Raw genomic sequence first — 53,875 nt, forward strand, 5'->3', positions numbered from 1 at the left:
GCGCTTCACCCCACCCTGCTGGACCTGGGCGAGGGCCCGCTGGCCACGTTCCTGTACCAGCTGTTCGCCGTGATCATGCTGCTGCCGCTGATCCTGTGGATCGCTCGCGCGATGATGTACGCGGATCTGCGCGCCCAGTCCGTCCGCATGAGCCCCACGCAGTTCCCGGAGGGGTACCGGATGGTGGCCGAGGCCGCCGCTCGTCAGGGCCTGCGCCGCGTGCCCGACGCCTACGTCGTCTCCGGTGGAGGCACGATCAATGCCTTCGCCTCCGGGCACGGCTTCCGACGCTTCGTCACCGTGTACTCGGACCTGTTCGAGGTGGGCGGCGCGGTGCGCGACCCGGAGGCGCTGCGCTTCGTGATCGGCCACGAGGTGGGTCACATCGCTGCCGGTCACACCTCCTACTTCCGGCTGCTGTTCACGAACCTGATGATGCAGGTGCCGGTGCTGGGACCGGCGTACTCCCGCGCCCAGGAGTACACCGCCGACAACTTCGGCTACGCCCTCACGCCCGACGGGGCCGCCGGCGCGATGGCCGTGCTGGGGGCTGGCAAGTACCTCAATGCCCACGTCAACGTGCACGAGTTCGCGGATCGGGCCGCCACCGAGAAGGGCCTGTGGCTGCACATCGTCAACTGGCGGGCCAGCCATCCGGTGCTGACCTGGCGCACCCATGCGCTGCGCGACCGCAACCGCCCCGGCCACCTGTGGCTGCGGCCCGGCCTGCTGGGCTCCCCCGGTGCCACCTACTCGTCCGCCCTGCCCGCGGGCAGCTCCTTCTCCGGCCCGTACCCCACGCCCGTGGAGGCCCTGGACCTGCTCGCTCGGGCCGATGCCAGCCGGCCCGCGGGGGCCACGAACCAGTTCGGTCGCTTCCCGGGCGTGGACTACAGCGGACAGCCCAGCACGCGGCAGCTGCAGACGGCGCCGCCGGTGCTGTAGTGGCGGGGGCGGAAGGTCAGCTGTCGCGGGCGTGCAGGGCGCGCCGCTTCTCCTGCACCTCGCTGAGCCGCCGCAGGATCTCCTGGTAGCGCTCGGCATCGGAAGGATCGGTGCGCTGCAGGCGTTGCTTGAGCACCGAGTACTCCCGGGTGATGGACAGTTCGCTGAGCCGGTCCAGCAGGGAACGGGCCAGGCGCCCCAGGGACTCCTCGTCCCGGGCGGGCAGCTGCAGGTTGGCGATCTCGACGATGAGGGGTCGCACCGTCTCCCCGGCGATCTCCAGCACCTGATCGAGGTAGCGAGCTGGGGTCAGGGTGCCGTCCACCGCCTCCAGCAGGGTGCCGGCCGCGAGCATCACGTCCCACACGCCCTGCAGAGCCGGGACGTGGAAGGCGTCATCGGGCAGCGCGCCGACCTGCTCCACCGAGAGCAGGCGCGGGGCCTGCAGCATGACAGCGAGGGACTGCACCTCGACCTGCCCCACGGGATCGCGGCGGCTGACCACGTCGGCCAGGCGCGCCACCGGCATCATCGGCTCGTCGGCATCGTGACCCTCGCCCGCAGCGGGCCGATCGCCCGGACGGGGGTCTCCATGGCCGTCGAGCCGGTGATCCGGGACGCTGCGGGGCTGGTACGGATCGTCGCCGCGTTGGGTGCCGCGATCGGCGTGCCCCTGGCTGCGAGCCGCGTCGTGCACGGCGCGCAGCACGGTGCGCTCGTCCATCCCCAGCCAGCCGGAGAGCCTGCGCGCGTACTCCGGGCGCATGGCCCGGTCGCGGATCTGGGCCACGACGGGAGCGGCCATGCGCAGCCCGCTGACCTGGCCCTCGACGGTGTCCAGGTCCACCTGGGCCAGCACCGAGCGGATGGCGAACTCGAACAGCGGGGTGCGGGACTCCACCAGGTCCACCACCGCGGCATCCCCCTGCGCCAGGCGCAGATCGCACGGATCCATGCCGGATCCCTCCACCGCCACGAAGGTCTGGGCGACGAAGCGCTGGTCCTCCTCGAAGGCGCGCAGGGCGGCCTTCTGCCCGGCCGCGTCGCCGTCGAAGGTGAAGATGACCTCCCCGCCCAGTCCCCGGCCCTCGGTGTTCAACCGCAGGCCGGCCGACGGGTTCGAGTCGCCCATCACACGGCGCACGATCTTCACATGCTCGGCACCGAAGGCGGTGCCGCAGGTGGCCACCGCGGTGCGCACCCCGGCCAGGTGGGCGGCCATCACGTCGGTGTAGCCCTCGACCACCACCACGCGGCGCTGGGAGGAGATCTCCTTGCGGGCCAGGTCCAGCCCGTACAGCACGTGGGACTTGCGGTAGATGGCGGTCTCGGGGGTGTTGAGGTACTTGGGGCCCTTGTCGGTCTCCAGCAGGCGCCGGGCACCGAAGCCGATAGTGCTGCCGGTGATGTCGCGGATGGGCCACATGAGCCGGCCCCGGAACCGGTCGTACACCCCGCGCTGGCCCTCGGAGACCAGACCGCTGGCCTTCAGCTCCGCCTCGGTGAAGCCGCGCCGGCGCAGCTCGGAGCTGATCGCGTCCCAGCCCTCCGGGGCGAAGCCCACCCCGAACTGCTCGGCGGCGGCGCGGTCGAATCCGCGCTCGGCAAGGAAGCGGCGCCCCACCTCGGAGGCGGGAGCGGAGAGCTGCTCGCGGTAGAACTCCTCGGCGATCGCGTGGGCGTCCAGAAGGCGGCGCCGGGTGCCGAAGTCGGGCCGGTCCCCGTCCCCGCCGCGGCCGGACTCCTCGTAGTGCAGCTGGACGCCGTAGCGCCCGGCGAGCATCTCGACGGCCTCGACGAAGCTGAGGTGGTTGATCTTCTGCACGAAGGAGATGACGTCGCCCCCCTCGCCGCAGCCGAAGCAGTGCCAGTGGCCCAGTTGGGGCCGGATGTGGAAGGAGGGGGTCTTCTCGTCGTGGAAGGGGCACAGGCCCTTCATCGATCCCACGCCCGCGGTGCGCAGCATGACGTGCTCGCCGACCACTTCGTCCAACCGTGCGCGCTCGCGCACCAGGTCCACGTCGGCGCGACGGATCAGTCCCTGGGCCATGCGCTCACAGCTCCGATCCGAGCCCGGGCAGCGGGGTGTCCGCGGCGGTGAGATGGGTGGCGGTGCGCTCGAACAGGCTGGCGTGCAGGTGGCGGGCTGCCACATCGGTGAAGGAGGCGATCTGGTCTACCACCACGCGGCGCCGGGCATCGTCGTCGCTCGCCTGCTCCCACAGCTCGGTGAACAGGGGTGAGAGGTGCGCGGTGCCGGTGTGCCACAGCTGGGAGTACAGGTCGCGGATGATCTGCTCCTGCTCCTCGTAGACGGGCTGCTGGCTGGCCGAGCTCATCACGTAGGCGGCGGCCAGGCCCTTGAGCACCGCGATCTCCAGCAGGGTGGTCTCCGGCACGATCGCGTCCCCGTCGAACCGGGAGATGGGGCCGGGCCCGTGGGCCTCCCGGGTGGCCGACACCACCGAGCGGGTGAAGCGACCGATCAGCTGGCTGGTGAGATCCTTCAGGGCGGCGGCGGAGCGCATGTCACCGCTGAAGTCCCGCACCCAGTACGGCTCGCCCTCCAGACGGGCCAGGGCCTCGTCGAGCGCGTCCACGGGCACATCGGGGGTGTACCAGTCCTGGACCACGAACAGGGCCGCGGCCCGCTCCATCGGATCGCTGAGCCGTCCCAGGTCCAGGGTGCCACCGGTGACGGCGTCCTCGACGTCGTGGACGGAGTAGGCGATGTCGTCGGCCAGGTCCATCACCTGGGCCTCGAAGCACTTGCGGCGCTCGGGGGCACCCTGCCGGGCCCAGGCGAACACGTCGAGGTCATCGGCGTAGGCCCCGAACTTGGAGGAGGACGGGTCCGGCCCCTGGCCCCGGGCCCACGGATACTTGATGGCGGCATCCACGCAGGCCCGCGTGAGGTTGAGCCCGTAGGGGCGATCGGGGCCGACGAGCTTGGGCTCCAAGCGCGTCAGCAGGCGCAGGGTCTGGGCGTTGCCCTCGAAGCCGCCGAAGTCCGCAGCGATGTCGTCCAGGACCTTCTCCCCGTTGTGGCCGAAGGGCGGGTGACCGAGGTCGTGGGAGAGGCAGGCGGCGTCCACCACGTCCGGATCGCAGCCCAGTTCCGCACCGATGTCGCGCCCCACCTGTGCGACTTCCAGGGAGTGGGTCAGGCGCGTGCGCACGAAGTCGTCGGAACCGGCGCCGAGGACCTGGGTCTTGGCACCCAGGCGGCGCAGGGCCGAGGAGTGCAGGACCCGGGCGCGATCGCGCTGGAAGGGGGTGCGGGACTGGGACTTGGGCGCTTCGGGGGCCCAGCGCTCGAGATCGGCGGGCTCGTAGCCGGCGGGCACGACGGGACGGTTCACCAGTCAGCCCCCTGAGGTGTCCAGCTCGGCCTCGTGGAGGCGGCCGGCGTGATCGGCGGTGAGGTCACGGGAGTCCATCCAGCCCTCCGGGACCACGGCTCGCTTGGGCGACCCGGCCCGGCCGCGGGGGCCCTCCACCGCCGCGCCAGGGTAGGGGGAGTCCAGGTCCAGCTCACCCAGCTTGCGGTCCAGATCCTCCAGGGACTCCATGGTGGCCAGGCGGTGGCGCATCTCCCCGCCCACCGGGTAGCCCTTGAAGTACCAGGCCACGTGCTTGCGCAGGTCCCGGATGCCGCGCCCCTCGTCGCCGTAGAACTCCACCAGCAGCTCGGCGTGCCGGCGCAGGGTCGCCGCGACCTCGCCCAAGGTGGGGCGGATCCGGTCGGGGCGGCCCGCGAAGGCGGCCGCGAGGTCGGCGAACAGCCACGGCCGTCCCTGGCAGCCGCGGCCCACCACGACGCCGTCGCACCCCGTCTCGTCCATCATCCGCACGGCGTCCTCGGCGGACCAGATGTCCCCGTTGCCCAGCACGGGGATCTCGGTGACCAGTTCCTTGAGGTCGCTGATCGCCTCCCAGCGGGCATCGCCGGAGTAGTGCTGGACCACGGTGCGGCCGTGCAGCGCGATCGCGGCGGCCCCGACCTCCTGGGCGATCAGGCCGGCGTCGCGGTAGGTGACATGGTCGTCGTCGATCCCGATGCGGGTCTTCACCGTGACCGGGACGCCCTGGGCGGCCTCGACGGCGCCGCGAACGATTCGGGTGAACAGCTCCGTCTTCCATGGCAGCACTCCCCCGCCGCCACGGCGGGTGACCTTGGGGACAGGGCAACCGAAGTTCAGGTCGATGTGGTCGGCCTTGTCGCGCTCCAGCAGCATCTCCACGCTGCGACGCACGGTGACCGGGTCCACCCCGTACAGCTGCACGGAGCGCGGCTTCTCCCTCTCCCCCATGGTGACCAGCCGCCAGGACTCGCGGTGGTCCTCCACCAGGGCGCGCGTGGTGACCATCTCGGAGACGTACAGGCCGCCGTCGTCCTGGCTGTGGAGCGCACCGAACTCACGGCACAGCAGGCGGAAGGCCATGTTGGTGATGCCCGCCATCGGTGCCAGCACCACGGGGGTGTCCACCGTGTGTGGACCGATGGTCAGGGTGCGGCGCGGGGCCCGGTCAGCTGCGCGCCCGGGAACGCCACGACGCCCCGGGGCGGTGGCGTCCGGGGGCGTCGTGGGGTCCTCGAGCATCGTCATGATGCTCCGATTGTCCCACCGATGCGGGCGGCCCGGGCTCCTTGGCACGGTGATGTGCACCGTGGTCCCTCCCCAGCGTGATCCCGGCGACATGCTCACCTCGTTCGGGCCGGTCATCCCGGGCGTTCGCATCGCGTCCGGACGACCGGCCCGCAAGGAGCGGGGCCACGCCTGGCACACTGGTGGGAGCAGTCAGAGCGTCCCGACGCCCAGGAGCATCCAGGAGGAGACCATGTCCGCGACCCGCAGAGCAGCACCGCGCATCGGCTTCCTCGCCCAGGTGGATCATTCCGCGCTCACGGAGGGCATCCAGCTGTTCGTCACCGCCGACGAGCTCGGGTACGACGTGGGCTACGTCCGCACCCGCCACCTGCAGGACGCCCTGTCCTCGCCGCTGCAGTTCCTGGCCGTCGCCGGGCAGTACGCCCGACGGATACAGCTGGGCACCGCCGTGATCCCGCTGCGGTTCGAGAACGCGGGACGACTGGCCGAGGACCTCGCCACGGCCGACCTGCTGCTGGGCGGGCGGCTGCGGCCGGGGCTCGGCTCCGGCTACTCCGCCCACGATGCGATGTACATGCGTGCCTTCGGGGCCCTGGCCGACGACCGCGCCGATCACGTGGACCGGGTCCTGGCCGACATGCTGTCCTTCCTCGAGGGCGAGATCGTCTCCAGTGCCGACGCGCACATCGAGGGCGTGGAGCAGGGCACCTCCCTGCAGGTGCAGCCGCAGTCCGAGGGGCTGCGCTCACGGATCGCCTACGGCGCGGCGGGTCCAGAGCGTGCCGCCAAGGCCGGCCGGGACGGCCTGGGTCTGCAACTGGCCACCATGGTCCCCGACGACGGCTCGGGACGCTCCTTCGAGACCCTGCAGCTGGAGGTGCTCGAGGCCTACCGCGAGGCGAGCCGGGAGGAGGGTCACGGGGAGGGACACGTGATGGTCTCCCGCCAGATGATCCCGGTGGCGCAGGAGTCGGATCTGGAGCGCTACGTCTCGCTGATCCCCCGTGAGCGGGCGGCGGCACCCGCGGTCTTGGCCGAGCACAAGGGCGAGGAGATCGGCGGGCACCGGGCGGTGTTCAGCGAGGTCGTGATCGACACCCCGGGTGTGGTGGCGCAGGCGCTGGTGGCCGATGCCGTCGTGCAGCAGGCCGATGAGATCTGCCTGACCTTGCCCTTCGGTGCCTCCCCGGCCGAGCAGCGCACCGTGCTGGAGACCTTCGGTCAGCAGGTCCTGCCGCACCTGGTCACCGCGATCATCTGACGCACGAGGACCGTGCACCGGGCACAATCGACAGGTGACCAATCTCGTCAGCCACGCCGTCGACGACGACCTGCCGGCGCTCGCACCGATCGAGGACGCCGAGGATCGCCTGTTCGTGGACGCATACGTCCCTGAGGCCGAGAGGCCCGACTGGTACGGAGCACCCAGCGGCCACCAGCGGGCCTCCGCCCCCGGGTTCATGCTGGTGGCCCGTGAATCGGCCGACGGCCCCGTGGTGGGCTTCGTGCATGTGCTGGAGCCCGCCGGGCGCGCGCACCTCGAGCAGCTGTCGGTGCTGCCGGAGCATGGACGGCGCGGCCACGGACGAGCGCTGGTCGAGGCTGCCCTGTCCGAGGCAGCGGCGCGCGGTCACCGGGCGATCACCCTGCGCACCTACGCCGAGATCCCCTTCAACGCCCCCTTCTACCGGTCCTGCGGCTTCGAGGTGTCCCAGCCGGGATCGCCGTTCCTGCGGCGTCTGGTGGAGGCGGAGCGGGAGCAGGGGCTCATGCGGTACGGAACCAGGGTGCAGATGACCGCGCACCTCCCCTCTCCTGACGCAGGCTCACCTGCCGACCAGTGGGTGGCGTGAGGGCTGATCCACCAGCTCCGCCACGTGTGGCTGATCTGCTCTGCGGTGCCGGTTCGGTCATCGTGGGCCCGGCTCCGGCAGGTCCGCGAGGGCGGGCCTGCGGGCCGATCAGGCGCCGCGAAGGCGCTCGGCCAGGTAGCCCTCGACCTGGTCCAGGGCCACGCGCTCCTGGGCCATGGTGTCGCGCTCGCGCACGGTGACGGCCTGGTCCTCGGCGGTCTCGAAGTCCACGGTGATGCAGAACGGGGTGCCGATCTCGTCCTGGCGGCGGTAGCGACGACCGATCGCCTGGGACACGTCCATGTCCACGTTCCAGCGGCCGCGCAGCTGCGCCGCGAGCTGCTCGGCGCGAGGCACCAGGTCCTCGCTCTTGGACAGGGGCAGCACCGCGGCCTTGACCGGGGCCAGGCGCGGATCGAGCTTCAGCACGGTGCGCTTGTCCACCCCGCCCTTGGCGTTGGGGGCCTCGTCCTCTGCGTAGGCGTCCACCAGGAACGCCATCATGGAACGGGTCAGGCCGAACGACGGCTCGATCACGTAGGGGGTGTAGCGCTCGTTGCTGGCCTGGTCGAAGTACTGCATCTTGGTGCCGGAGGCCTCGGTGTGGCTGCCCAGGTCGAAGTCGGTGCGGTTGGCGATGCCCATCAGCTCGCCCCACTCGCTGCCCTGGAAGCCGAAGCGGTACTCGATGTCGATGGTGGCGTCGGAGTAATGGGCACGCTCGCCGTCGGGCACGTCGAAGCGGCGCATGTTGTCCGGGTCCACCCCGAGGTCCACGAACCAGTTCCAGCATGCCTCCACCCATTCGTCGAAGTGGGCGCCCGCCTCGGAGGGGTGGGTGAAGTACTCGATCTCCATCTGCTCGAACTCGCGGGTGCGGAAGATGAAGTTGCCGGGGGTGATCTCGTTGCGGAAGGCCTTGCCGATCTGGCCGATGCCGAACGGGGGCTTCATGCGGGAGGCCGTGACCACGTTGAGGAAGTTCACGAAGATGCCCTGGGCGGTCTCCGGGCGCAGGAAGTGCAGACCGGCCTCGCTGTCCACCGGGCCCAGGAAGGTCTTGACCAGGCCGGAGAACTGCTGGGGGTCGGTGTACTCGCCGCGGGTGCCGCAGTTGGGGCAGGGGACCTCGGCCAGCCCGCCCTCGGGGGCGCGGCCCTTCTTCTCCTCGAAAGCCTCGATCAGGTGGTCCTCGCGGAAGCGGTTGTGGCACTGCTTGCATTCCACCAGCGGGTCGGTGAAGGTCGCGACGTGCCCGGACGCCTCCCACACGCGCTTGGGGAGGATGATCGAGGAGTCCAGGCCCACCATGTCCGCGCGGGAGCGCACGAAGGTGCGCCACCACTGCTGCTTGATGTTCTCCTTCAGCTCCACGCCCAGGGGCCCGTAGTCCCAGGCCGAGCGCGTACCGCCGTAGATCTCACCCGCCGGGAACACGAAGCCGCGCTTCTTCGCGAGAGCGATGACGTTGTCCAGCGTGCTGGCAGGGGCCTTGGCCACGGGGGATCTCCTGGTGGGCGGGGGATGACGGACCTGACCAGCATAGCCACGCCCGCCCTGTGATCGTGCGCACGAAGAGCGTGATCAGGGCGGCATCGGCTTGCGAACCACGACCACCCGCGGTGAGAATGATTTTCATGTCTACCCCTCGTGCGTCCCTCCCTCTCCGTCCCAGCCGTCGTGGTGTGCTGTCCCTGCTCGGGCTGGGGGCGGGCGCCGCGACCCTCGCCGCGTGCGGGGCGGGCGACGGGGAGGGCGGCTCCGGGGCACCGACCGTGATCGCCTCCTGCTACCCCACCGCCTTCCTGGCAGAGCGCGTGGGGGGCGAGCACCTGAGCGTGGTCAACCTGGCCACCCCCGGGGCAGACGCCCACGGGCTGGAGCTGTCCGTGCGACAGGTCGCGCAGCTGCGGAAAGCGGCCCTGGTGGTGCAGATCCCCGGTTACCAAGCCGCGATCGACGACGCCATCGCCTCGCACGGCGACGAGAACGTGCTCGATGTCTCCCAGGCGATCGAGCTGCTCTCCAGAAGCCAGGAGCAGGAGGAGCACGATCACGGCGAGCAGGAGCCCGAGGTGTCCGACGCCGGCGGAGACCACGAGGGCCACGACCTCGACCAGGACGATCACGACGGGCACGATCACGGCCCCACCGACCCCCACTTCTGGCACGACCCGGTGCGGATGGCGGATCTGGGCGATGCGCTCGCCGAGCGCCTGGGCGAGCTGATCCCCGAGCAGGCTGAGGCCTTCACTGCCAATGCCGCGACCCTGCGCGGTGAGCTCGAGGAGCTCGACCAGGAGCTCACGGATGCCTACGGGGCCGTGGGGGGCGAGCGGCCGTTCGTGACCAGCCACGCCGCCTACGCGTACCTGGCCGATCGCTACGACCTGCACCAGATCGGCATCTCGGGAGTGGATCCTGAGGTCGAGCCCTCCCCGCAGCGGCTGCTCGAGCTCGAGCGCGTGATCCAGGACGAGGGCGTGACCACCATCTTCTTCGAGACCACCGCCTCGCCCAAGGTCGCTCAGACCCTCGCCGACAACGTCGGAGTGGACAGTGAGGAGCTGGACAACCTGGAGACACAGCTCTCCGAGGATGCCCACTATCCTCGCGTCATGCGAGAGAACGCCGACAAGCTCATCGCGAGCTGGACGTGACCGGGGCCGGCGCACCCGTCGTCGAGGTCGCGCAGGCCCGTGTCTCCCTGGGCGGCACCGAGGTGCTGCACGGCATCGATCTGCGCATCGACCCCGGGGAGATGGTGGCCCTGCTGGGCGCCAACGGCTCCGGCAAGTCCACGCTGCTGCGCACCATCGTCGGCGTGTTCCCCCTCGACAGCGGCCATGCACGACTGTTCGGCAGCCCCGTGGCGCGCTCGCGCTCCCACGACCGGCTGGGCTACGTCCCGCAGGATGCCACCGACGGCGGCTCCATCCCGGCCACCGCACGGGAGACCGTCGCCACCGGTCTGCTCGGCGCCCGCACGTGGCGCCCCCGCCTGCGGGACCCGCGCGTGATGCGGGCGCTGGAGTCGGTGGGCATGGCAGCGCTGGCCGATCGCCCGATCACCCGGATGTCCGGAGGGCAGCGACGGCGCGTGATGATCGCGCGCGCCCTGGTCCGCGAACCCCGCTTCCTGGTGCTGGACGAGCCGTTCTCCGGGGTGGACCTGCCCACCCAGGAGATGATCGCCCGACTGTTCCGGGAGCTCTCCACCCAGGGCACCACCATCCTCGTGGTGCTACACGAGATCGGCCCGTTGAGCGAGGACATCGACCGCGCCGTGGTGCTGGACCACGGCGAGGTCGTGCACGACGGCGCGGTCGAGGATCGGCCCCTGCTGGATCCGGGCCACGACCACACCCACCACGCCACCCCGATCGACGAATGCCTCGGACAGGAACTCGACCACGCATGATCTCAGCCTTCGACCTGCTCACCTCCGACGTGATCCGGTACCCCCTGATCATCGCGGTGCTGATCGGCCTGACCGCGCCCGTCGTGGGAACCTTCCTGGTGCAGAAGCGCCTGTCGCTGCTGGGCGACGGCCTGGGGCACGTGGCGCTCACCGGTGTGGCCGCGGGGTGGCTGGTGGGTGCCTGGATCTCCGTGAGCCCGCACGACCTGCTGGCGATCCCCGGGGCGCTGATCGCCTCCGTGCTCGGGGCGCTGGCCATCGAGTACGTGCGCGAGATCGGCCACACCAGCCGTGACGTGGCCCTGGCGATCCTGTTCTACGGCGGCATCGCCGGTGGCGTGGTGATCATCCAGCTGGCCGGCGGCACCTCCCAGAACCTGATGGGCTACCTGTTCGGCTCGCTGTCCACCGTGACCGCCACGGACCTCACGATCGCCCTGGTGCTCGCCGTGGTGGTGCTGGCGGTGGGCCTGGGGCTCAGCGGACTGCTGGCCGCGGTCACCACCGACGAGGAGTTCGCCCGTGCCTCCGGGCTGCCGGTGCGCCTGGTCAACGTGCTGATCGCGGTGATGGCCGCCCTCACCGTCACCCTCTCGATGCGGATCGTGGGGGCCCTGATGGTCTCGGCGCTCATGATCGTCCCCGTGGCAGCGGCGCAGACGATGGTGGTGGGCTTCGGGCGCACCATGCGCACCGCCATGGCGATCGCCGTGCTCGCCGCACTGGGCGGCCTGCTCATCACCGTGTACGTCGACCTGCCCCCGGGCGGCGTGATCGTGCTGCTGAGCATCGGCGTGTACGCGCTGGGCCTGATCTCCCGCGCCGTGCTGGGCTCCCCGCGCAGGCGGGAACGCCCTGCGAGCGGTCACAGCGGGGAGCCCGCTGCGGAGCAGCCCGGCCCGTCGACCCCGGGGCAGCGCGAGACGCAGGCAGCGCAGCGAGGGGTGAGCAGCACCGCGCGTACCCCACATCACCCCGCCTAGAGTTTTTCAGCCACGATGGGCGACAATCGTCAGATGCAACGCAATACACGGCAGCGCGCCGCCATCCTCGAGGCGCTCGGGCGGCAGGACGAGTTCCGCAGCGCCCAGCAGATCCACGAGCAGATGCGCAGCGACGGCGAGACCGTGGGCCTGGCGACCGTGTACCGGAACCTGCAGGCGCTCTCCGCCGCAGGTCGGCTCGACGTGCTGGTCAGCGCCGAAGGTGAGTCGCTGTACCGCCAGTGCGAGGCCGAGGGCCACCACCATCACCTGGTGTGCCGCACCTGCGGCCGCACGGTCGAGTTCCTGGCGCCCAAGCTGGAGAGCGCGATGACCGCGATCGCCGAGGAGCACGGCTTCACCGACCTTGACCACACCCTCGAGGTGTTCGGCCTGTGCGATGAGCACGGCCGGACGAGCGGTGCGGACCTCGACGATCCGAACGGGTCCGACGCACGATGATGGACTGGGTGCAGTCGCTCCCGATCGTCCCGGCGGTGGCGTTCCTGTACGTCGTGGTGCTGTGCCGGGCGGGGGCCACGTACGCCCTGGGCCGCGGTGCCCGCAAGGCCGCCAATCGCGGCAAGGTGGCCGGCTGGCTGGTCTCCCCCCGTGTGGAGCGCGCCACCCGGATCGTCAACAAGTGGGGGGCGCCCGTGGTCGCCTTCAGCTTCCTCACCATCGGCTTCCAGACCGCCTGCAACGCTGCGGCCGGCCTCACCGGGATGCCGCTGAAGCGGTACCTGCCGGCGCTCGCCGCGGGCGGATTCGCCTGGGCGATCATCTACGCCACGGTGGGCCTGGCTGCGATCGGGCTGTGGCTGCAGCTGTTCTTCCGCTCCCCGTGGGCGGCGGTGGTGGCCCTGGCCCTGGTGGTCGCGCTGGTGATCCAGCTGGTGCGGCACAAGCGCCGCAGCGGTGGCCTGGCGCCCACCGGCACCGGGGACGAGGTCGATGCCCCGGTCCGGGCCGAGGCCGACGGGCCGGTCCAGGCCGAGGCCGACGGGCCGGCTCAGCCGCGGGCCGAGTCGGCGGTGGAATCCACCCCGGCGTCGGCGCCGACTGCCTCCAGCGGCTCCTGATCCGCAGCTCCCCCACGGCCCGCTGCGGCGGCGCCGTGCGGTGCCGTCACGGGCGCATCCACTGCGCCGCCGTACCGTCGGTCCCGTCGGGCGTACTCGGTGATGGCCCGCCACAGCACCACGCGGTCCACATCGGGCCACAACTCCGGGACGAACACCAGCTCCGCGTAGGCGGACTGCCACAGCAGGAAGTTCGAGGTGCGCTGCTCGCCGCTGGTGCGGATGAACAGGTCCACCTCAGGCATGTCGGGGTCGATCAGGTGCCGCGCGAAGCTCGCCTCGGTGATGCCGCGCCCGCTGATCCTGCCGGCGCGGGCCTGTTCCGCGATGTCGCGGACCGCATCGATGATCTCGGCTCGGCCGCCGTAGTTCACGCACATGTACAGGGTCATCCGGGTGTTCCCGGCGGTCAGCTGCTCCGCCTCCTGCAGCTCCTTGATGACGCTCCCCCACAGTCGCTGAGGCCTGCCGATCCACACGATGCGCACCCCCCAGGAGTGGAGGGTGTCCCGCTGTCGACGCAGCACGGTGCGGGAGAATCCCATCAGGAATCGCACCTCCTCCGGGGAGCGCTTCCAGTTCTCCGTGGAGAACGCGTAGGCGGAGAGGTGGGTGACGCCTATCTGGAGGGCACCCGCGACCACGTCCAGCAGGGCGGCCTCCCCGGCCTCGTGCCCGGCGGTGCGCGGCAGCCCGCGCTGGTTCGCCCAACGGCCGTTGCCGTCCATCACCACGGCCACGTGCGCGGGGACCACCTGGCGCGGGAGCCTCGGGGGCTGTGCGCCGCTGGGGTGCTCGAACGGCTCCTCGTGGGGGCGGGGGTCACGGGCCATCAGCGGGATCTCCTGTCGGGGCGGGGTGTCGCAATGGGACGCCGGGTGTCGGAGCGGGGTGAGCACGGGTACGGGGCCGGGGCGGGGCGAGATGGGGCGGGGTGGGCATGGTGCTCGGCGGCTCGGAATCATGCCGGACCGGTCGGTCTCAGCGCTCGACGTAGCTCAAGGAGCGCACGGAGCGCTCCAGGTGCCACGTCACGGTATCGGCGATCAGGCGCCCCGCCTCCTGGACCACGGTGTCCTCTGCCGTCACCACGTTCTCCCAGTCCCCCGCGAGCAGGAAGATCATGTGCTCGACGGCGCTCTGCCTGACCGCTGCGGCGCCGGGCCGTCGGCAGGAGGTGCACACGAGGCCCCCGGCGCGCACGTCAAGCGCGTGGTGGGGGCCAGGGGCACCGCAGGTGGCGCACACCTGCAGTTCCGGCGCCCAGCCGGACAGCGCCAGGGTGCGCAGCAGGAAGGAGTCAAGCACCAGCGGCGCAGGGATGCGTCCGCCTGCCATGGTGCGCATCGCCCCGACCAGCAGCAGGAAGCCTCGCTGGGAGGGATCGACCACCTCGTCGGTGAGGCGGTCGGTGGTCTCCAGCATGGCGCTGGCAGCGGTGAAGCGCCCGTACTCCGCGGTGATCTGCTGAGCGAAGGTGTCGATCGTGACCACCTGCGTGACGGTGTGCAGGTTCCGCCCCGTGTGCAGCTGCACGTCGATCAGGCCGAAGGGCTCCAGGCGCGCTCCGAAGCGGCTGCCGGTGCGCCGCACGCCCTTGGCCACGGCCCGCACCTTTCCGTGGCGGCGGGTGAGCAGCGTGATGATGCGATCGGCCTCGCCCAGGGGGTGGGTGCGCAGCACGATCGCATGGTCGCGGTAGAGCTTCTGCATGGTGGATCGAGCCTACGCCGCGATGCCCGGTGGACGGTGCAGGGTGGGAGGATGGGGCGATGCGCGTGTTCTGCTCGATCCGTCCCTCCGCCGATGCGGCCGAGCACCTCGAGTCCGCTCTGGAGTCCGTGCGCGCCCGCACGGGTCGGTCCCTGCGGTGGGGCGATCCCGACCAGTGGCACCTGACGCTCGCCTTCACCCCGCAGCTGCCCGACGGCGCAGTGGAGGACACCATCGAGCAGGTGGCACGGGTGGCTGCCTCGCATCGGCCGATGCGGCTGAGCCTGGCTGGGGCCGGGCTCTTCTCGGGCCGCGCCCTGTGGGTCGGCGTGGGCGGTGAGGTGGAGCCGCTGGCGGCACTGATGCAGGAGGACCTGCTGGGCGAGCAGGACAGGGAGCGCAGGCGGGCGCATCTGACGGTGGCCCGGGTCTCGGCGCGGGCTCCCCGCCCGCGGCGCCACCGCTACCGCGGGATTCCCGCGGAACCGGACCCGACGGAGCTGATGCTGGCGGAAGTGGTGCGGGCACTGTCCGTCTACCGCGGCCCGGAATGGCTCGCCGAGGAGCTGGAGGTGGTCTCCTCCCGCCTCGGGGCGGGCCGCTCGGGTGGGCCGCTACACGAGGTGCTGGCGACGGTGCCGCTCGGCAATTCGTGAGGCGGAGGCGCGGTTCTCACTCAGCGCTCGACGGGGCTGCTGACCCGCACGAACGGGTGGACCAGGGCGACGCCCTCGGGTGGGGCGGTCCAACCGCCCGCCTCGGCGGGATCGAAGGTGACGTCGGTGAGGACGATCTGCGGGTCCCCCTCGATCCTGGCCTCGAGCACGACGTGCTGTCCGGGACGCACCCCGACGATCCGCAGCTGGGTGAGCGCCTGCCCCTCGCCCCACGGGGTGCCGTCGATGGTGACGTCCTGCAGTCCGCCCCCGGTCAGATCGAGATCCAACCGGGTGGCCTGCCGCGGTGAGTGCACCGCGATGCGCACCCGCCCGCCCTCCAGGGCTGTGACCTCGCCGCGCGGGGCGGGCAGGTTCGAAGTCGCGTCGGCGTCGGTCAGGCCCGCGCTCCACTCGGTGACGCCGGAGACCTCCCAGGTGGTGGTGCCGTCGGCGCCGTCCACATGGGCGGTGACACGCTCCTGGACCGGCTCCGGGGAGGCCTGCGAATGGAGCGAGCCGCCGACTGTCAGGCCCACGGCCAGCACGCCGACCAGCACCGCCGGCAGCAGGCGGCGGGGACGGCGCCGGGGCTGCAGCTGCGCGGCCCCACGGCCGACGAACAGAGGCGCTGCCGCGGCCAGGGCCAGCAGGGCGGTTCCCGCGATGCCGCCCGCGGCGGATGCGATGCCGAACTCCGCCAGCGACGAGATCTGCGTGCCCAGCAGCCAGCCGGTCGGCAGCAGCGCCACGATCCGCGTGGCCAGGGTGAGGGGCGAGGGCAGCAGGGCCGCCAACAGGGCCCCGATCGCAGCGATCGCGGCCGGCAGCACCATGGACCCGCCGAGGGCGGGCGACCACACCGCGAGGGCGGCGAACAGTACTGATGCCAGCAGCGCAGCTCCGATCGCGATCGCGGCCCGGCCGATGATCATGCGCAGCAGCACCCACACCAGCAGGGCCACGGCTCCGGCCGCCGCCAGCTCCGCAGCGATGAACAGCTCCGAGCGGAACGGCTCCCCCACCACACGTGACACCATCGCGGGCTCCGCCTTCACGGCCGTGCCCCACAGCAGCACCGCCGCAGCGATCCCGCCGGCGATGCCCACTGCTGCACCCGCAGAACCGAGCATCGTGCCGAGAACGTTGACCTCGCGGTGTGCACGCCTGGTCACCAGCAGGGTCAGCAGCGCCAGGGGCGCGGCCACCCCGAGCACGGTGACCAGCAGCGGGGGGACGCCCACGATGCCCCAGGGCACGGTGGTCTGGACGGGATGCTCATCGGCGTGCCCGGACAGCTCCGTGAGGTCGCGGTCCCCCAGGTCACGAGTGAGGGCAAGGGTGAGATCTCCGTAGTGCTGCAGTGTCCCGGGATCGAGGTGATCGGCGTCGTCCTGCGGGGTGTGATAGGCCCACGAACCGTCGATGATCGCCATGTCCATCCCCCACCAGCCGGCATCCCGGTACACCGTGAAATCGGTGTCGTTGGGGATCACGGCGAACAGCGCGTCGCTGAAGGACTCGAACTCGGGTCTCGGCATCGAGGGGAGCACCTCGTGCATGGGTCCGGCGGCCCGGGTGACCGTGGGGCGGCCGGAGATGCCGCGGGCCTCATGGTTGAGCACCACCACGGGCTCGGTGAGTGCTGCGGATTCCTCCCTGACGTAGGCATCCGCCCCCAGCAGCCCGTTCTCCTCGCCGTCCACCAGCAGCACCACCAGGTCGTTGCGCAGGGCGTCGGGGCCCAGGGCACGCACGGTCTCCAGGATCACCGCGAGGCCGATGCCGGCGTCGGCCGCTCCCGGCGCGGCGGGCACGGAGTCGATGTGGGTGGCCAGCAACACGGTTCCTGTGGGGTCCCTGCCCGGACGGGTGGCCACGAGGTTGCGGTTGTACCCGGCGGCGGCGTAGCGGGCAGCGGCGCGCGCGCCGATCGCCTCGTGCGTGCGCACCTCGAAGCCGAGCTCGGTGAGCTGGCCGGTGAGGTCCTCGTGCGCGCGATCGTTGGAGGGGGTGCCGATGGGGCGGGGCTCTGCGACCAGCGGGGCGGCGGCCGCGGTGGCGCGAGCGGCGCTGAACACCTCGGCGGGGGCGTCGGCACCCGCGGGCTCGGTCACTCCGCGGGAGAGGGCACCCCACACCATGGTGATCACCAGCACCAGGAGTAGCAGCGCCGAGCTCACAGCCGTCCTCGAACGGGAGCCGTCAGGGGCGTACTGTGCCGGGCCTGGGCGGGGCCTGTGGGAGGCGTCGGTGCCGTGTGCGCTGGTCATGGCTCAGTTCTATCCCCCATCAGGGGCCGCCGCCTCCTCCTTCCAGAGGAGATCGCCCCCTCCCGCCTCGCTCAGTCGCGCAGCCGGTCCAGGCCTTGCAGATCGGTGAGGGACCCTGCCGCCTCCAGCAGCGCCTCGCGGAAGGCGAGCAGGGCGGGATGCTCGCGGGAGCCCGCCCGGGCTGCGGTGTACAGGGATCGGTGCGGATTCCCCGGCAGGCGCAGCGGCCTGGTGCCGCCCAGGTGCTCGGCGGCGATCAGACCGGGGACGAAGGCGGCGGCGTGGCCGGAGCGCACCAGGTGCACCTGCAGCAGCGGATCGGGGGTCTCGAAGCGGATCCACGGCTCGATGCCGGCCGCACGCAGGAAGGTGCGCTCCCAGATGCCGGTGCGCATGCCGTCGGGGTCCAGGGCCCAGGGGACCTCCGCGAGGTCGGCCAGGGAGCCCACCTGCGACCAGGGACCGGTGGCGGGCAGCACCACCAGCAGCGGGTCACGCAGCAGGTCCTCTCGATCGGTGCCGCGTCGCACCACCAGCTCACCGCCGGGGTAGGTCTCGCCCAGGATCACCTCGAAGTGGTGGGCCAGCAGGCCCTCGTACGCCTCCTCGACCTCCCGCTGAGCGATCTCGATGCGCACCGGCGGGTGGCGCTCCTCCAGGATGCTCACCGCAAGCGGGGCCAGCGCAATCATCGGCGTCTGGAACGACGCCACCCGCAGCACCCCGCCCTGGACGCTGCCGGCCGCGACGAGCTCGGCCTGGGCCGTCTCCATCAGGGCCATCATCTCCTGGGCACGACGGGCGAGTCGCTCCCCCGCGTCCGTGAGCACGACGCCCCTGCCGGCCTGCTCCAGCAGTGAGACCTTGGTCTCCCGCTCGAGCTGAGCGAGCTGCTGCGACACCGCGGATGGCGACATGGATCGGGCCCGCGCCACGGCGGACATCGTCCCCAGCCTGTGCAGTTCGTGCAGCAGGAACAGGCGGTGCAGGTTGAGCATGGGCCCCTCCGTCCATCGTCCAGTTCTGCTTCACGGTACAGGTCGGAAACATTCGCTGGACCGGCCGGTGCGCGGGGTGCACAGTGGGAGCGTGACTTCCTCGCTCTCCACCTCCCCCAGCGCACCGCAGACCGGCACCGGACCCACCGGCAGTGCCTCGGGTCCCGTGGGCACCGGCTCCCGCGGTCCGGGCGCCATGCCGGTGCTGATGATCCTGGCCTCCTGCATGTCCCTGCAGTTCGGGGCCGCGCTGGCGGTGCAGCTGTTCCCGGAGATCGGCTCCTGGGGCACCACCTCGCTGCGACTGGGCATCGCCGCGGTGGTGCTGCTGGCCCTCACCCGCCCCAAGCCGCACCGCTTCACAGGCCGTCAGTGGATCGCGGTGGCGGTGTTCGGCGTGGTGATCGGGGCGATGAACGGATCGTTCTACGCCTCCATCGAGAGGATCCCCCTGGGCACCGCGGTGGCGATCGAGTTCCTGGGCCCGCTCACCGTCGCGGCCGTGCTCTCCACCCGCCGCAGCGACCTGCTGTGGGTGGTGCTCGCACTGGCGGGTGTTGGCCTGTTCGGTCTGGAGTCCCTGACCGGGGCAGCTCAGCTGGACGTGCTGGGGGTGCTCCTGGCACTGGTCGCAGCAGTGTTCTGGGGCCTGTACGTGCTCAGCAGTGCCCGCGTGGGCCAATTGGTGCCCGGCCAGGACGGCCTGGCGGTGGCGATGGCCATCGGGGCGCTGACCGTGCTCCCCCTGGGGGCCCCGGGCGCCGTGGCCGGGCTGATGGACCTGCGGCTGCTGGCGCTCGCAGCCGGAACTGCGGTGCTGGCCTCGGTGCTGCCGTACACCCTGGAGCTCTCGGCCCTGCGTCGCCTGCCGCGGCACGTGTTCGGCATCCTGCTCAGCCTGGAGCCCGCGATCGCCCTGCTGGCGGGGGTGCTGCTGCTCAGCCAGGGCATCAGTGTGCTCAAGGTGGCCGCTGCGGCGCTGGTGATGGTGGCGAGCATCGGAGTCACCCTCACCGCGCGGGCGGCGAAGCCGGATCCCGCCACGGTGCTGGGCGGGGACGGCGGTGTCACCGCGGACGAGCCGGATGCTGAGGCCTCCCACGTGGTGGAGCCCGCCCCGTTCACCGACCAGATCCCGGTGATCGCCCACGCCACGGTGACCGGTGAGCTGCAGGCGCTGACCGAGGAGGACCTGGAACCGGACCGCCAGTGACACCCGGGCACGGCCCGGCCTCTCACTCTCCTTCGTATCCCGAGCCCTCGCTGCGGGTACGGTCAGGCCGCGGTGCGAGCGCGGTGCTCCCGGTTCAGGGCCGAGATGATCGCCTCCAGCGAGGCGCGCGTGATCGACCCGTCGATGCCCACCCCCCAGAAGATCCGGTCGCCGATCTCGCACTCGATGTAGGCGGCGGCCAGGGAGTCGTCGCCCTCGGCCAGGGCGTGCTCGGCGTAGTCCAGGATCCGCACGTCGATCTGGCGCTCCGCGAGGGCCTTGACGAAGCCGTCCAGCGGACCGTTACCGATGCCGGTGACCTCGTGCTCCTCCCCGTCCACCAGCAGCTGCACGGTGATGCGGTCGCTGCCCTCGCCCTCGGACTGCTGGTGCACGCCCCGGAAGCCGTAGCGGCCCCACCGCCGGGCCTCGTCGGTGGAGGGCAGGTACTCGTCTGTGAAGCAGTCCCACAGGGCTGCGGGCGAGACCTCCCCGCCCTCGGAGTCGGTGATGTGCTGGACCACACCGGAGAACTCGATCTGCAGGCGGCGCGGCAGGTCCAGGCCGTGCTCGGTGCGCAGGATGTAGGCCATGCCCCCCTTGCCGGACTGGGAGTTCACCCGGATCACGGCCTCGTAGGAACGGCCCACGTCCTTCGGGTCGATCGGCAGGTACGGCACCCGCCACACCAGCTCGTCGCGCTCGACCCCCGCCTTGGCGGCGTCGGCGTCCATGCGCTCCAGACCCTTCTTGATGGCGTCCTGGTGGGAGCCGGAGAACGCGGTGAACACCAGGTCACCGCCGTAGGGGCTGCGCTCGGGCACCGGCATCTGATTGCAGTGCTCCACGGTGCGGCGCACCTCGTCCAGGTCCGAGAAGTCGATCTGCGGGTCGATGCCCTGACTGAACAGGTTCAGGCCCAGCGTCACCAGGTCCACGTTGCCGGTGCGCTCGCCGTTGCCGAACAGGCACCCCTCGATGCGGTCGGCCCCTGCCATGTAGCCCAGCTCCGCGGCGGCCACGCCGGTGCCGCGATCGTTGTGGGGGTGCAGGGACAGCACCACGCAGTCGCGTCGGTCCAGGTGACGGTGCATCCACTCGATGGAATCGGCATAGACGTTCGGTGAGGCCATCTCCACCGTGGCCGGCAGGTTGATGATCACCTTGTCCTCGGGCGTGGGCTGGAACACCTCGATCACCGCGTTGCACACCCGCAGCGCGTACTCCAGCTCGGTGCCGGTGAAGGACTCCGGGGAGTACTCATAGGTGATGGCGGTCTCCGGCACCGTCTCCTCGTACTTCTTGCACAGCAGCGCGCCCTGCACCGCGATGTCCAGCACCGCGTTCTCATCGGCCCGGAACACCACGTCGCGCTGGACCACGGAGGTGGAGTTGTACAGGTGCACCACCGCGCGCTTGGCCCCGGCGATCGCCTCATAGGTGCGCTCGATCAGATGCTCACGGGACTGGGTGAGCACCTGTATGGTGACGTCCTCGGGGATGCGGTCGTCCTCGATCAGGGTGCGCACGAAGTCGAAGTCGGTCTGGGAGGCGGCGGGGAAGCCCACCTCGATCTCCTTGTACCCCATGCCCACCAGTAGGTCGAACATCCGCAGCTTGCGCTCGGGGTTCATGGGGTCGATCAGCGCCTGGTTGCCGTCGCGCAGGTCCACGGCGCACCAGCGGGGCGCCCGGGTGATGCGCTGGGAGGGCCAGGTGCGGTCCGGCAGATCCACCTGGATCTGTTCGTGGAACGGCAGGTACTTGTGGACGGGCATGCCGGAGGGCTGCTGCGGGGCATCGCCGCGGGAGCCGACGACGGGCAGCGAGGGATCGGCGGTCGCGGGAATCTGCTCGGAGGGTGCGGGGGCGGTGCCGGCCGCGGTGGGAATGCTGTTCACGGGTGGTCCTTCAGGCGTTCGATGCGGTTCGCCGGGGTGCATGACTGGTGCCGCGGCGAGGTCCCGGCGGTGTCAGGCCTCGACGCGGCGAAGAAGCAGGAGCGTCCCGTGCATCCCGTCACCGTAGCACTGGTGTGAGCCAGGTCGCCGGTGCGGTCCGGGAGGCGGACGCCCGGGGTCAGAACCCGAGGCGGCCCAGCTGCTTGGGGTCGCGCTGCCAGTCCTTGGCGACCTTGACCCGCAGGTCCAGGTGCACCTTGCGGCCCACCAGCTCGTTGATCCCGGCGCGGGCCCGGGAGCCCACCTCCTTCAAGCGGGACCCACCGCGGCCGATGATGATGCCCTTCTGGCTGTCGCGCTCCACGAACAGGCTGGCGCGCACGGTCAGTCGCCCCGTGCCGGGCTCCACCTGGGCGAAGGGGTCCCCACCCGGGTCCACCTCCACCACCTCCTCGACCACCACGGCGATCGAGTGCGGGAGCTCGTCCCGCACTCCTTCCAGTGCGGCCTCGCGGATCAGTTCGGCGATGCGGTCGTCCCGCGATTCCTCGGTGAGCTGGTCATCGGGGTACAGCGGAGGCCCTTCGGGCAGATGCTGTGCGATGACGTCCAGCAGCACGTCGATCTGCCTGCCCTGCACGGCGCTGATCGGCACGATGTCGTCGGTCTCCAGCATCTCGGAGACGGCCACCAGGTGCTCGGCCACCGCGTCACGGCTGACCAGGTCGGTCTTGGTGACCACAGCGATCACGCGGGGCCCGCGGCGACCCCGTCGCAGGTCGGCGAGATCCTCGGCGATGAAGCGGTCGCCGGGGCCGAGCTTCTGGTCGGCGGGCAGGCAGAAGCACACCACGTCCACCTCGGCGAGGGTCTCGCGCACCAGGTCGTTGAGGCGCTCGCCCAGCAGGGTGCGGGGCCGGTGAACCCCCGGGGTGTCCACCAGCACGATCTGGGCATCGGGGCGGGTGACGATCCCGCGGATCGCCCGCCGCGTGGTCTGGGGCTTGGACGAGGTGATGGCCACCTTGTCGCCCACCAGGGCATTGGTCAGGGTGGACTTGCCGACGTTGGGACGACCCACCAGGGCCACGAAGCCGGAGCGGTGCTGCGCTCGGTCCTGTGGTGCGGTCTGCTCACTGCTCACGGGTGTCCTCCTGCGGGGTGGGGCGGTCAGGGCCGATCGGATCGGCTGCCATGGAGCCGCCGGTGGGATGGTCGTCGTCCTCGCCGGGCCCGGCGGCGCGGGAGACCAGCAGGGTCGAGAGCCGCTTGCGCCGGCCGGTGGTCCTCTCGCCCTCGAGCTGCAGGCCATGGATGCTGCCGCGGGAGCCGACGATGGGGACGCGGCCGATGGCCTTGCCCAGCAGACCGCCGATGCTGTCGACGTCCTCGTCCTCGATGTCCAGGCCGAACAGCTCCCCCACTTCGGTGACGCTCTCCCGGGCCGGCACCCGGTACACCCCGTCGCCCAGGTCCTCGATCTGGGGCTCGCTGCGGTCGTGCTCGTCCTCGATGTCGCCCACGATCTCCTCGACCACGTCCTCGATGGTGACGATGCCGGAGACCCCGCCGTACTCGTCCACCACGATCGCGATGTGCACGTGGCTGGTCTGCATCTGCTGCAGTACCACATCGGCCGAGACGAACTCGGGGACGAAGTGGGCGCGGCGCGCGATGTCCTCGACAGCGCGGTCCGGGCGCGGATCCCACGGGGAGTGGATCGCCCGCATGACGTCCTTGACGTAGAGCATGCCCAGCACGTCGTCGACGCTCTCGCCCACCACCGGGATGCGGGAGAAGCCCGAGCGCACGAACAGCCGCACGGCCTGCTCGGCGGTGGCGCCGGCGGCGATGGCGAGCATGTCGGTGCGAGGCACCATGAGCTCGCGCACGATGGTGTCGCGCAGGTCGAACACGCCCTGGATCATGTCGTGCTCGACGATCTCCAGGTGCTGCTTCTCCAGGGCGCGGTCCACGCTGGAGCGCAGCTCGGGATCGACGCCGTAGGGGCCGTCCTCCCGGTCGGCACCCGGGGTGACCACGCTGCTGACGGCGATCAGTGCGCTCGCAGGCGGCCACAGCAGCGTGCGCACCGCAGCGATCAGACCGGAGGTGGAGATCAGCACGGACTCCGGCCGGCGCCTGCCGATGGTGCGGGGGGAGGCCGACAGTCCGATGAACAGTCCGACGGACGAGATGGCCAGGGCCACCAGCACCGGCACCACCCAGCCGTCCAGCCACAGGAACACCAGCGCGGTGACCGCCACCGCCATCACTGCCTCGGCGAGGATGCGGCCCAGGCCCACGGCGGCCTGGGTGCGGCGGGAGTCCTCGTGCTGGCGCAGCACCCGGCGCCGCAGCCCCTCGGGGCGCTCCTCCAGGGCACGCTCGAGAGCGGAACGGGTCGTGGCGGCGAGGGCCGAATCCGCTGCGGTGAGCACAGCGCCGATCACCAGGCCCACCATGGCCACAGGGATCAGGATCCCGGCGGCGAGCATCATGCGTCGCGGCGGGAGGCCAGGAAGGTCAGCAGCAGCTTGCGCTGCAGGTCGAACATCACCCGCCGCTCCTCCTCCTCGGCGTGGTCGTAGCCGAGCAGGTGGAGGATGGAGTGGCAGGTCAGCAGCAGCATCTCCTCGACGGCGCTGTGACCGGACTCGGCTGCCTGGCGGGAGGCGACGGCAGGGCAGATCACCACGTCGCCCAGCAGCCCCTCGGGGGCGGGACGGTCGGCGGTGCCGGGGGTCAACTCGTCCATCGGGAAGCTGAGCACGTCGGTGGGACCGGGCTCGTCCATCCACTGCACGTGCAGGCGCTCCATGGCCTCCTCGTCCACGAACAGGATGGACAGCTCGGTGGCGGGGTGCAGATGGAGGGCCTCGAACACGAAGCGGGCCAGGTGCACGAACTCCTTCTCGTCCACCTGGGCGGTGGTCTCGTTGCGCACTTCGATGGTCATCTCATGCTCCTCTGCCGGTGCCACGACCCGAGCTGCTGCCGCGGCCGCGGGTGTCCCGGCTGCCGCCGGGACCCACCTCCCAGCGGCCGTAGGCCTCGACGATGTCGCTGACCAGGCGGTGGCGCACCACGTCCCGCGGGGACAGGCGGCAGAAGGAGATGTCCTCCACCCCGCTGAGAACCTGCTCCACCACCCGCAGGCCGCTCTTGGTGCCGCCGGGCAGGTCCACCTGGGTGACGTCGCCGGTGACCACCATGGTGGAGTTGAAGCCGAGGCGGGTCAGGAACATCTTCATCTGCTCGGGCGTGGTGTTCTGCGCCTCGTCCAGGATGATGAACGCGTCGTTGAGGGTGCGGCCGCGCATGTACGCCAGCGGCGCCACCTCGATGGTGCCGGCACCCATCAGACGCGGGATGGACTCCGGGTCCAGCATGTCGTGCAGGGCGTCGTACAGGGGGCGCAGGTACGGGTCGATCTTCTCGTTGAGGCTGCCGGGCAGGAAGCCCAGCCGCTCCCCCGCCTCCACGGCGGGGCGGGTGAGGATGATCCGGTTGATCTGCTTGGAGAGCAGCTGCTGCACCGCCATCGCCACCGCGAGGTAGGTCTTGCCGGTACCGGCCGGGCCGATGCCGAAGGTGATGGTCGAGGACTCGATGGCCTCGATGTAGGACTTCTGCCCCATGGTCTTGGGGCGGATGGTGCGCCCGCGGGAGGACAGGATGGTGCGGGAGAGCACCTGCTCGAGCCTCTCCCCCTGGGCCCGGTCGTCGCCGTACAGGCTCACCGCCCGCTGCACGGCCTCGGCGGTGACGGCCTGGCCGGTGGCGGCGAGCTCGATCAGGGAGCGCACGATGTGCTCGCTGCGGCGCAGCGCCTCCTCGGTGCCGCGCAGCGTGATCTGATGCCCGCGCACGTGCACGTCGGTGTCGGGGACCTGCTCCTCGAGCGCCGCGAGAGCCTGGTCGTTCTCCCCCAGCACCTGGAAGGGGCTGAGATGATCGGGGATGGCCAGGCGACGCTCGATCACCTCTGGGCTGCGCCCGGGGGCGGGAGTGAAGGGATCGGTCACAGTTCTCCTTCTGCGAGCTCTCCGCTCGCCAGGACATGCGCGTGCACGTGGAAGACGGTCTGTCCGGCGTTCGCACCGGTGTTGAAAACGAGGCGGAAGTCGCCGTCGGCGAGCTTCTGAGCCAGGGACCCGGCCACTGCCACCACGTGCGCCAGCTGCTCCGGCTGGTGGGCGAGCTCACGTACGTCGGCGCGGTGCTCGCGGGGCACCACCAGCACGTGCACGGGGGCCTGGGGGCTCAGGTCCTTGAAGGCGACCACCTGGTCGTCCTCGTGGACGCGCTCGGAGGGGATCTCACCGGCGACGATCTTGCAGAACACGCAGTCCTCGTCGCGGCGTTCGGCGGCGTCGTTGTTCATGGGGGGAAGTCTACGGGAGCGTGTGCGGCCCGGCTCAGAGCGATGCACGCCACAGCAGGATCGAGAACATCGGCCATGCGGGAGGGGTTGCACTACCCATGACGAGAATCGGACTGCTCATCGCCAGTGTTCGCCCCAACCGTGTCGGGGAGCACATCGCCCAGTGGGTGCGCGACGGCCTCGATGCCCGCGAGCACGAGGTCGAGATCGATCTGATCGACCTGCGGGAGACCGTCCTTCCCGCCTTCGACGGGCTCACCAGCCCCAAGGCCGATCCCACCAAGACCACCGATCACGCGCGCGCCTGGGGTGAGCGGATCGAGGCGCTGGACGCCCTGATCATCGTGACCCCGGAGTACAACGGCTCCTACCCCGGTGCTCTGAAGAACGCGATCGACTACCTGCACCAGGAGTGGAGCGGCCTGCCGGTGCTGCTGGTCGGCTACGGCTGGGGAGCCGGGGCCGGAGTCCTCGAGCTGCTGGAGAGCCTGATGACCCACGTGGGGGCCGACGTCATGGGCTCCGTGGGCCTCGCCTTCCCGGCGGATCTCTCCCTCGAGGGCGAGATCCACGTGGGCGAGGAGAAGCTCACCGCCCTGCGTGAGGGATTGGAGACGCTCGAGGCCAAGGTGCTCACCTCCGTCGCCTGACGGGGGATTCAACCCCAGCGCCCGATCAGAGCACTGAGCACGGCGATCGCAGCGGGGCCGGCGGTCGAGGAGCGCAGCACCTCGGGCCCCAGCAGCACGCTGCGCGCCCCCGCCTCACGCAGCTGGACGAGCTCGCCGTCGGCGATCCCGCCCTCAGGGCCGACCAGGACGATGATCTGCGCCGCTGCGCCCACGGAAGCCGACGCCGCATCCGCGGCCGATCTGCGGCCCATCCTCCGCAGCTCGTCGGCCAGACTCATCAGGCCCACGGATTCCTGCTCGTGCAGCACCAGCACCAGGGACCCTGCCTCGGTGCATCGGCGCACCTCGTCGACCAGCTGCATGGTGCTCACCGGCTCGTCCACCCTCGGGATACCGGGGCGGCGGCACTGCTTGACCGCTGCTCGGACGGTGTTCTCCCATTTGGCGCGGCCCTTGCGCTGCTTCTCGCCGCGCCACACGGCGACGGACCGCTCGGCCTGCCAGGGCACCACGCGATCCACCCCGAGCTCGGTGGCCGATTCGACGGCCTGCTCGTCGCGTCCTCCGGTGGCCAGGGCCTGCACCAGCGTCAGCCGCGGCGTGCGCCGGGCGGGGGCCGACGGCCCCGCCAGCAGGTGCAGGTCCAGGGCCTCCTTGCGGGCGGCCGTGACCTCGGCGAGCACCTGGCGGCCGGCGGCATCGGTGAGCAGGATCTGCTCCCCTACGCCGAGGCGCGCCACCTTCGCCGCGTGGCGGCCCTCCTCGCCGTCCAGGGTGAGGGCAGCGCCCCTGCCGGCATGCTCCAGCGCGTCGTCGAGGATCAGGAAGGCGGGCGGCGTGGTGGGCATGATCAGAGGTCGCGCAGGCGCTCGCGGAGCTTGGCGAAGGGGCCCTGGCCCTTGCGGCGGGTGGCCTCGTCGCCGCGGATGCGGGCGAACTGCTCGAGCAGGTCACGCTCCTCGTCCGAGAGCGAGGTGGGGATGTCCACGTCCAGCACCACCCGGATGTCGCCGCGGCGCTCGCGCCGCAAGGGGGTGACGCCCAGGCCCTTCAGGGTGATCTCCTCGCCGGGCTGGGCGCCGGGCCGGATGTCCAGCTGCTGCACCCCGTCGAAGGTCTCCAGCGGCACGGTGGCACCGAGCGCGGCGGAGGTCATCGGCACCTCGACGGTGGTGACCAGGTCCTCGCCGTCGCGGTCGAACATGTCGTGATCGGCGACGGTGAGCTCGACGAAGAGGTCTCCAGCCGGCCCGCCGGCCTCACCCACCTCTCCCTCGCCGCGCAGCTGGATCCGGGTGCCGTTCTCCACCCCGGAGGGCACGCGCACGGTGACGGTGCGCTCGGTGGTGACGCGGCCGTGCCCGGAGCACGCGGTGCACGGGGACTCGATGACGTCGCCGTGGCCCTCGCAGGTGGGGCAGGGGGCCATGGTGACCATCTGGCCCAGCAGCGACTGAGCCACGCGCTGCACGTGGCCGGAGCCTCCACAGGCGGTGCAGCGGGTGGGGCTGGTGCCGGGCTCGCAGCACGAGCCGTTGCAGCGCTCGCAGCGACCCGCGGTGCGGAAGCGGATCTCCTTCTCGGTGCCGAACACGACGTCACGCAGCTCGATGCCCACGCGGCGCAGCACGTCGCTGCCGCGGCGCTGGCGCGGGATCGGGCCCTGCCCACGGCCGCCTCGCATCCCGGCGGCACCGGCGAACATGTCGAAGATGTCGTTGAAGTCGAAGCTGGCGCCGCCCCCGGGGAACCCGCCGGGGAAGCCGCCCATGCCGGGGCCTCCGCCCATGTCGTACTGTCGGCGCTTGTCGGCGTGGGAGAGGGTCTCGTACGCCTGGGAGACCTTCTTGAACCGCTCGGCGGCGTCCGGATCGGGGTTGACGTCCGGGTGCAGGGTGCGAGCCAGCTTGCGGTACGCCTTCTTGATCTCCTCGGTGGAGGCGTCACGGGAGACACCGAGCAGGTCGTAGTAATCGTCGTTCACTGTGCGAAGTCCTCAGGAAGGGAGACGGTGGTAGCGGGGGCGCTCGTCCCGGGCTGCGGGACGCGGCGCCGTGTCATTCCAGGTAGCGGGAGACGTAGCGGGCGATGGCCTGCACGGTCGAGATCCCGGTGACGTAGTCCATGCGGGTGGGGCCGAGGATCGCCATGTGCGAGCCCGCACCGTACCCGGCGCCGACCACGGCGGCCTGGGTGAGGGCCTCGGTCTGCAGCTCCGAGCCGATGCGCACCTCGACCGAGCCGGGCTTGGCGTGCATCTCGGTGAACAGGCGCAGCAGCACCAGCTGCTCCTCGAGCACGTCCAGCAGCGGCTCCACATCGCGGGCGAAGTCCTCGGCGGAGCGGGCGATGTTGGCGGTGCCGGCCATCATGATCCTGTCCTCCGCGCGGGAAGCGGCCAGGATGCGCAGCGCCGTGACGACCTCCTCGACACTGGGCCGGTCCGCTGCCGGCTGGGCATCGATCAGCTCCAGCAGCGCCCGTTCGACGTCGGTGACCTCATGGTCGGCGACGGCCCGGTTCAGCTGGTCCCGCAGCCCCTGGTAGAAGGCGTCCTCCCGAGCGGCCAGCAGCGGCACGGTGCGCTGATCCACCCGGCCGGACTCGGTGATCAGCACCACCAGCAGCAGGGAGTCGGCCACCTTCACCAGCTCGACGTGGCGGATCCGCGCCTGCTTGCGGGCCGGGTACTGCACCATCGCCACCTGATGGGTGGTCTGGGCCAGCAGCCGTACGGTGCGCAGCAGCAGCTCCTCGACGTCACCGGCATCCTCCAGGAACGCCTGGATGGCGCGGCGTTCGGGGGCCGACAGCGGCTTCACGGTGGCCACGTGGTCCACGAAGGTGCGGTAGCCCTTGTCCGTGGGGACGCGACCGGCGGAGGTGTGGGGCTGGGTGATCAGCCCCTCCTCCTCGAGCACCGACATGTCGTTGCGCACCGTGGCGGCGGAGACCCCGAGATCGTGCCGGTCCAGCAGGGACTTGGAGCCGACGGGTTCGCGGGTGGAGACGTAGTCCTCGACGATCGCGCCGAGGATCTGCAGCTTCCTGCTGTCCGTTGGTCTCACCTCCTGCAGGGACCTGCTGGTGCCGGGCAGGGCGCTCACGCCCGGCCACCAGGATTAGCACTGGGGGATGTCGAGTGCCAATCCTACGCGCTCACGACCTGTCCTCAGCGAACCGGGCAGGAGGCGTTCGCCACGAGCCGAGACCGCCGCCGTCCGGGACCGATGCGAGACGGTCACCCGGCGTGGCGCCTCGGTGTACGGTGTGCGCCGTGCCCGACCGCTCTTCCCCCTCCTTCGACCGCTACGGCCGCGACGTGCTCTCCTCCGAGCCTCCGCCGCACCACCGCCGCCGTCCCGCCGCCCGCGAGGTTCCCGCCCAGCGGGACCTGGTGGTCGAGGACGCGGCGACCGGGTACACCGGCGCGATCACCCGCGTGGAGAAGGCCGGCGGTGTGCACGTGGTCGAGCTCGAGGACGCACGTGGCCGCCGCCGCGGCTTCCCCCTGGGGCCCGGGTTCATGATCGACGGCAAGCCGGTGGTGCTCACCCTCCCCCAGCGGGCTCCAGCACCCAGCGGCCCCAAGCGCTCCGCGAGCGGCTCGGTGTACGTCGAGGGCGCGAAGGCCAGGACCGCCCGCGCCTCCCGGATCTGGGTCGAGGGCAAGCACGACGCCGAACTGGTGCAGAAGGTGTGGGGTCACGACCTGCGCATCGAAGGAGTCGTCGTCGAGCAGCTCGAGGGCGCCGACAACCTCGTGGAGCGAGTGCAGGCTTTCGGTCCCGGCCCGGGACGCCGGCTCGGTGTGCTGGTGGACCACCTGGTGACCGGCTCCAAGGAGTCCCGGATCGCCGAGCAGGTGATGCGCCTGCCCGGCGCCCCCGGCAACGTGATCGTGCTGGGGCACCCCTACGTGGACGTGTGGCAGGCGGTGCGCCCGGCACGCGTGGGCCTGAAGGCATGGCCGCACGTGCCCCGCGGCACCGACATCAAGGTGGGAACGCTCAAGGCCCTGGGCTGGCCGCACTCCGATCAGGCCGACATCGCCGAGGGCTGGCAGCGCATCCTGGCCACCGTCCGCTCCTACGCCGACGTCGAGCCCACCCTGTCCGGGCGGATCGAGGAGCTCATCGACTGGGTGACCGTCGAGGGGTGAGCACCGCGTGCCCAACGAGGGTGCCCGATGCGCAACCTGCGACCGGGGGCTATCCCCCGCCTGATCGGGAGGCGCGCCGCGGGGCCCAGATCAGGTGCTCTCGGTAGGCTGGGGGCATCCGACCACGACGGCGGCGGCCATCTCGGCTCCCCGTCCTGACGAAGAGGGGACCCATGAACGAGAACTCGCATCCCTACGATCCCTACCGCGATCAGCCCGCGAACCCGGGCCCCGCGGCTGCGTCCGAGGCCGGCGCCGCCCAGCACGGCGCTGGCCACCAGCAGAATGCCGCCTACGGCCAGCAGGGCGCTGGCCATGGTCAGCCGAACGCCGGCTACGGCCAGGCCCAGGGCAGCGCCTACGCCGGGCAGGGCGCCCCGCAGGGAACCCAGACCCTCGATGCTCTGCCCGCAAACGTCAAGGGCGTGTACGAGGGGCCCCTGTCGGGCCAGCCCACCACGGAGTCCGACGCCAAGCTGTGGTCGATGTTCTCGCACCTGGCGGTGCTGCTGGGCCATCTGCTCAGCTGGGGCTTCCTGGGCTGGATCGGCCCGCTGATCATCTTCCTGATGTACAAGGACCGCAACCGGTTCGTGCGCTACAACGCCGCCGAGGCCCTCAACGGTGCGATCGCCGTGGTGATCGCCCAGGTGGTGCTCGGGGTCGTGCTCGGCATCTTTGGGTTCGTCACCCTCGGCCTCGGCTTCGCGGCGTTCCCGCTGGTCGGCATCCCGGCGCTGATCCAGCTGATCTTCGCGATCATCGGTGCGGTCAGGGCCAACCAGGGCGAGTGGTGGAACTACCCGCTGAACATCCGCCTGGTCAAGTGACCTGACCGCAGAGGGCAAGCCCCCGGAGCCGGCCGCGCGTCGTGCTGTCGGGGGCTTCGTCCTGCACGGGGTGCGCACCCGCGGCCCGTACCGGGTGTGGCGGGGAGCCGCTGCGCTGGGGTCTCAGGGCACGAGGTCGCGGATCACCGCGTCGGCCAGGAGCCTGCCGGGTCGCGTGAGCACCGCCCGGCCCGCTGCCAGGGCGTCCGCATCCAGGTGCCCCCGGTCCCGATGCACCTCCAGCATGGGTCGTTGGGCCGGTGGGACCACGTCCACGTCGAGCCCGTCGATGATCCGCAGTTCCAGCATGATGCGCTCCATGCGGCGGGCCTTAGGATCGACCTGTTCGGACTCGGCGACCGGAAGCTCCCCGGCGTTCAGCTTCGCCGCGTAGCGGCTGGGGTGCTTCACGTTCCAGGAGCGCAGGCCGTCGCGATGGCGGTGCGCGCCCGGGCCGATGCCCCACCAGTCCTTGCCCTGCCAGTAGGCGAGGTTGTGTCGCGAGCGGTGCGCGGGGCTGCGCGCGAAGTTGGAGACCTCGTACCAGGACAGGCCGTCGGCTGTGGCGAGGTCGTCGATCAGCTCGTACTTGTCGGCCATGTCATCGCCGTCGGGTGGGGTGATCTCCCCGCGCCGCAGCCGGCGCGCCATCGCCGTGTTCCCCTCGATGATCAGGGAGTATGCGGACAGGTGGTCCACACCGCAGGACAGTGCCGCGCGCACGGAGGTCTCCACATCGGCGAGGGTCTCCCCCGGCGTGCCATAGATCAGGTCCAGGCTGACGGCCAGGCCCGCCTCCCGGGCCCACTGCACCACCTGCGGCACCCGCTCGGGGTCATGGGTGCGGTCCAGGGTGCTGAGCACCGAGCGCACCGCCGACTGCATGCCGAAGGAGACCCGCGTGATGCCGCCCTCGGCGAGCTGGGCCAGGGACTCCGGCGTGACCGAGTCCGGGTTCGCCTCGGTGGTGACCTCCGCACCCGGCGCCAGGGGGATCAGGGAGCGCAGGTGAGCGAGCATCGCGATCAGGTCCCCGGCCGGCAGCAGGGTGGGGGTGCCGCCGCCGAAGAACACGGTGGAGACCTGCTGGTACGGGTACCCGCCTGCCGCATCCGCAGCGAGGGTCAGGTCCATCTCGCGCATCGCGTTGGCGGGGTACTCGCGCTGCGAGCCGCCCCCGCCCAGCTCGGTGGCGGTGTAGGTGTTGAAGTCGCAGTACCCGCACCGCACCGCGCAGAACGGCACGTGGATGTAGACGGACAGGTCCGGGGGCCCGGAGGCAACGGGGGGTGCCGGGGTCACAGTCCCATGCCCAAGCCCAGGCCACGACCGGTGGAGCGAAGACGGTCGGGGAACGCGACGGGCGCCTGATCGGTGCTGCCGGATTCATTGGCATCGCGCTCGAGCACGCGCAGCGCGGCCTGCACCAGGGACTCGTACAGCACGGTGCCGGTCTGCCCGGCCCATGCCAGCAGGTTACGTGCCTGCTCGGCATCCAGGCCGCGGAACGCGTCGCCGATGGTCACGCCGTGCTCGGGGCGGTGCAGCACCTCGATCGCGTCACCGGCGGTGACGTCCCCCTCGGTGAGCACGCGGAAGTAGGCGCCGCAGCGTCCCACCTCGGTGAAGCGCCGGCCGAAGCGACGGTCCCCCATGCGAGCGGTGAAGGTGCCGCACGGGGTGCGGGGGCAGGTGGCCTCGATCTGCGCTGTGCCCACCTGCCAGCGCTCCCCGATCAGGGTCTCGTCGGTGTCGTAGCCGGTGGTCACCAGGTTCTCCCCGAAGAAGCCGTCGGGCAGCTCCTGCTCGCGCTCTGCGGCAAAGGCCTCCCGGGTCTCGCGGGCGTAGGCGTAGACGGCCTTGAAGATGCCGCCGTGGTGCTCACGATCGCCCTGCACATCGCCCAGCACCCCGTGGGTGAGCAGGGTGACGGGATGGTCCACGGGCCGCTTGTCGATGCCGCTCATCAGGCCGCGGTCGGGCACCGGGAACAGCTGGGCGACGGTGCACACGGCGGCGATGCGGGGTGCCCCGGAGGGCTGCGCCGGGGGTCCGGGCGCAGGCTCGGCCGCGGCCGATGCGCTGGGGGCGTGCGCGGGGTCCACGGAACCTCCTACTTCTTCTTGCCGTCCTTGCCGGTGTCCCCGGCGTCGGAGGACAGTGCGGCGATGAAGGCCTCCTGGGGGACCTCGACGGACCCGATGTTCTTCATCCGCTTCTTGCCCTCCTTCTGCTTCTCCAGCAGCTTGCGCTTGCGGGAGATGTCGCCGCCGTAGCACTTGGACAGCACGTCCTTACGCATGGCGCGGATGTTCTCACGGGCGATGATGCGGGAGCCGATGGCGGCCTGGATGGGCACCTCGAACTGCTGGCGCGGAATGAGGTTCTTGAGCTTGCCGGCCATCTCCACGCCGTAGTTGTAGGCCTTGTCGCGGTGCACGACGGCGCTGAAGGCGTCCACCGGGTCGCCCTGCAGCAGCATGTCCACCTTGACCAGGTCGGCGGTCTGCTCCCCGGAGACGTCGTAGTCCAGGGAGGCGTAGCCGCGGGTGCGGGACTTCAGCTGGTCGAAGAAGTCGAACACGATCTCCGCCAGCGGCAGCGTATACCGCAGCTCCACGCGGTCCTCGCTGAGGTAGTCCATGCCGCCCAGGCTGCCGCGCTTGGACTGGCACAGCTCCATGACCACGCCCACGAACTCGCTGGGCACCAGGATGGTGGCCTTGGCGACCGGTTCGCTGATCTCCCGCACCTTGCCCTCGGGGAAGTCCGAGGGGTTCAGCACCTCGACCTGGGTGCCGTCCTCCATGGTCACGTGGTACACCACCGACGGGGCGGTGGAGATCAGGTCCAGGTTGAACTCGCGCTCCAGGCGCTCGCGCACGATCTCCAGGTGCAGCAGCCCCAGGAAGCCCACACGGAAGCCGAAGCCCAGGGCCGTGGAGGTCTCCGGCTCGTAGTTCAGGGCAGCGTCGTTGAGCTTCAGCTTGTCCAGGGCGTCACGCAGCACCGGGTAGTCGGAGCCGTCGATCGGGAACAGCCCGGAGTACACCATCGGCTTGGGGTCCGCGTAGCCGGGCAGCGCTTCGGTGGCCCCGCGCACGGAGGTGGTGACGGTGTCGCCCACCTTGGACTGGCGCACGTCCTTCACACCGGTGATCAGGTAGCCCACCTCGCCGGGGCCGAGGCCCTGGGTGGGGCTGGGCTCCGGGGAGCTCACGCCGATCTCGAGCAGCTCGTGGTGCGCTCCGGTGGACATCATGGCGATGCGGTCGCGGGCCTTGAGGGAGCCGTCGACCACACGCACATAGGTGACCACGCCCCGGTAGGTGTCGTACACGGAGTCGAAGATCATGGCGCGGCAGGGGGCGTCCACCTGCCCTTCCGGGTGGGGCAGGGTGCGCACCACGTGGTCCAGCAGCTCCTCGACTCCCTGGCCGGTCTTGCCGGAGACCCGCAGCACGTCCTCGGGATCGACGCCCACCAGCTGACCGATCTCGGCGGCGTACTTGTCCGGGTCCGCGGCGGGCAGGTCGATCTTGTTGAGCACCGGAATGATGGTGAGGTCGTTCTCCATCGCCAGGTACAGGTTCGCCAGGGTCTGCGCCTCGATGCCCTGGGCCGCGTCCACCAGCAGGATCGCCCCTTCGCAGGCGGCCAGCGAGCGGGACACCTCGTAGGTGAAGTCCACGTGGCCGGGCGTGTCGATCATGTTCAGGGCGTAGTTGGTGCCGTCGACCTGCCAGGGCATGCGCACGGCCTGGCTCTTGACGGTGATGCCGCGCTCGCGCTCGATGTCCATGCGGTCCAGGTACTGGGCGCGCATGAGGCGCTCGTCCACCACGCCGGTCATCTGCAGCATGCGATCGGCCAGCGTGGACTTGCCGTGGTCGATGTGCGCGATGATGCAGAAGTTGCGGATGCGCTCCTGGGGCGTCGAGGCGGGCTGGATGTCCGCGGCCTCGTCGGCGGCGATCCTCGGGGTCACCGGCATCCGTCCTTTCGTGGTGGCAGGTCGTGGTGGCAGGCGCGCACCGCGGTCGCGGCGCGCCGTCCATCGTCTCACGGGCACCGGGTTGGTACTCAGCGGGGCACGGCGCGAGTGCTCACGCTCACCCGGCGAACCGTGCGATGCCCCGGGGCGCCGGCTGCTCACTCGCCTTCGATCACGGAGCCGTTGCGGGGAAGGCCGCCGGGGAAGGTGATGGGCAGTGCCCGGGCCCGGGTGGGATCTGCATCGTCCATCGCCTGCAGGTGCACGTGGGGCTCGGTGGAGTTGCCGGAGTTGCCGCACTGCGCGAGGACCTTCCCGCGGTGCACCTGCTGGCCTGGTCGGACCATCAGGCTGCCCTGCCGCAGGTGGCACAGGGCGAGGAACACGGCGGGGCCGGCGACGCCGGCGTCGGCCTCGATGATCACGTGGTTTCCAGCGAGTCCGGTCCAGCCTTCGGCCGCGCGTCGACGCTGGGTGAGCATGTAGCCCACCGAGGGCAGCCCGCGATGGGCGGCGTGATCCGGTTCGCCGTCGTGCGCGGCCCGCACGGTGCCGTCGATCGGGGCGCGGATCTCACTGCCGAAGCCGACGAAGTGCTCCGGTGCCTCCGGACGCAGGAACGACCGGAGGGTGTAGGCGCCGGAGCGCCCGTCCGCCCCCACCGGTGTGAGGTCGATGGACTGCTCCAGGGCATAGAGGCGCGTGCCGTGGCTGGGCATCCGGTCGGCCGGGCTGTTCTGCACCAGCCAGCGCCCGGGTCCGGGAACGCGCAGCGGAACGGGGGTGCGGGGTCTTCGTGCCATCACGTCCTCATCCGGGGTGCCGGGGTCGGTGGGGCCCGGCCGGTCAGGTGCCGGGCTCGAAGTACGTGCTCTTCAAGGCGCGGCTGACGGCGACGGTGACCCGCTGCAGCTGCTCCATCTCGGTGTCGAAGTCAGCGACGATGTCGTCCAGGGAGCGGTACCGCAGGCTGGCGGCGGCCCGGCCCACGATCCGGCGGGCCGGGTCCTCGGTGCCCATGCGGTCGAAGGAGCTGCCGTGCAGCTTGGCCAGGATGTCCAGGGCCTCGTCCAGCTCGATCAGGCAGTGCGCCGCCGAGCGGGGGAAGATCGAGTCCAGCAGCAGGAACTCGATGGCCCGTGCGGCGCGCACCCGGCCCCGGTAGGAGCGGATGTAGGCCTCGTGGGCGCTGCAGCTGCGCAGCAGCATCACCACGTTGCCGTCGGTGGCGTCCTCCAGGTCGTGGCCCTGCAGGATGCGGGCGACCATGTCCACGCGCTCCAGCAGTTGTCCCACCCGCAGGAACAGCCAGGCCTCGTCACGGGTCATCGAGGCATCGATCAGGCCGTTCACCACGGCGCAGCGGTCCTTGGCGAACTGGAAGGCGCCGTGCATCCGGGAGGGCCGCACCGAGCGGGCCATGCCGAGCGTGGTGGTGTTCAGCGACTCCCACACCTCGGTGGAGAGCACCTCGCGGGCACCCCGGGCGTTCTCACGGGCGGTCTGCAGGGCACCAGCGACGGAGGAGGGGTTCGTCCGGTCGGTCACCAGGCGGTCCAGCACCCGCTGGACGGTGTGGTCCTGCGGGTCCTGCGCTGAGGCGCCGAAGATCGAGTACACGTCCTTGCAGGCACGACCGACGTCGTGGGTGGCGTCCTCGGTGATCGACTGCAGGGACACATCGAGGATGCGGGCGGTCTGGTCCGCGCGCTCCACGTAGCGGCCGATCCAGAAGACGGCCTCGGCGATCCTACTGAGCATCGCTGTGCTCCTCCTGCTCGTCGGGGTCGGGCTGCACGTCGTGGTCCGGCTGGTCCTCGTCCTCCAGGTCGAGGATGGGGATGGCGGCGGTGACGGGTTCGGGCTCGGTGCCCAGCAGGTCCTCGTCCTCGTCGAAGGGCTCGTCCACCCCGGTCTGCTCGACCACGCGCACCTCGCCCTCCGGGGTGGAGACCTCCACCTGCGTGGGGGTCTGCGAGGCCAGCACCCAGGTGTCCTTCGAGCCGCCCCCGCGCGAGGAGTTCACGATCATCTCTCCCTTGGGCAGTGCCACGCGGGTGAGGCCGCCGGGCAGCACCCACACGTCCTCCCCGCTGTTGAGGGCGAAGGGCCGCAGGTCCACGTGCCGCGGCTCGGGCCCCTCCTCCATCAGGGTGGGGATGGTGGACAGCTGCACGACGGGCTGGGCGATCCAGCCGCGCGGATCCTGCTCGAGGCGGGTGCGCAGCTCCTGCAGCTGGGCGTCGGTAGCAGCCGGCCCGATCACGATGCCCTTGCCGCCGGATCCGTCCACGGGCTTGACCACCAGCTCATCGAGGCGGTCGAGCACCTCGGCGCGGGATTCCGGTTCCTCCAGGCGCCAGGTGTCCACGTTGGGCAGCACCGGCTCCTCGCCCAGGTAGTACCGGATCATGTCCGGCACGTAGGTGTAGGTGAGCTTGTCGTCGCCCAGCCCGTTGCCGATCGCGTTGGCCACGACCACGTTGCCGGCCAGGATCGATCTCACCAGGCCGGGCACGCCCAGCATGGAGTCGGGGCGGAACACCTCGGGGTCGATGAAGTCGTCGTCGGTGCGCTTGTAGATGACGTCCACGCGGCGCAGGCCGGCGGTGGTGCGCATGTAGATGCGGTCGTTGCGCTCGACCAGATCGCTGGCCTCGACCAGGTCCACTCCCATGGTGCGCGCCAGCAGCGAGTGCTCGAAGTAGGCGCTGTTGTACCGCCCGGGGGTGAGCACCACCACCGTGGCCTCCTCCCCCACGGCGTGCGGTGCCGCGGCCTGCAGTGCGGCCAGCAGACGGCCGGGGTACTCACTGACCCGCCGCACGGGCCGATGGGAGAACAGCTCGGGGAAGCCCTGGGCCATGGCGCGGCGGTTGGACAGCACATAGCTGACACCGCTGGGGGTGCGCACGTTGTCCTCGAGCACCCGGAAGCCTCCGGAGCCGTCGCGCACCAGGTCGATGCCGGAGATGTGGATGCGCACCCCGTTGGGCGGGCGGTAGCCCTGCACGGCATCGACGATGTAGGTGGAGGAGTCCAGCAGCGACCCCGGCACCACACCGTCGGCCACGGCTCGACGATCCGTGTACACGTCGTCGAGGAACGCCTCCAGGGCACGTACCCGTTGCTCGATGCCGGTGGAGACCAGCGCCCATTCCTCGGCGGCGATGACCCGCGGGATGGCATCGACCGGGAAGGGACGCTCCTCACCCGCGTAGTCGAAGGTGACACCCTGATCGAGATAGCTGGACGCCAGCGTCTCCGAACGGGACCGGAACTCCTCCAGCCCCAGGCCGGACAGGGCCTCGTGGAGGAATCCGTACGTGGACCGCACGTGGCCGTCCGGCGCGAACATCTCGTCGCCGTCGCCTGCGGCGTCGTACTCCTGGAAGAGGGTGTTGCCTGGCATGGCCCCATCTAACACCGTCATCACACGAGGCACGTCCTGGCCCGTCAGCATGATGGCGGGGGCCGTTGCACACTAGGGGGACGAACCGTCCGGAGAGGTGAACCCCATGTCATTCGGATCCCGTCTGAGCTCCCTGCTGCGCACCGCCGCGCGCTCCCCCGCGGTGCGCCGCACGGCGCGTGACCTGGGCCGGGCCGCGGTGCGCTCGGTCTCCGAGACGCGCTCCGGCCGCTCCGGGTCGGCCGCGCGGCGGCGCGCGAACGATCATGGGGGCGAAGCGGGAGTGTCCACCGCGACAGCATCGGCCCTCGCCGACCGTGACGGCTCGGCGCCTCTGGCGATCACGTACGCGCCGCGGCTGGACGGCCACCCGGATCCCGGGGAGATCGTGTGGGCGTGGGTGCCGTACGAGGAGGACCTCTCCCGCGGCAAGGACCGTCCCGTGCTGGTGCTCGCGGAGGAGGATGCTCGCGCGGGCGGCCGCGACGGCGAGGGCGCGGTGCTGGTGGCCCTGATGCTCACCTCCCGTGACCGCGCCGAGAACGACGGGGTGCACGTTGACGAGCACGGCGCCACCTGGATCGACGTGGGATCGGGATCCTGGGACAGCAAGGGGCGACCCAGTGAGGTGCGGGTGGACCGGCTGCTGCGGCTGAGCCCGCAGGCGGTGCGGCGCGAGGGATCGCGCCTGGCTGAGGACCGCTTCGACCGGGTGGCGGCGGCCGCGCGCGAGGTCCACGGATGGGACGGATGACACGTCACCGGGGCAGTGCCGCTGATCAGCGATTCTGGTAATGTCGACGCTCGTATGTGTGACATACCGTTCGGTGTGCGCATGCTGGAGGCCCCACCGTGTCAGGGTTCGCCGGTAGGTGCGACCCGGGCGAGTACCCGCGGCAGCGACCCGGTACCGACGTCTCCAGGCGAACCCCACCGCCCGTCCCCGTCGGCAGCGGTCCTCGGCCGCCGCGGATGTTCCACCTCCACAGCACAAGAGAGAAGTCTTCGTGGCAAACATCAAGTCCCAGATCAAGCGGAACAAGACCAACGAGAAGGCGCGCCTGCGCAACCGTGCGGTCAAGTCCGAGCTCAAGACCTACGTGCGCAAGGTGCGCACCGCCGCCTCCGCCGGTGACGCCGAGGGCGCCGCCAAGGCCCTGAAGGATGCGTCCCGCAAGCTGGACAAGGCCGTCTCCAAGGGCGTCATCCACAAGAACCAGGCCGCCAACCGCAAGTCGGGCCTGGCCAAGCTGGTCTCCAAGATCAGCGCCTGAACGACTCCGGTCAGCCCCTGAGCTGAACCACTCGAGCCCCGTACGCCACCGGCGTGCGGGGCTCGTCGCATGCCGGGGGGATGCGCCCGGGGGCGGTGACCTCAGCGCGCCCGGCGGGCGCGGCCGATCTCGATCACCATGTGCTGGACGGACCAGCGGGGGTCACGGCCAGCCCCCTTCACCTCGTGATCGGCGCGGGCCACGGCCTCCAGGGCCCGGGCCAGCGAGCGGTCGTTCCAGGCGCGGGCGTCACGGCTGAGGTTGCGGATCATCCAGTCAGGCATGCCGAGACTGCGGGCGTTCGCGCCGGGGGTGGTCACCTTGGCCAGCGATCGCATCTTGGAGGCGATCGCGGCGACGATGGGGACCGGGTCGGCCCCGGCCAGCTGAGCCTGCTGCAGCAGTTGGAGGGCTTCGCGCTCCCGGCCGGCGATCGCGGCATCGGCCACGGCGAAGGCGGTGGACTCCACACGGCCAGCGGTCACCTGGCGCACGTCCTGCAGGGTGAGGGGCTGCGCCTGCGTGCCCTCGTCGGGGGTGGTGTCCTCGATCAGCTGGCGGCTCATCGCGGCGAGCTCGGCCAGGTCTGTTCCGAAGGCGTCGACCAGGGCGGCCACGGCCTCGGGCTGGATGCGGCGGCCGGCCCGTGCGAACTCGGCCGCCACGAAGGCCTGCTTGTCGCCGACGCGCTTGAGCGGATCGGCCGGGACGCGGGGCACGCCCGCCTTCTTCAGGGTGTCCAGCAACTTCTTGCCGCGGTTGCCGCCGCGGTGCACGAGCACCAGGGTGACGTCGTGCTCAGGGGCGGGGATGTACGCGAGGATCTCGGTGATCAGCGACTCGGGCGCGGCCTGCAGCTCGGGCACGATCACCATGCGCGGCTCCCCGAACAGGGAGGGGCTGGTGACCTGGGAGAGGGACCCGGCGGTGATGGTCTCCGCAGTGAGCTCGTGGAAGGCAACGGCATCGTCCTGCTCCCGGGCCAGGGAGCGCAGCCGTTGCACGGCGCGTTCGGCGATCAGCGATTCGGTGCCGTGGACCAGCACGATCGGGGCGAGGGCGACGCTGTGCCACTCGACATCGCTCACGGGCACTCCTTCACAACGGGACGTGGCGATCCTATCGGGCGGGTGCGACAGCCGGGATCGCAGAAAGCGGTAGACGCGGGGCGGAGGCGCGGCGGGCCGCTGGCTCGAAAGGATGGCCGGCCCCGTCATCGGGGTGGTCCGACGGACAGCGGCTCGTCGATGGCATCGGCCGGGAGGATCACGGTGCCGTGCCTGTCCGTGCGCACCACCTGCGCGCCCACGTCGCCCAGCAGGTCCAGGGCATGGTCGGTGGGGTGACCGAAACTGTTCTCCTTCCCCACCGTGACCAGTGCCAGCTCAGGGGCGAGGTGCTCGTACAGTCCCGCATCCTGCCGCCGTGAACCGTGGTGGGCCACCTTCACGATGCGCGCGGGCCCCGGTACCGTCGCGGCGAGCTCTCGCTGGGCAACGGGTTCGAGGTCCCCGAGGGACACCAGGCGGGTGCCGTCAGGCCAGGTGGCCGAGACCACCACCGAGCAGTCGTTGGCGGCGTCCCCCTCCCCCGAGCCGTCCTCCCGCAGCGCCGCGGATTCCGCGGCCCGCGCCGAGGGCGGCCACAGCACCTCGAGCACGAGACCGTCCTGCTGCCAGGTCTCCCCTGCGACGACGGAGCTGACCATGTCACCGGCGGCCACGTCCCGCGTTGCGTGGGGCAGCGGGCACACCCACTGCTCGGCGGGGGCCCGTTCCCCGGTGAGGGCGCTGCGGCCTCCCGTGTGATCGGCGTGTGGGTGGGTGAGGATCAGCAGGTCGATCGCGTCGACGTGCAAGCGGTTCAAGCAGTCCCGCAGTGGTTCCGGCTCCGGGCCGGTGTCGATCAGTACGGTGGATCCACCGCTGCGCAGCAGCACGGCATCGCCCTGCCCCACTGCGCAGGCAGCGACGCTCCACTCCTTCCCGGCCCGACCGGGCAGAAGGGGAGCGAGCGCCGGGGCTGTCCCCGCGACCAGGAGCGCCGCCATCACCCAGCGCACGGTGCGGGATCGCCGCCCCGCCACTGCGACCGCAGCAACGGCGAGGGCGGCGATGGCCAGGAGCACTCCTGGCGTTCCCTCGGGAACGGGGATGCGGGAACCGGGCAGAGCATTGGCGGTGCCGGCGATGAGCAGGACCACGTGAGCACCGCCCGCGGCGATCGTGTTGAGAAGCTGCGCGGCGGCTGGCCAGACGGGACCCAGCAGCAGTGCGATCACGCCGATCACGGTGGTGGGGCCGACCACCGGACCCACCAGCATGTTCACCGGCACGGCCCAGGCGGAGACCTCAGGGGCCAGGGTGATCAGGATCGGGGTGACAGCAAGCTGCGCCACCAGCGGCACGGCCAGCACCAGGGCGGGTACCCGACTGACCCTCTCGCCAGTCGCCTCGGTGATCGCGTTTGCGAGGGGCGGTGCAGCGATGAGGATCGCCCCGGTGGCGAGGGCGGAAAGAGCGAAGCCGATGGATGCGGCGGTGACCGGATCCAGGACGGACCACAGTGCGACCGTGAGGGCCAGTGCTGCGACCGGTGAGGCTCTCACCCCCGCGAACCTGGCGATCAGAACCGGCGCAGCCATGGTGGCGGCGCGCTGCACACTGGGCTCCTCCCCCACCAGGAACACGTACCCGGCCATGGCGATGCCGGCGATCATCAGGCGCGGGCGCCTGCGCACCCCGGCCAGCAGCAGGGGCGCGATCACCGCGGCGAGGATCAGCGCTATGTTCGCGCCGGAGACCGCCACCAGGTGCGAGATGCCGGCGCGCTGCATGATCTCCTCGCTGCGCTGCCCGAGGCCGTGGGTGTCCCCCGAGGTCATGCCGCGCACCAGGGCGGCCTCATCGGCCGGGAGATGGGCGGTGTTCTCCCGGGCGAGGTCCCGCAGCCGGTGACGCAGGTGCTGCGCGGTGGCCGAGATCCCGGTGTCAGGGATGGGCCGTGCCTCGGTGACGCTCAGCACCAGCAGACCGCCGGAGCTGCGGACGGTCCCGCGCACCCACACGTCCTGGCCCCCGCGCACCTGGCCCAGGGCAGCCTGGGACTCCTCGCCGGAGGAGCGCACCAGCACCGGCACGGAGGCGGGCACGCTCACCTCCTCGGCGCCGATCCGTACCCTCGCAGGGATCGTGCGGGCCATCATCTGCAGACCTGAGCGGGACCATTCCGGTCCGCTGCTGGGTGCCGCCGGATCAGCGCGGGCCGTGACGGCCAGCTGGACGACCAGCCCTTCCTCGGCCGCAGTGTGCAGGGCGCGGCTGGTCTCATCGTGGCGCAGCAGCACGGGGAACAGCAGCACCCCTGCCAGTGCTACCACGGCCAGGTGCGCGAACAGGATGTGGGTGATGGCTCGCCGCGGGATCACCACGATGGCCGCCAGCACGCTCGAGCACAGCACCGCGCACGCCGCGATGGCCGCCTGTGCACCGAGCAGGATGCCGATCGCGGCGAGGCTCCAGATGGCTGCGGCGCTGGGCAGCAGGCGCAGATCGTTCCACCGCATCGATCGCCCTCATCCGCTCACGGTGGCCTGGTCGCGGATCTTCTCCAGGGTGGCCGGTCCGATGCCGGAGACCTCCATCAGGTCGTCCACCGAGCGGAAGGGGCCATTGGCCTCCCGGTGGTCGATGATCCGCTGGGCGATTGCCGGTCCCACGCCGGGCAGTTCCTCCAATTGGGATGCATTGGCAGTGTTGATGTCGATCAGGACATCTCTCGAGGTGCCGCCGGCCCCGCTGCCCGGGGAGCCGCCCGTGCCTGGTGCCTGCCCCAGCTCCGGGGCTGCCGCAGGTGGCGGTTCCTCGCCCGGCAGCGGGAGGTGGATCTGCTCACCGTCCGCAACGGGGCGGGCCAGGTTCACCGCCGCCAGGTCCGCTTCGGGCGCTGCTCCGCCGGCGGCATCGACCGCATCCTGCACCCGGGCGCCCAGCTCGAGCCGGACCACGCCAGGATTCTCCACGGCACCGGAGACATGGACCACGATCTCGGAGGGCGCCTGATCCTCGGCCCGCTCGCCCCCTGCAGTTCCGCTGGCCTCCTCCGACGAGGCATCAGGATCGTGAGCGCCCGGAGGCTGCGAGTCCGCATCGTCGGTGGTCGCGTCCCCGCTCGACCCTCCAGCCGCCGGGGAGGGATCGGCGGTCTCGGACATGCTCACCGGGGAGCGCTCCTCCAGCGGCACGGCAGAGCCGGCGGACCCCAGGTGGATGGCGCCCGCGGCGATCAGGACCAGCACCGCGATGCCCACCAGGGACGACGGGCTGGGCGCCGGGAGCGACAGTCGACGCGCTGGCGTCTCGGCCCTGTGATCCACGTGCTCGACGAGCGGCTCTCCACCGCGTCGATGCCGCCCGGGCCGGTTGCGCAACGGCCGTCCGTGTCCTGCTCCCATGGGTCCGACGCTAGGGACTCGGCACCGCCCTCACGGGACTACGGCCGCTGATGGGGAGAACCCGTCATTGGGGAGGAACCTCACCGGCGTGGGAGACAGGTCTTCCCGCACTGCGCGCGTATGCGACCTCGCTGGGGGCCGACTCGCCGCTCATCAGCCGATGCCGAGGGTCGCCATCCACTGGCCCCAGAAGGCGATCAGGATCACCAGGGCCACCAGCAGGTACCAGGCCAGGGTGAGCAGCACCCAGCGGCGCAGGATCCCCGCCAGCGGACCGGGCAGTCGCAGGTCGCCGCTCTCCACGGTGTGGGCGAGGGTCGCGAAGAACATGGGGGCGGTGGCGACCCACACCACCATGCACCACGGGCACAGAGTGCGTATGATGACGATCGCGGAGAACGCCAGGAAGTGCACGAAGGCGAAGGCGAAGGTCATCCCGCCCAGCCGTGCCCAGCGCATCCACGGGGGCAGGGTGGTGCCGCTGAGCATCAGCGCACCGAGCACGCCCATGATGGCGAAACCGCCCAGCCCGATCGCCATGTTGGGGATGCCGAAGGCCTCGGCCTGCCAGGTCATCATCACGGTGCCGCAGGAGATGAACGGGTTGATGTCGCAGGCGAGGGTGGCGCCGGGGTTGGACAGCAGGTACAGCTTGTCCACCAGCAGGTTCAGCGCTGCGATCCAGCCCACCAAGCCGCCGATCAGCAGCACCGCACCGGTCAGTGCAGTGCTGGCGCGGGGCTTGGCGCGGCGCTCGGCCGCGAGCTCCGCGTCGATCTCCGCGATCAGTGCGGCATCGTCCTCGGCCCGGGTGCCGGCCGGCTCCGTACCCGTGCCATCCTGCTCGGCACGGGGGCCGGCCTGGTCCTGGGCCCGGTTCTGGTTCTGGTTCAGGCTCTGGTTCATCAGGGGCTATTGTGCACCCACGACGGGGTGAGCGCGATACCAGTCCGCGAGTCGTTCGAATCCCTCGTCGATGCTGACGGCCGGGCTCCACTGGAGGCGCTCGCGGGTGCGGCGCTGGTCGAACCAGTGCGCGGTGGACATCTGCTCGGCCAGGAACTCCGTCATCGGCGGTTCGTCGGCCCCGGGGCGGATCTCCCACAGCCGTTCCACCACGCGCCCGGCCGCGCGGGCCACCGAGCCGGGGACCTTGATGCGGGGCCGCGGGACCCCGGCGGCGTCGCACCAGCCGTTGAACACGTCCCGCACGGTGCGGGGCTCGCCGTTGGTGACCACGAAGCTCTCGCCGTGGACGTCCTCGATGCGGTCCAGAGCCGCCACGATCGCGTCCGCGGCGTTGGTGACGTAGGTGGTGTCGATCAGCGCCATGCCGTCGTCCAGCAGGGGCAGGCGGCCGCTGCGGGCGCGGTCCACGATGCGCCCGACCAGCTGGGTGTCCCCCGGACCCCACACCACGTGGGGGCGGATGGAGGTCACCAGCAGGCCGTCGCGGCCGTCGGCCTCCATGGCCAGCAGCTCGGCGGCGGCCTTGGTGCGGGCGTAGGGGCCGCGGGCGTGCTCGGGATCCGCAGGCGTCGCGCCCAGGCCGACGATCGCGGTGCCCAGGTGAGCGACCGACGGAGACGACACGTTGACCAGCTGGCCGCCGCCCTGAGCACGCAGGGCGCCGACCACGTTGCGGGTGCCGCCGATGTTGATATCCCGGTACTCGCTCTCCGGACCGGAGATGGACACCTTCGCGGCCAGGTGGATGACCGCATCGCAGCCGTCCGCCGCACGGCGCACGTCCTCCGCGCTGGTGAGGGAGCCGTTGACGTCGGTGACCCCGTCGATGCCGGCGGGGCGGCGCTGGAAGGCGCGCACCTCCTCACCGCGGTCGCGCAGGGCGGTCGCCACGGCACCGCCCAGCATCCCGGAGGCGCCGGTGACCAGGATCCTGCGGCCGCTCACAGTGCCTCCGCCCGCTCGCCGCGCAGGGTCTGCTCCGACCAGCGCGACAGTGCCGCCCGGTCGATCTTGGAGTTGTGGCGGATGTCGGTGGGCAGGGCACGGGTGGTGAACACCGCGGTGACCTCCACACCAGCGCGCTCGCGCACGGCACGGCGCACGGCCTCCTGCAGGGAGGTCTCGGCCGGCCGGGGCCGCCCGGGCGCACCGGGGCGGTAGCCGTCCTCGGTCTCCAGGATCACCACCACCTGCTGGGTGCCACGCGGGCCCACCACCGCGGCGCCGGCACGGCGCACGGTGGGCACGGTCTCGGCTGCGTCCTCCACCTGCACCGGGGTGAACAGTCCGTCGGCGGTGGCCAGCACGTGGGCCGCACGGCCCTCCACCCACAACCGCCCGTCAGCGTCGAGATGGCCCACGTCGCCGGTGGCGTGCCATCCTTCGAAGCGCATGGCGCTGCGGGTGGTGCCGTACAGCATCAGGTAACGGTCGCGCACGTGGGGGGCGCGGATCAGGATCTCGCCGGTGACATCCGCGCGGTCGGTGATCTCCCCGGTGGTCTCCCCCTCGGCGTCCATGGCGGCGATGGCGACCTGGACGCGGCTGACGGGCCTGCCCACGCACACTCCGGCGCCGGGGCCCGCGTCCTCGATGCCCTCGAGGTCGATGGCGGTGGCGACCAGGCACTCGGTCATGCCGTACGGGGTGAGGGCCCTCGCATTCGGCATCAGGCCCCGCAGCTCCCGCAGCATGTGCGCGGCGATCGGCGCACCGGCGGAGAAGAAGCTGGGCACACGCGCCAGGGCGGCCCGGCCCGCATCGTCCAGCTCAGAGGCGGTGCTCAGGATGTTCCGCAGAGCGGCGGGCGCGGTGAACACGGCCGGGGAGCCGAGGGCGTCGACCGCGTTGGCCAGGGCGCTCGCGGTGAGCTCCCCGGGACGGGTGATGTCCATGTCGGGCACCACGCTGGGGGCACCCAGGGCCGGGCCCAGCAGCGCGAAGGGCGCGAAGCCCGCGACCAGGCCACGCTCGGGGTCCAACTGCAGAGTGTCGCCCACCGCGGTGAACATCGCGGACATCTGGCGGTGGGTGTACACCGCCCCCTTGGCGGGCCCGGTGGAGCCGGAGGTGAACAGGATCGCCGCATCGACCTCGGGATCGGGCCAGGGGGCGTCCAGCGGGGCACCCAGGTCCCGCATCTGCGAGCCGGAGGCGGCCAGCTGTGCGACGGAGGTCTCCACGCCCAACACGGTGCGGTCCACTGTGGGCAGCTGGGCCACGCTGATGCGGCGGCCGGGCCAGCCCAGGGCGCGAGCGCCGACCAGCGCCCGGTTGATGCCGATGATCCAGTCCGGATGGGATCCGATCACGGCGCGGGTGAGGCCATCGGTGCCCAGGCCGGCATCGGCGATCACGGCGACGGCGCCGATGCGCAGGCAGGCGTACAGCACGCCGGTGAGGTCAGCCCCGGGAGTGATGAGGATCGACACCCGGTCCCCCGGCCGGATGCCGTGGGCGAGCATGCCGGCGGCGATGTCCTCCACGCGGCGGTTCAGCAGCGACCAGGAGATCTGGCGGCGCTCGCCGTCGGGTCCGGACAGCTCCACCACGGCCGGGCGGTGGGCATGGGCGGGATCGGCGGCGAGACGGCCGATGGGCTCGCCGACGTACCGCTCGGGGGCCTGCTCGGCATAGGTGGACACGGCGCGGCGGGAGCGCTGCTGAGGATCGGCGATGTCCACGCGGCGTGCGCGGTCCTCGGTGCCGAAGGTGTCCTGGAGCCATCCGGCCACCAGCGTGGACACATCGGCGTCCTCCCACACCAGGTGGGAGGCCTCCTCGAAGCGGTGCACGTCCGCGTGGGGCACCCGCTCCAGCAGGTCGCGCAGGTAGCGGTCGGAGAAGGTGATGTCGCGCGGGCCCCAGGCGAACAGGGTGGGCACGTGCAGTTCACGGATGCCCTCGGCGAGCCGCTCGAGGGTGGCGCGGGAGGGGTGGGAGGCATCCGCCGGGATGTCGGCCACGAAGGTCTCGATGCCCTTGCGGCGGGCGCGGCTGCGGTAGGGCGCCAGGTACGCGTCCTGCACCTCGGCGGGAAGTGCTGGCTTGGACAGCGACAGCGTGGTGCGCAGGAACGTGTCGGTCAGGGAGGTGGAGGCGGGCAGGAAGGCGGGGGTGGTCGCCAGCTGCAGCGCCTTGGGCAGGCTCTCCCCGATCTCCTGATGGATGCCGGTGTTGGTGAGGATCATGCCCACCACGTCGTGGCGGTTGTCCAGCGCCCATCCGGTGGAGATGATCCCGCCCCAGTCGTGGCCCACGGTCACCACCGGCCCGCGCAGGGACAGGGCGTCGGTGAGCAGGGACAGGTCGGTGATGCGGTCCTGCAGGCGGCGGGTGACGCCGGTGCGTTCGGACCAGCCCATCTCCAGCTGGTCCACGGCGATCACACGCCAGGGGATGTCCTCGCGCACCAGGCTGCGGTACAGGAAGGAGTAGGTGGGGTTGCCGTGCACGGCCAGCAGAGTGCCGCGGGGGGTGACGCCCCGCTCGGCGAGCAGGGGCGCGGAGTCCAGCAGATGCCAGCGGCGCATCTCGCCGGCGTGGTCGCGCACCTCGAGGGTGCGGGAGATGCGGGGGTCCACGCCGGGCATGGCGGGGACCTCGGGGATCTGGGCGCGGCGTCGGCCCTTGGGGGTCGTGCTCACCATTCCACCTCCATGAAAGCGGTGTTCAGTCCGGAGCCCACGCCGAGCAGCAGCACCCGCTCGCCGCGGGCGATGTTCTGCTGGTGGTTCGCCAGGGTCATCGGCACGGCTTCGGCGGCGATGTTCCCCCAGTCGGGGAAGGAGACCGGGATGCGCTCCATCCCCACTCCGGTGATCTTCGAGAAGTTGCGGGTGTACACCATGGACACCTGATGCGGGATGACGTGCTCGATGCTGCGGAAGTCCAGGCCGGCGTCATTGGCGTCCTTCCAGGTGTCCAAGATCAGGGCGATGCCGTTCTCCAGCAGGCCCGAGGAGTCGGTGCGCATGTCCTGCATGTTGGCCACGCACAGCTCGTGGTGCTGGGTGCCGGCGCGGGACTGCGTGAGCTTGAGGCGGTGCCCCTCGGGATGCTTGTCGCTGGGGCCGATCACGGCGGCGGCCGCCCCGGAGCCCAGGGTGAGGGAGGCGAACTGGTTGTTGAAGTCGGCGCGGGTGGCGGTCTTGGAGTTCAGGCGGTCGATGGTGCCGCGCTGCACCTCCTCGACGTCCTCGGCACCGACGATCAGCGCGTACTGGATCTGCCCGGCGTCGATCATCCCGGCGGCCATGCTCATGGCGTTGACGAAGCCCAGGCAGGCGTTGGTGATGTCGAAGTTCATGCAGCTGGTGGGCATGCCCAGCGAGTGGTGGATGGCGGTGGAGACGGCCGGCTCGAGATAGGGGCGGGACACGGAGGCGTTGATCATCAGGCCCACCTGGTTGCGGGTGATGCCGGCATTGGCCATGGCGCGCTCGGCGGCGCTGACCACGCCCTGCCGCCAGCCGTTGTGGGAGTCCTGCCACCAGCGCCGCTCGTACACCCCGGCCACGCGCTGCAGCACACCGCGGGGAAGGCGCAGACGCTTGCGGGCGGGAGTGAGCATCTCGTCGATCTCGTCGGAGGTGACCGTCACGGAGGGCAGAGTCATCTCCACCGAGAGCAGTGAGGCGTTCCTGTGGACGAATTGCGTGTTCCCGTTCCCCATCAGCGTGCACTACCTCGTTCTTCGTCGTGTCTTGAACCGCGGCGCCCATTGTCCCACCGCTTCCCTGTGACCGGCTCACGGGTGTCCGATCACACGTCGGGCAACAGTTCTCGTCCCGTCGGCGGCTCACACCTCGGTGCCGGAGCCCACCGTGTCCGCTGCCGTGGCGTCCTTGGAATCCCGGCCGACCTGAGCATTCCGGCCGTCCTGGGCGTCCTCGAGGTGGTGCCCCAGGTGGTGGCGCGCGAACAGCAGGCACTGGCGCAGCACCTGCTCACGCTGCCCCTCTTTGCGGTACGGGCGCGTGTTGACCTCCACCAGCACCGAGCCGCCCCAGCCGCTGTTGGCCAGGCGCCGCAGCACCTCCGCGCAGGGCTGGTTGCCCTCCCCCGGGGGCAGGTGCTCGTCTTTGGTGGAGTTGCCGGAGCCGTCGGCCAGGTGCAGGTGGGTCAGGCGCTCCCCGAGGCCCTCGATCAGCACCAGGGCGTCGTCCCCGGCGGTCGCGGCGTGGGAGAGGTCAACCGTCACGTGCGCGTAGTCCTCGTCAGTGGGGTCGTGATCGGGAAGGTACACCATCACCTCGCGCACTCCCAGGCGCCACGGGTACATGTTCTCCACCGCCACCGCGACCCCGTAGCGCTCCTCGATCTCCGCGACGCCGTGCACGAACTCCCTCGCGTAGGAGCCCTGCCAGCGGAACGGCGGGTGTGCCACCACGGTCGGCACCTCCAGCTCCACGGCGAGCTGGACGGTGCGCTCGATCTTGACCCAGGGGTCGCCGCCCCACAGCCGCTGCAGGAAGAACAGCGTGGGCGCGTGCAGGGACAGGATGGGCTGCTGGTAGCGCCCCACGTACGCCCGCAGCTTGTCCGGGTCCTGCGAGTCCTCGGGGTAGGAGACCATCACCTCCACGCCGTCGTAGCCGATGCTCTGGGACAGGCGGAAGCACTCCTCCACCCCGGCAGGGAACACGGAGGAGGTGGACAGCCCCACGGGGATGTGCCGCTGCGGCCGCTGCTGCTCACTGCGCAGATCACCCTCCCTCAGGCGCCGCGAGAGGTTCTCGCGGGCGCTGCGCTGCGCACTGTTGGGGCGGGTGTAGGGCTTGCGCGCCCCGTTGCGGGGCGCGCTGTCGGATGTGCCGCGCTCACGACGTGGGTTCACAGTTCCTCCTCGACGCTCGGATGCGTCCCTGTCAGTATGCCGCGCACGCGGGGCCGGTGGGCGGGCCGGGAGGCACAGGCTGTCGTGGCCGCACCCCGGCCGGGGCCGCGCCTAGACTCGCCCCATGCGAGTACGTGACCTGAGGGCCGAGGACGCCCGCGCCTACCGGGCGCTCAGCACAGGAGCCTTCGGCGGGCGCGAACCGGCCGAGTCACCACGGCCGTTCAACCCGGCCGAGACCGCGATCGGCATCGATTCCTCCTCCCTGCCCGGCGGTGTCGACGGAGTGATCGCGGCCGGTGCCCGCATCCGCCACGACCGCATCGCCGTCGGAGGCGGGGTCGCCGCGTGCGGGGGGATCGGCGGTCTGGCGGTGCATCCAGCGCACCGAGGCAACGGACTGTTCGGCCCCCTGCTCACCGCGGTGATCGCGCGCTGCCAGGGAGAGGGCATGGCCTTCTCGATGCTGTACCCCTCCAATCCCGCGCTCTACCGCCGCTACGGGTACCAGGAGGTGGCTCGGGAGACCGAGGTTCAGGTGCCGCTCGGAGACCTGCAGCGACTGCGCCCCGTGGGCGACAGGCGCCTGGTCCCTGTCACCGAGCGGACCATGCCGCGCCTGCGCGCCCTGTACCGGGAGCTGACCTGCGAGGACAACGGCATGCTGCTGCGCGAGGGGCCACTGTTCCCCGAGGGCGTGCCGGGCGATGGCTGGTCGGCGCTGCTGCTGGAGGACGTCGACGGCCGCGACCACGGCTACATCTCCTGGACCCGTGCGGCCGACCACACCTCCGAGGAGGGCCTGGAGGTGCACGAGATCCTCGGCCGCACCCGCGAGGATCTCACCGCCCTGCTGCGCTCCCTGGGCTCCTGGTCCACGGTCACCTCCACCGCACGCCTGCGGCTGCGCACGGAGGACCCGGTGTTGAACGTGCTGCCCAGCGGCAGGCTGCGCCCGGCCCCCGACATGCCCGGCATCGTGATGATGCGGGTGATCGATACGGCCGCGGCGCTCGAGGCCAGGCCCGCGCCCGATGGCCTCGAGGGCGCGATCCTGCTGACGGTCGAGGACCTCACCGTTCCGGAGGGCACCTGCCGGGCCGCCGGCAGCTGGAAGGTCCGGGCGGCAGGTGGACGCATCACCGCCGATCCTCTCCCGCAGTCCTCGGCCGACCCGGCGGCCGGCCCCTCGTCGGGGACCGAGGGGCTGGTGGGTGTGGTGCGCCTGGACATCCACGCCGCCTCGCTGCTGCTGACCGGCGGACGCACCGTGGCCGACGCCCGCCGCCTGGGCCTGGGCGCTGATGCCGATCCCGCAGCCGGGCGCTTCCTCGACGCCCTGCTGGCGGGCCCCCGCCCCTCGGTGCTGGATGCGTTCTGACCCGCCCGCCTCCTCTGCCCCGCACGCCTCCTCTGCCCCGCACGCCTCCTCTACCCCGCCTGCGCCCCCAGACCCGCACCAGTCCCACCGCACCCTCGACCCCTGGAGCACTCCCGCATGGCCAAGCTGCACTTCAAGTACGGAGCGATGAACTCCGGGAAGTCCGACACGCTGATCAAGACCGCGTACAACTACGACGAGCGGGGCCTTGCCACGATCACCGTCAAGCCCGCCCTGGACACCAAGGGCGAGGACTGGGTGGTGGCCCGCGGCGGTGCGAAGCGCCAGGTGGACGTGCTCGCCGCCCCCGGGGAGGACATCCGCTCCCACATCCACACCGTGGCCGATGACAAGGGCCTGCGCCCCCTTCACTGCGTGCTGGTGGACGAGTCGCAGTTCCTGGAACCCGCCCAGATCGACCAGCTGTTCCGCATCGCCAAGGAGGACGGCATCTCGGTGATCTGCTACGGGCTGCGGGCCGACTTCCGCACCCGCACGTTCCCCGGTGCCCTGCGCCTGTTCGAGCTGGCCGACAACATCGAGAAGCTGCCCACCATGTGTCGCTGCGGTTCCCAGGCCGAGTTCAACTGCCGCGTGGTGGACGATCGTCATGTGTTCGAGGGCGATCAGGTGGCCATCGACGACGGGGCCGCCGTCACCTACGAGTCGCTGTGCGGGGCATGCTTCATGCGCGAGCAGGAGGACGCCGGGGTGCACGTGCTGGGCTGACCTCACCCCCGCGAGGGCCCGGGCCCGATCGCACGGCATCGGGTGTCCGCGCTGGCCGCGCGGGCACGCAACCGGGGCAGGCGGGGGGCGGACGCAGTGACGGGGGGGGGGGGGGGGGTGCCGCCCCCCCCCCCCGGGGGGCGGGGGGCCCACCAGGATGGG

At 71.3% G+C, this 53,875-nt stretch carries 48 protein-coding genes; 17 read left to right on the plus strand and 31 right to left on the minus strand.

Annotated features, from left to right (window positions below; translation table 11 throughout):
• Positions 1–945 (plus strand): M48 family metallopeptidase (locus M4D54_RS05160; RefSeq protein WP_311199679.1); only part of this gene is annotated, 945 nt, incomplete at its 5' end.
• Between the two features lie 16 nt (positions 946–961).
• Here M4D54_RS05160 and dnaG read toward each other — a convergent pair.
• From dnaG to dusB, 3 genes are read right to left on the minus strand one after another with little or no spacing between them, the layout of a single operon-like run.
• A complete protein-coding gene (dnaG, locus tag M4D54_RS05165; RefSeq protein WP_259890606.1) occupies positions 962–2,995 on the minus strand; it encodes a DNA primase in 2,034 nt (677 codons plus the stop codon).
• 4 nt (positions 2,996–2,999) lie between these two features.
• Positions 3,000–4,307: a deoxyguanosinetriphosphate triphosphohydrolase gene (locus tag M4D54_RS05170; protein ID WP_259890608.1), complete on the minus strand. Its 1,308-nt coding sequence runs from the start codon at positions 4,305–4,307 to the stop codon at positions 3,000–3,002.
• A 3-nt stretch (positions 4,308–4,310) separates the two neighbouring features.
• The gene (dusB, locus tag M4D54_RS05175) at positions 4,311–5,555 is read right to left on the minus strand and encodes a tRNA dihydrouridine synthase DusB (protein ID WP_259890610.1); all 1,245 of its coding nucleotides are present in this window, start codon (positions 5,553–5,555) and stop codon (positions 4,311–4,313) included.
• Positions 5,556–5,787: 232 nt separating this feature from the next.
• On the opposite strand from dusB, the gene M4D54_RS05180 reads away from it, so the two are divergent.
• Both M4D54_RS05180 and M4D54_RS05185 read left to right on the plus strand, forming a co-directional pair.
• Positions 5,788–6,819 (plus strand): LLM class flavin-dependent oxidoreductase, encoded by a 1,032-nt coding sequence (locus tag M4D54_RS05180; RefSeq protein WP_193865906.1) that lies wholly within the window; start codon positions 5,788–5,790, stop codon positions 6,817–6,819.
• A gap of 34 nt (positions 6,820–6,853) precedes the next feature.
• Positions 6,854–7,411, plus strand: coding sequence for a GNAT family N-acetyltransferase (locus M4D54_RS05185; protein ID WP_193865907.1), 558 nt, complete (start codon positions 6,854–6,856; stop codon positions 7,409–7,411).
• 108 nt (positions 7,412–7,519) lie between these two features.
• Here M4D54_RS05185 and M4D54_RS05190 read toward each other — a convergent pair whose 3' ends face one another.
• A complete protein-coding gene (locus M4D54_RS05190) occupies positions 7,520–8,911 on the minus strand; it encodes a glycine--tRNA ligase (protein ID WP_193865908.1) in 1,392 nt (463 codons plus the stop codon).
• Between the two features lie 137 nt (positions 8,912–9,048).
• On the opposite strand from M4D54_RS05190, the gene M4D54_RS05195 reads away from it, so the two are divergent.
• Genes M4D54_RS05195 through M4D54_RS05215 form a run of 5 tightly spaced genes read left to right on the plus strand, consistent with a single transcriptional unit; the run spans position 9,049 to position 12,897 of the window.
• Positions 9,049–10,071: a metal ABC transporter substrate-binding protein gene (locus M4D54_RS05195; RefSeq protein WP_193865909.1), complete on the plus strand. Its 1,023-nt coding sequence runs from the start codon at positions 9,049–9,051 to the stop codon at positions 10,069–10,071.
• Complete coding sequence (locus M4D54_RS05200; RefSeq protein ID WP_259890614.1) at positions 10,068–10,832, plus strand: metal ABC transporter ATP-binding protein; 765 nt, start codon at positions 10,068–10,070, stop codon at positions 10,830–10,832. Before M4D54_RS05195 ends, M4D54_RS05200 begins: the two co-directional genes overlap by 4 nt.
• Positions 10,829–11,815 carry a metal ABC transporter permease gene (locus M4D54_RS05205; protein ID WP_228019342.1) on the plus strand — a complete coding sequence of 329 codons (987 nt, stop codon included), beginning with the start codon at positions 10,829–10,831 and terminating at the stop codon, positions 11,813–11,815. Before M4D54_RS05200 ends, M4D54_RS05205 begins: the two co-directional genes overlap by 4 nt.
• 33 nt (positions 11,816–11,848) lie before the next feature.
• Positions 11,849–12,277 (plus strand): Fur family transcriptional regulator, encoded by a 429-nt coding sequence (locus M4D54_RS05210; RefSeq protein ID WP_193865911.1) that lies wholly within the window; start codon positions 11,849–11,851, stop codon positions 12,275–12,277.
• Positions 12,277–12,897 (plus strand): DedA family protein, encoded by a 621-nt coding sequence (locus tag M4D54_RS05215; protein ID WP_259890616.1) that lies wholly within the window; start codon positions 12,277–12,279, stop codon positions 12,895–12,897. Before M4D54_RS05210 ends, M4D54_RS05215 begins: the two co-directional genes overlap by 1 nt.
• Here M4D54_RS05215 and M4D54_RS05220 read toward each other — a convergent pair.
• The gene (locus M4D54_RS05220; RefSeq protein ID WP_228019344.1) at positions 12,828–13,730 is read right to left on the minus strand and encodes an isoprenyl transferase; all 903 of its coding nucleotides are present in this window, start codon (positions 13,728–13,730) and stop codon (positions 12,828–12,830) included. The two genes, M4D54_RS05215 and M4D54_RS05220, sit on opposite strands and share 70 nt — an antisense overlap.
• A 148-nt stretch (positions 13,731–13,878) precedes the next feature.
• Positions 13,879–14,610 carry a DNA repair protein RecO gene (recO, locus tag M4D54_RS05225; RefSeq protein WP_193865913.1) on the minus strand — a complete coding sequence of 244 codons (732 nt, stop codon included), beginning with the start codon at positions 14,608–14,610 and terminating at the stop codon, positions 13,879–13,881.
• Positions 14,611–14,669: 59 nt separating this feature from the next.
• Here recO and M4D54_RS05230 point away from each other — a divergent pair, with 59 nt between their 5' ends.
• Positions 14,670–15,266: a 2'-5' RNA ligase family protein gene (locus M4D54_RS05230; RefSeq protein ID WP_193865914.1), complete on the plus strand. Its 597-nt coding sequence runs from the start codon at positions 14,670–14,672 to the stop codon at positions 15,264–15,266.
• A 20-nt stretch (positions 15,267–15,286) separates the two neighbouring features.
• On the opposite strand, the gene M4D54_RS05235 is transcribed toward M4D54_RS05230, so the two are convergent.
• Both M4D54_RS05235 and M4D54_RS05240 read right to left on the minus strand, forming a co-directional pair.
• A complete protein-coding gene (locus M4D54_RS05235; RefSeq protein ID WP_259890621.1) occupies positions 15,287–17,539 on the minus strand; it encodes a M28 family peptidase in 2,253 nt (750 codons plus the stop codon).
• A 71-nt stretch (positions 17,540–17,610) separates the two neighbouring features.
• The gene (locus tag M4D54_RS05240; RefSeq protein ID WP_193865916.1) at positions 17,611–18,537 is read right to left on the minus strand and encodes a LysR family transcriptional regulator; all 927 of its coding nucleotides are present in this window, start codon (positions 18,535–18,537) and stop codon (positions 17,611–17,613) included.
• Between the two features lie 196 nt (positions 18,538–18,733).
• Between M4D54_RS05240 and M4D54_RS05245 the strand changes: the two genes are divergently transcribed.
• Entirely contained in the window at positions 18,734–19,750 is a 1,017-nt protein-coding gene (locus tag M4D54_RS05245) for a DMT family transporter (RefSeq protein WP_193865968.1), read from the plus strand.
• 62 nt (positions 19,751–19,812) lie between these two features.
• Here M4D54_RS05245 and leuA read toward each other — a convergent pair whose 3' ends face one another.
• From leuA to M4D54_RS05275, 6 genes are all read right to left on the minus strand, one after another.
• Positions 19,813–21,528 (minus strand): 2-isopropylmalate synthase, encoded by a 1,716-nt coding sequence (leuA, locus tag M4D54_RS05250; RefSeq protein WP_228019385.1) that lies wholly within the window; start codon positions 21,526–21,528, stop codon positions 19,813–19,815.
• 301 nt (positions 21,529–21,829) lie between these two features.
• The gene (gene era, locus M4D54_RS05255) at positions 21,830–22,795 is read right to left on the minus strand and encodes a GTPase Era (protein ID WP_259789102.1); all 966 of its coding nucleotides are present in this window, start codon (positions 22,793–22,795) and stop codon (positions 21,830–21,832) included.
• Positions 22,785–24,152 carry a hemolysin family protein gene (locus tag M4D54_RS05260; RefSeq protein WP_193865918.1) on the minus strand — a complete coding sequence of 456 codons (1,368 nt, stop codon included), beginning with the start codon at positions 24,150–24,152 and terminating at the stop codon, positions 22,785–22,787. The genes era and M4D54_RS05260 overlap by 11 nt, the downstream gene beginning before the upstream one ends.
• The gene (gene ybeY, locus M4D54_RS05265; protein WP_193865919.1) at positions 24,149–24,610 is read right to left on the minus strand and encodes an rRNA maturation RNase YbeY; all 462 of its coding nucleotides are present in this window, start codon (positions 24,608–24,610) and stop codon (positions 24,149–24,151) included. Before ybeY ends, M4D54_RS05260 begins: the two co-directional genes overlap by 4 nt.
• A gap of 1 nt (position 24,611) precedes the next feature.
• Entirely contained in the window at positions 24,612–25,679 is a 1,068-nt protein-coding gene (locus tag M4D54_RS05270; RefSeq protein WP_259890625.1) for a PhoH family protein, read from the minus strand.
• Positions 25,676–26,038: a histidine triad nucleotide-binding protein gene (locus M4D54_RS05275; protein ID WP_193865921.1), complete on the minus strand. Its 363-nt coding sequence runs from the start codon at positions 26,036–26,038 to the stop codon at positions 25,676–25,678. The genes M4D54_RS05270 and M4D54_RS05275 overlap by 4 nt, the downstream gene beginning before the upstream one ends.
• A gap of 98 nt (positions 26,039–26,136) precedes the next feature.
• Between M4D54_RS05275 and M4D54_RS05280 the strand changes: the two genes are divergently transcribed.
• Positions 26,137–26,688: an NADPH-dependent FMN reductase gene (locus M4D54_RS05280; protein ID WP_193865922.1), complete on the plus strand. Its 552-nt coding sequence runs from the start codon at positions 26,137–26,139 to the stop codon at positions 26,686–26,688.
• 8 nt (positions 26,689–26,696) lie between these two features.
• Here M4D54_RS05280 and M4D54_RS05285 read toward each other — a convergent pair whose 3' ends face one another.
• The 3 genes from M4D54_RS05285 to hrcA form a co-directional block, all read right to left on the minus strand.
• Positions 26,697–27,518, minus strand: a complete 822-nt coding sequence (locus M4D54_RS05285) for a 16S rRNA (uracil(1498)-N(3))-methyltransferase (RefSeq protein ID WP_193865923.1) — start codon at positions 27,516–27,518, stop codon at positions 26,697–26,699.
• A gap of 2 nt (positions 27,519–27,520) precedes the next feature.
• Positions 27,521–28,654: a molecular chaperone DnaJ gene (gene dnaJ / locus M4D54_RS05290; protein WP_193865924.1), complete on the minus strand. Its 1,134-nt coding sequence runs from the start codon at positions 28,652–28,654 to the stop codon at positions 27,521–27,523.
• A gap of 73 nt (positions 28,655–28,727) precedes the next feature.
• Positions 28,728–29,738: a heat-inducible transcriptional repressor HrcA gene (hrcA, locus tag M4D54_RS05295; RefSeq protein ID WP_193865970.1), complete on the minus strand. Its 1,011-nt coding sequence runs from the start codon at positions 29,736–29,738 to the stop codon at positions 28,728–28,730.
• 200 nt (positions 29,739–29,938) lie between these two features.
• On the opposite strand from hrcA, the gene M4D54_RS05300 reads away from it, so the two are divergent.
• Both M4D54_RS05300 and M4D54_RS05305 read left to right on the plus strand, forming a co-directional pair.
• On the plus strand, positions 29,939–30,832 hold the full coding sequence (locus M4D54_RS05300) for a DUF3097 domain-containing protein (RefSeq protein ID WP_193865925.1): 894 nt from the start codon (positions 29,939–29,941) through the stop codon (positions 30,830–30,832).
• A gap of 173 nt (positions 30,833–31,005) precedes the next feature.
• Entirely contained in the window at positions 31,006–31,662 is a 657-nt protein-coding gene (locus M4D54_RS05305; RefSeq protein WP_193865971.1) for a DUF4870 domain-containing protein, read from the plus strand.
• 123 nt (positions 31,663–31,785) lie between these two features.
• On the opposite strand, the gene hemW is transcribed toward M4D54_RS05305, so the two are convergent.
• The 6 genes from hemW to M4D54_RS05335 all read right to left on the minus strand — a co-directional run bounded on the left by hemW (position 31,786) and on the right by M4D54_RS05335 (position 39,068).
• Positions 31,786–32,964, minus strand: coding sequence for a radical SAM family heme chaperone HemW (gene hemW / locus M4D54_RS05310; RefSeq protein ID WP_259890631.1), 1,179 nt, complete (start codon positions 32,962–32,964; stop codon positions 31,786–31,788).
• On the minus strand, positions 32,961–33,767 hold the full coding sequence (locus M4D54_RS05315) for an MOSC domain-containing protein (protein ID WP_259890633.1): 807 nt from the start codon (positions 33,765–33,767) through the stop codon (positions 32,961–32,963). The genes hemW and M4D54_RS05315 overlap by 4 nt, the downstream gene beginning before the upstream one ends.
• An 8-nt stretch (positions 33,768–33,775) precedes the next feature.
• Complete coding sequence (gene lepA, locus M4D54_RS05320; protein ID WP_228019346.1) at positions 33,776–35,656, minus strand: translation elongation factor 4; 1,881 nt, start codon at positions 35,654–35,656, stop codon at positions 33,776–33,778.
• 158 nt (positions 35,657–35,814) lie between these two features.
• Entirely contained in the window at positions 35,815–36,459 is a 645-nt protein-coding gene (locus M4D54_RS05325) for a M23 family metallopeptidase (RefSeq protein ID WP_193865927.1), read from the minus strand.
• Between the two features lie 43 nt (positions 36,460–36,502).
• Positions 36,503–37,417, minus strand: coding sequence for an alpha-E domain-containing protein (locus M4D54_RS05330; RefSeq protein WP_193865928.1), 915 nt, complete (start codon positions 37,415–37,417; stop codon positions 36,503–36,505).
• Positions 37,407–39,068, minus strand: coding sequence for a circularly permuted type 2 ATP-grasp protein (locus M4D54_RS05335; RefSeq protein ID WP_259890643.1), 1,662 nt, complete (start codon positions 39,066–39,068; stop codon positions 37,407–37,409). The genes M4D54_RS05330 and M4D54_RS05335 overlap by 11 nt, the downstream gene beginning before the upstream one ends.
• A gap of 106 nt (positions 39,069–39,174) precedes the next feature.
• Between M4D54_RS05335 and M4D54_RS05340 the strand changes: the two genes are divergently transcribed.
• Positions 39,175–39,822 carry a type II toxin-antitoxin system PemK/MazF family toxin gene (locus M4D54_RS05340; protein ID WP_259890645.1) on the plus strand — a complete coding sequence of 216 codons (648 nt, stop codon included), beginning with the start codon at positions 39,175–39,177 and terminating at the stop codon, positions 39,820–39,822.
• A gap of 253 nt (positions 39,823–40,075) precedes the next feature.
• Complete coding sequence (gene rpsT / locus M4D54_RS05345; RefSeq protein ID WP_193865931.1) at positions 40,076–40,342, plus strand: 30S ribosomal protein S20; 267 nt, start codon at positions 40,076–40,078, stop codon at positions 40,340–40,342.
• A 101-nt stretch (positions 40,343–40,443) separates the two neighbouring features.
• Here the strand turns inward: rpsT and holA are convergent, their stop codons facing one another.
• From holA to M4D54_RS05385, 8 genes are all read right to left on the minus strand, one after another.
• Positions 40,444–41,430 (minus strand): DNA polymerase III subunit delta, encoded by a 987-nt coding sequence (holA, locus tag M4D54_RS05350; protein WP_193865932.1) that lies wholly within the window; start codon positions 41,428–41,430, stop codon positions 40,444–40,446.
• A gap of 125 nt (positions 41,431–41,555) precedes the next feature.
• Positions 41,556–43,907, minus strand: a complete 2,352-nt coding sequence (locus tag M4D54_RS05355) for a ComEC/Rec2 family competence protein (RefSeq protein ID WP_259890646.1) — start codon at positions 43,905–43,907, stop codon at positions 41,556–41,558.
• Between the two features lie 9 nt (positions 43,908–43,916).
• Positions 43,917–44,795 (minus strand): ComEA family DNA-binding protein, encoded by an 879-nt coding sequence (locus M4D54_RS05360; RefSeq protein WP_259890647.1) that lies wholly within the window; start codon positions 44,793–44,795, stop codon positions 43,917–43,919.
• Between the two features lie 153 nt (positions 44,796–44,948).
• Complete coding sequence (locus M4D54_RS05365) at positions 44,949–45,701, minus strand: vitamin K epoxide reductase family protein (protein ID WP_193865935.1); 753 nt, start codon at positions 45,699–45,701, stop codon at positions 44,949–44,951.
• Positions 45,702–45,707: 6 nt separating this feature from the next.
• Entirely contained in the window at positions 45,708–46,709 is a 1,002-nt protein-coding gene (locus M4D54_RS05370; protein WP_193865936.1) for an NAD(P)-dependent oxidoreductase, read from the minus strand.
• Complete coding sequence (locus M4D54_RS05375) at positions 46,706–49,414, minus strand: alpha/beta fold hydrolase (RefSeq protein ID WP_193865937.1); 2,709 nt, start codon at positions 49,412–49,414, stop codon at positions 46,706–46,708. The genes M4D54_RS05370 and M4D54_RS05375 overlap by 4 nt, the downstream gene beginning before the upstream one ends.
• Positions 49,408–50,439, minus strand: coding sequence for a 3-oxoacyl-ACP synthase III (locus M4D54_RS05380; RefSeq protein WP_193865938.1), 1,032 nt, complete (start codon positions 50,437–50,439; stop codon positions 49,408–49,410). The genes M4D54_RS05375 and M4D54_RS05380 overlap by 7 nt, the downstream gene beginning before the upstream one ends.
• 126 nt (positions 50,440–50,565) lie before the next feature.
• A complete protein-coding gene (locus M4D54_RS05385) occupies positions 50,566–51,603 on the minus strand; it encodes a sugar phosphate isomerase/epimerase (protein WP_193865939.1) in 1,038 nt (345 codons plus the stop codon).
• Positions 51,604–51,727: 124 nt separating this feature from the next.
• Here M4D54_RS05385 and eis point away from each other — a divergent pair, with 124 nt between their 5' ends.
• Together eis and M4D54_RS05395 are read left to right on the plus strand one after the other, a co-directional pair.
• Positions 51,728–52,984, plus strand: a complete 1,257-nt coding sequence (gene eis / locus M4D54_RS05390; RefSeq protein ID WP_259890648.1) for an enhanced intracellular survival protein Eis — start codon at positions 51,728–51,730, stop codon at positions 52,982–52,984.
• Positions 52,985–53,101: 117 nt separating this feature from the next.
• Positions 53,102–53,713 (plus strand): thymidine kinase, encoded by a 612-nt coding sequence (locus M4D54_RS05395; protein WP_193865940.1) that lies wholly within the window; start codon positions 53,102–53,104, stop codon positions 53,711–53,713.
• Positions 53,714–53,875: the final 162 nt, after the last annotated feature.

Origin of the sequence: Brachybacterium sp. p3-SID1565 (assembly GCF_025143785.1) — a bacterium.
Taxonomy (GTDB): Bacteria; Actinomycetota; Actinomycetes; order Actinomycetales; family Dermabacteraceae; genus Brachybacterium; species Brachybacterium epidermidis.

What these genes read in the sequence shown, in the direction of transcription:
- dnaG (WP_259890606.1), bottom strand. Translation starts at nt 2,995, where the DNA reads ATGGCCCAGGGACTGATCCGTCGCGCCGACGTGGACCTGGTGCGCGAG.
- dusB (WP_259890610.1), bottom strand. Translation starts at nt 5,555, where the DNA reads ATGACGATGCTCGAGGACCCCACGACGCCCCCGGACGCCACCGCCCCG.
- M4D54_RS05180 (WP_193865906.1), top strand. Translation starts at nt 5,788, where the DNA reads ATGTCCGCGACCCGCAGAGCAGCACCGCGCATCGGCTTCCTCGCCCAG.
- M4D54_RS05195 (WP_193865909.1), top strand. Translation starts at nt 9,049, where the DNA reads ATGTCTACCCCTCGTGCGTCCCTCCCTCTCCGTCCCAGCCGTCGTGGT.
- M4D54_RS05205 (WP_228019342.1), top strand. Translation starts at nt 10,829, where the DNA reads ATGATCTCAGCCTTCGACCTGCTCACCTCCGACGTGATCCGGTACCCC.
- M4D54_RS05210 (WP_193865911.1), top strand. Translation starts at nt 11,849, where the DNA reads ATGCAACGCAATACACGGCAGCGCGCCGCCATCCTCGAGGCGCTCGGG.
- M4D54_RS05215 (WP_259890616.1), top strand. Translation starts at nt 12,277, where the DNA reads ATGGACTGGGTGCAGTCGCTCCCGATCGTCCCGGCGGTGGCGTTCCTG.
- M4D54_RS05220 (WP_228019344.1), bottom strand. Translation starts at nt 13,730, where the DNA reads ATGGCCCGTGACCCCCGCCCCCACGAGGAGCCGTTCGAGCACCCCAGC.
- recO (WP_193865913.1), bottom strand. Translation starts at nt 14,610, where the DNA reads ATGCAGAAGCTCTACCGCGACCATGCGATCGTGCTGCGCACCCACCCC.
- M4D54_RS05230 (WP_193865914.1), top strand. Translation starts at nt 14,670, where the DNA reads ATGCGCGTGTTCTGCTCGATCCGTCCCTCCGCCGATGCGGCCGAGCAC.
- M4D54_RS05235 (WP_259890621.1), bottom strand. Translation starts at nt 17,539, where the DNA reads ATGACCAGCGCACACGGCACCGACGCCTCCCACAGGCCCCGCCCAGGC.
- M4D54_RS05240 (WP_193865916.1), bottom strand. Translation starts at nt 18,537, where the DNA reads ATGCTCAACCTGCACCGCCTGTTCCTGCTGCACGAACTGCACAGGCTG.
- M4D54_RS05245 (WP_193865968.1), top strand. Translation starts at nt 18,734, where the DNA reads ATGCCGGTGCTGATGATCCTGGCCTCCTGCATGTCCCTGCAGTTCGGG.
- leuA (WP_228019385.1), bottom strand. Translation starts at nt 21,528, where the DNA reads ATGCCCGTCCACAAGTACCTGCCGTTCCACGAACAGATCCAGGTGGAT.
- M4D54_RS05260 (WP_193865918.1), bottom strand. Translation starts at nt 24,152, where the DNA reads ATGATGCTCGCCGCCGGGATCCTGATCCCTGTGGCCATGGTGGGCCTG.
- ybeY (WP_193865919.1), bottom strand. Translation starts at nt 24,610, where the DNA reads ATGACCATCGAAGTGCGCAACGAGACCACCGCCCAGGTGGACGAGAAG.
- M4D54_RS05275 (WP_193865921.1), bottom strand. Translation starts at nt 26,038, where the DNA reads ATGAACAACGACGCCGCCGAACGCCGCGACGAGGACTGCGTGTTCTGC.
- M4D54_RS05280 (WP_193865922.1), top strand. Translation starts at nt 26,137, where the DNA reads ATGACGAGAATCGGACTGCTCATCGCCAGTGTTCGCCCCAACCGTGTC.
- M4D54_RS05285 (WP_193865923.1), bottom strand. Translation starts at nt 27,518, where the DNA reads ATGCCCACCACGCCGCCCGCCTTCCTGATCCTCGACGACGCGCTGGAG.
- M4D54_RS05305 (WP_193865971.1), top strand. Translation starts at nt 31,006, where the DNA reads ATGAACGAGAACTCGCATCCCTACGATCCCTACCGCGATCAGCCCGCG.
- lepA (WP_228019346.1), bottom strand. Translation starts at nt 35,656, where the DNA reads ATGCCGGTGACCCCGAGGATCGCCGCCGACGAGGCCGCGGACATCCAG.
- M4D54_RS05325 (WP_193865927.1), bottom strand. Translation starts at nt 36,459, where the DNA reads ATGGCACGAAGACCCCGCACCCCCGTTCCGCTGCGCGTTCCCGGACCC.
- M4D54_RS05330 (WP_193865928.1), bottom strand. Translation starts at nt 37,417, where the DNA reads ATGCTCAGTAGGATCGCCGAGGCCGTCTTCTGGATCGGCCGCTACGTG.
- M4D54_RS05335 (WP_259890643.1), bottom strand. Translation starts at nt 39,068, where the DNA reads ATGCCAGGCAACACCCTCTTCCAGGAGTACGACGCCGCAGGCGACGGC.
- M4D54_RS05340 (WP_259890645.1), top strand. Translation starts at nt 39,175, where the DNA reads ATGTCATTCGGATCCCGTCTGAGCTCCCTGCTGCGCACCGCCGCGCGC.
- M4D54_RS05355 (WP_259890646.1), bottom strand. Translation starts at nt 43,907, where the DNA reads ATGCGGTGGAACGATCTGCGCCTGCTGCCCAGCGCCGCAGCCATCTGG.
- M4D54_RS05360 (WP_259890647.1), bottom strand. Translation starts at nt 44,795, where the DNA reads ATGGGAGCAGGACACGGACGGCCGTTGCGCAACCGGCCCGGGCGGCAT.
- M4D54_RS05365 (WP_193865935.1), bottom strand. Translation starts at nt 45,701, where the DNA reads ATGAACCAGAGCCTGAACCAGAACCAGAACCGGGCCCAGGACCAGGCC.
- M4D54_RS05375 (WP_193865937.1), bottom strand. Translation starts at nt 49,414, where the DNA reads ATGGTGAGCACGACCCCCAAGGGCCGACGCCGCGCCCAGATCCCCGAG.
- M4D54_RS05380 (WP_193865938.1), bottom strand. Translation starts at nt 50,439, where the DNA reads ATGGGGAACGGGAACACGCAATTCGTCCACAGGAACGCCTCACTGCTC.
- eis (WP_259890648.1), top strand. Translation starts at nt 51,728, where the DNA reads ATGCGAGTACGTGACCTGAGGGCCGAGGACGCCCGCGCCTACCGGGCG.
- M4D54_RS05395 (WP_193865940.1), top strand. Translation starts at nt 53,102, where the DNA reads ATGGCCAAGCTGCACTTCAAGTACGGAGCGATGAACTCCGGGAAGTCC.